The following is a 56,815-nucleotide window of genomic DNA, read 5'->3' on the forward strand; positions in this document are numbered from 1 at the left end:
ACGTCGCCGTTCGGCAGCACCTCGCGGCCCTTCAGCCGCTTCAGTGCATCGATGAAGCCCTGCAGGTGGCCGACGCCGACATCGGCCTGCTGCTCGGTGCTCATGGTGATCGGGGCGCCGAGCTCCAGCGTGATCGTGCGGGCCATCTCGTCATAGCGGCGCTTGTAGATGGACAGGAGCTTTTCCAGAAGCGCGATGCGTTCGTCGACGCCGGTCTGGCTATAGGTGGCGAAGGCCTTCTTCGCGGCGGCGACCGCGCGGTCGATGTCGGCGGCGGTGCCCATGGAGATCCAGGCGATCGGCTTCTCGGTTGCCGGATTGATGACCTCGAGGTCGTTCGGCTTGATCGGGTCGACCCACTTGCCGTCGATGTAGAATTTGCGCTTGTCGAGCATGCTGATCTCCCATTTCCGTTTCTTTCGCCGCTCCCTGCCATTGTCGATCGGCAGGCCGGCGGAGGATGGTCCCCCGCCGGCAAAAGCGCAAGTGGCTGCGACGAAACCCTAGGAGAGCGGCCGCCTCAGCCGGCCTTGACCTGCATGAAGCGGATCCGGTTGCCGAAGGGATCGGTCACCTCGACCTCGAGCCGCCCGTCCGCCTCCCGCAAGCCGGGCTTCATGTAGCGATAGTCCTTCGCGGCGAGTTCCTGCTGCAGGTTGCGCACGCCCTTCATGTAGACGGCCATGTTGCCGCCCGGCGTCGCATCGCCCGCATGTTCGGAGAGGTGCAGCAGCAGGCCGCCCCGCGAGATCTGCGTATAGAGCGGGAAGTTCGGGCCGTAGCGGTGCTCCCAGTCGACCGAAAAGCCGAGGAAGCCGAGATAGAACTCGTGCGCCTTGGCGACGTCGAAGATCCGGACGATCGGCACCGCCCGCTCGAAGACGATCGCGTCCTCCGCCGTGGCCTCGATCCGCGAGGACAGCAAGTTCCAGTTCGCCAGCCCGAACTGCCGGGCGACGATCTCCAGGGCTTCGCTGTGGGTAATGTCAAGATTGCGGCGGGCAAGAGCCTCCCGCATGGCTTTCGCCATGGCCTTCGCGTCGCGATAGTCGCGCATGTCCGTTCCCCTGTCAGGGCGAAGCCTTCGTCAGTGTCCGCATTGCCGACGTCTTCGCCCGACGATGAACGGTCAGGTAAGATCAGCGGAGGCGTTCGCCATGCCCAGGGGGCGCGGACTGCAGGCCGCCTCCGGCCCTCGGCGGACAATAGCCAGGTCGCTGGCCGCTTGGCAACAGGAAGGCGTCATCCGCCCGGCGGTCGCTGGTAGAAGTCGCGGGCATCGGCGCTGAACGCCCGCCGCTGCGACGCGCTGGTGTAGAACATGTGGCCGCCGCGATAGACCCGCAGGCTCGCGCGACCGGCGACGAGCGAGGGTGGCATGTGGTCGATGATGTAGCGGCTGACGCCGTACGGCGTGAGCGCATCGCTGTAGCCGTGGGCGACGAGCAGGCGGAAGGAGGGGGTGACCGACAGGAGCGTGCGCAGGTCACCGGTCGCTCCGGTGGTCGCGCGCGTGCCGTCCCAGTCCCACCGGCGGTTCACGTCCGGTTCGAGCAGGCGATAGGTCATCTCGGTGGAAAAGCGCAGTTCGTCACGGGCGTAGGCGGCGAAGGCAGCGCCATAGGCCCGTGTGTAGCCATCGAGGATCGCGTCGTCGCCGCGATCGGCTCCGGACTCCGGATAGGGGTCGTCGTAGAGAAAGGCCGCGTCATAGGGGCTCGCGATCTTGCCGTCGGGGCGCTTGCGATAGAGGTCGCCGACGAAGCCGCGCGCGCGGGCGACCTCGTCCCGCGCGATCCCGGTCATCTCGGCAATGCGCGTATAGAGCCGGTCGGCCTCGTCCCCGGCGGGAGCCGGGCCGGCGAGCGCAACCAGGTAGTCGCGCATCGCCCATCGTTCGGCCGCGGCCATCTGCTCCGCGCTGAAGCCGCCCTTGCGCTCCAGTTCAGCTGCCGCCAGCGACGGCAGCTGCAGGGCGGCGCCGAGCGGGTCGTCGCTGGAACGGAAGATGAAGCTGCCCTCGATCAGGGGCGACACCATCACGATGCCCGAGACGAGGATGCCCTGGCTGTCCTTCAGCGCGGCTGCGACCTTGGCGGCGCGCAGGCCGCCATAGCTCTCGCCGAGCAGGAACTTCGGCGACGCCGTGCGACCATGCTTCTGCGCATAGAGCGCAATGAACTTGGCGATCGCCTCGGCATCGTTCCGCACCCCGTAGAAGGCGGCCTCGGCGTCCTTGTCGGCGGCGCGGCTCCAGCCCGTGCCTGGAGGATCGATGAACACCAGATCGGTGAAATCGAGCCAGCTGTCCGGATTGTCCGAAAGCGCCGGCTGCGTGCCGTCCCTGTTCTCGCCCTCGAATTCGAGGATCCGCGGACCGGCGAGTCCGAGGTGGAGATAGGCGGAAGCCGCCCCCGGTCCGCCGTTGAAGGCGAAGGTGATCGGCCGCCCGGCCGGCGCGTTCTTCGCCACATAGGCGGTGTGGAAGACCTTCGCGCTGACCTTGCCGTCCTGGCCGCGAAGATCGATCGTGCCGGCCGTCGCGGTGTAGGGCAGGTCGCCGGCGGGACGCTTCAGCACATGCTCGGTGACCGCATCGGCCGGCAGCAGGTGAAACAGGCCGGTCGCCGTGGGCGCGACGGCGGGGTGCGCGTCCTGCGCCGCTGCCGGCAGCGGGGACGCGATCAACGCCGCGAGCAAGACCGTCGAAATCAGCAGGCGGTGCAAGGCGATCCTCCTCCGTTCCATCCGCCGGCCACTCTAGAGGGACGGCGGGCTGACCGGAACTCAACAGTATTTGATCGCGGTGGGCGCAGACGGCGACCGGCTCGGGCGCGGGTCAGGCCGAAGCATGCGGTGCGTCGCAGCAGTCCTCCTCGCTTGCGCCCGTCGCCAGCCGCTCGAGGATCGGGCAGTCGGGACGGTCGTCGCCGTGGCAATGGGACGACAGGTGCTGCAGCGTCATCACCATCTCCTGCAACTGGCGCATCTTCGCACTCAACTCCTCGATATGCTCGCCGGCGATCCGCTTGACGTCGGCGGAGGCGCGGCTGCGGTCCTGCCAGAGCGCGAGAAGATCGCGGATCTGGGCGATGGAAAAGCCGAGGTCGCGCGAGCGGCGGATGAAGGCGAGGGTGGCGAGGTCCTTCGGCCCGTAGGTGCGGTAGCCGGAACCGGTGCGGCCGGCCTCCGGGATCAGGCCGATCGCTTCGTAGTGGCGGATCATTTTCGCGGTGACGCCGCTGGCGGTCGCCGCTTCTCCGATGTTCATGCCTGCTTCTCCTTTGGTTGGCGGAAGCGCTTCAGCCTGAGGGCGTTGCTGACGACGAAGACGCTGGACAGCGCCATCGCGCCGGCGGCGATCGCCGGTGACAGCAGAATGTCGAAGGCGGGGTAGAGCGCGCCGGCGGCGACGGGGATCAGTGCCACGTTGTAGCCGAAGGCCCAGAACAGGTTCTGGCGGATGTTGCGCATGGTCGCCCGGGACAGGGCGATCGCGGTCGCCACGCCCCGCATGTCGCCGGCCATCAGAACGATGTCGGCGCTCTCGATGGCGACATCGGTGCCGGTGCCGATCGCAATGCCGGTGTCGGCGGCGGCGAGCGCCGGGGCGTCGTTGATGCCGTCGCCGACGAAGGCGACCTTCCTGCCGCCCTCGGAAAGCGCCTTCACGGCGGCGACCTTGCCGTCAGGCAGGACCTCGGCCATCACCCGGTCGACGCCGAGGGCGGCCGCCACGGCTTCGGCGGTGCGCCGGTTGTCGCCGGTGATCATCGCGACCTCGACGCCCAGCGCCTTGAGCGCTGCGATCGCTTCTAGAGTCGTCGGCTTGACCGGATCGGTGACGACCAGCAATGCGGCGAGCCTGCCGTCGACGGCGGCGTAGAGCGGCGAGCCGCCCTGGCCCGCCAGCCGTTCCGCGTCAGCCGCAAACGGCGCGGCGTCCAGGCCAAGCGCGGTCATGTGGCCGATCGAGCCGATCTCCACGGAGCGCCCGCCGACGCTCGCCGAGATACCCAGCCCCGATCGGGCCTCGAAGGCTTCGGCTGCGGCAAGCTCCAGGTTCTCGGCCTTCGCCGCCTCATGAATGGCAATCGCGATCGGATGTTCGGAGCGCACCTCGGCCGCGGCCGCCAGCGCCAGTACCTCCCGGCGATCGAACCCTTCTGCCGGGATGATCTCGGTCAGGGCCGGACGCCCGAGCGTCAGGGTGCCGGTCTTGTCGACGGCGACGACGCCGGTTGCCTCCAGCGTCTGCAGCGCGGTGCCCTGGCGGAACAGGACGCCGAGTTCCGCCGCCCGCCCCGTGCCGGTGATGATCGAGGTCGGGGTGGCAAGGCCCATGGCGCAGGGGCAGGCGATGATGAGCACGGCGACGGCCGCCACCAGCGCATGCGCCAGGGCCGGGTCGGGGCCGAGCGCATACCAGAGGCCGAAGGTGAGAAGGGCGACGGCGATGATCGCGGGGACGAACCACTGCGTCACGCGGTCGACCAGCGCCTGGATCGGCAGCTTGGCTGACTGGGCGTCCTCGACCATGCGGATGATCTGCGACAGGACCGTGTCGGCGCCGACGCGGGTGGCGCGGAAGGTGAAGGAGCCGGTCGTGTTCAGGGTGCCGCCGGTGACGCCGTCGCCGGCCTGGCGCTCGACCGGCATCGGTTCGCCGGTGATCATGGATTCGTCGACGAAGGAGCGTCCCTCGGTGACGTCGCCGTCGACGGGGATCTTCTCGCCGGGCCGCACCAGCACCAGATCCCCCGGCACCACCGTTTCGAGCGCGACATCGACCGGCTGGCCGTCCTTCAGGATGCGGGCCGACGTGGCCCGCAATCCGGCCAGGTGCCGGATCGCCTCGCCGGTGCGACCCTTGGCGCGGGCTTCGAGGAAGCGGCCGGCAAGGATCAGCGTGACGATGACGGCGGCCGCCTCGAAATAGACGTCCGCGGCACCGCCCGGCAGCCATTCCGGGGCGAAGGTCGCGACCGTCGAGAACACCCAGGCGGCGGTCGTGCCGATCACCACCAGCGCATTCATGTCCGGCGCGCCGCGCAGCAGGCTCGGCACGCCCTTGCGGAAGAAGCGCGCGCCGGGGCCGGCGAGCACGATCGTCGCCAGTGCGAACTGGATGACGCGGCTCGCCTGTATGCCGATCGTCTCGTGGATGTAGTGCCCGAAGGCCGGGATGGCATGCGAGCCCATCTCCATGACGAAGAGCGGAGCGGTCAGAAGGGCCGCAAGGATGAGCGAGCGGCGGAGGCCTGCAACCTCGGCGGCGCGCCTGTCCTCGTCCGTAGGGGCCGCGGCAGACGGTTCGCGCAGCGCGTGGTAGCCGATCTTCTCGATGGCGGCGGCGAGATCGTCGAAATCGACGGTGCCGCGCAGGAAACGGACGCGGGCGTGTTCGCTGGCGAGGTTCGCCGTGGCGTCGAGGACGCCCGGCACGGCCTTCAGGGCCTTTTCGACCCTGGCGATGCAGGAGGCGCAGGTCATGCCCTCGACGGCAAACTCGAGCGTTTCCTCATCGACACCGTAGCCGGCCGCCCGGACCGCCTGGGCGACGCCGGTGACATCCGGCTTGCCGTCGAAGGCGATGTCCGCCCGTGCGGTGGCGAGGTTGACCCGGGCGCTCGTGACGCCGGGAACGGCGGCGATCGCCTTTTCCACGCGGCGAACGCAGGAGGCGCAGGTCATGTCCTCGATGTTCAGCTTGACCGTCTGCGACGGCAGGGGTTCGTTGACTGTGAGCATGATGCACGTCCTTTCGTGAGAGGATCATGCACCTTCCCATCATGTCAAGGTCAAGCGGCCGTTTTGCCGCAGCCGCCTTTCCGGAACAGGGGCCGCTGCAGCGGTCAGCGCAGGCTGACCACCTTCGGCCGGTCGGCCACGAGGCGTCGCCTGGCCCTGACCTTGCCGGGCGTTGCGAGCGGCACCACCGGCGCCTTCGTCAGCGCCGCGATCGCGGCGGTGGTCATGTCGGTGCAGAGGAAGTCGGCATTGAGCGCGGCGCCGGCCGCGACCGCGGCCTTGAGGTCTGGCTCCTCCTCGTCCTCGCCGGGCTTCCACAGCGCGACGCCCACGCGCAGCGCGGCATAGATCCGCTTCAGGCGCCGGACGGCGAAGCGCGCGTGCTTGAGCGAATCCTGGTTGAGATAGCAGATGACGACCGTATCGAGGTCGCGCACCGGGATCTGGCGGATGCGCGCCGGTTCCATCTGGCGGAAGCTCTCGGTGGCGGCATGCGCGCCCTCGACGCGCAGCACCTGCGCCAGCATCGCGGCGGTGACATCGTCGAGCTCGCCGCGACCGCCGATGCAGAGGATCCGCTGTCCCGCGCCGGCCTCCGCCACGGCCTCCTTTTCCCCGTCCGGCTCGACCAGCGCGTCGTCGCCGTCGTCCTCCTCGGCCTCCTCGAGCGCGATGTCGTCCATGTTGGCGACGAGGGTCAAGCCGCTTTCGGCAACCCTCAGCCGCTGCTCCTCGCTCATCACCCCGCGGGCGCGGTCGCGTTCGGCGAGCACCAGCGCCGGGATGGCGACGGTCGCGTAGTAGTCGATCAGGTAGTCTTCCTCCAGGCGCTCCTCGGCCTGGTCGGTGGCCTCGTCCGGGTCGCCGGCAAGCAGCCTCTGGTAGAGCCTGGCATGCGGCGCCAGCACCGGATCGCTGCCGAACAGCACCTGCAGGAAGCCGAACTGCGGAACATGCTTGCCCAGCACGACCAGGCACACGGTCAAGGGCGTCGACAGCACGAGACCGACCGGTCCCCAGATCCATGCCCAGAAGATCGCCGAGACGATCACGGCAAGCGGCGAGAGGCCGGTCTTCGAGCCGTAGAGCGTCGGCTCCACCACGTTGTTGATCACGAGCTCCATGACGATGAACAGTGCCGCCGTCCAGATCAGCATCGTCCAGCCGGGGGCGACCGCGACCGCCAGGAACAGTGGCAGGATCATCGCGATGATCGGGCCGATATAGGGCAGGAAGCGGAAGACGATCGCGAGCAGGCCCCAGAGGATCGCGTTGGGAATGCCGATCAGCCACAGGCCGAGCGCAACCGGGACGCCGTAGAGAATGTTCACCACGAGCTGCATCAGCAGGTAGTGGCCCACGCGGGTTCCGGCATCCTCCAGCGCCTCGGTGGTGCGGTGCAGGTCGCCGTAGCCGACGAGACGGATGAAGCGGTCGCGCAGGTCCTCCCGCTCGAGCAGCATGAAGATGACGACGACGATCACCAGTCCCGCCATCGCCACCGGCGCCAGCAGCGGCACGATCAGGTTGGTCAGCACCTGGATCGGATGGTCGGGCGCGTAGATCTCGACCAGCACCGGCTTGGGCGGGGCATCGTCGCTCGCCACCTCGCTGCTCATCTCGCTGATCTCGCGGCTGATGCGCTCGAGGACCGCGGAGATCTGGCTGACGACGCCCGTTCCCGAGCCCGCCTCGCGCATCGTCTCGATCTTGCTCACGACATTGGCCTGGTAGGTGGGGATGCTGCGGGCGAGGTGCGAAACCTGCAGCGCGATCACCAGGCTGACGACCGCAATCAGGGAAAAGGCGAACAGGACCGTGGAGATCACCGCGAGAACGCGCGAGAGGCCGACCCTGCGAAGGGTGGTCACGACCGGGGCCAGGGCAAAGGTGAGGAGCAGCGCGATCGCGATCGGCAGGAAGACGTCGCGCGCCAGATAGAGCATCGCAACGGCGCCGACGAAGGTCAGCAGGGTCGGCATGTTCGGCCGGGCGCCTTGAAGCGACGGCACATCCAGGTCTCGGAACTCGTCGCCTCGTTCGGCCATTATCCTCTCCCGTGCGAAAGCAAATAGTCCGCAAAGGCGGGCCGGCAAGTTGAGAACGCGGCGATTTCCGCGCATGGTGGCCCACCCGGGAGAATTCCGGCGTGCCGCGGAACAGCCGGCTCCGGAAAGGGAGGTTTCGAGTGCAGGCGATCACCCGGAAGAGACAGCTTCGTTCCTCCGATCCGCTGTGGTCGCATACGCGCGGCATCGCGGTCCCCACGCAAAGGTCCCTCCCGGACGGGGACGTCGACGTGCTGATCGTCGGGGCCGGCATCGGCGGCGCGCTGATGGCGACGGCGCTCTTGGACCGCGGACTGGACATCGTCCTCGTCGACCGCCGCAAGCCCGTGCACGGCAGCAGCATGGCCAGCACGGCGATGATCCAGCACGAGATCGACGTGCCGCTGCACCGGCTGGCAGCGCAGCGTGGCGTGGCCGCGGCAAGGCGCATCTGGCAACGCTCGGCGCGGGCGGTCGAAAGCCTGACGACGCTCGTCGGATCGCTCGGGATCGACTGTCGGATGCAGCGCAAGAAGACGCTCTACCTCGCCGGCGACGCCTATGGGGCGCGCGCTCTTCGAAGCGAGGCGGAGGCGCGGGCAGAGGCGGGACTGACCGCCGAACTGAAAGGTGCCGCGGAACTGCGGCAGGCCTTCGGCATGGACCGGACGGCGGCGATCGTTTCGGATGTTTCCGCATCGGCAAACCCGGCGCAGCTGACGGCCGGATTGCTGCGCTTGGCCGGATCCAGGGGCGTTTCCATCGTCGAGGGGGTCGAGATCACCGACATCCGCTCCGTCGGCGAGGACAACGTCGTCGCAACCTCGAAGGGCGAGCTCGTGCGGGCGCGCCACGTGGTCTTCTGCACCGGCTACGAGTTCCTCGAGGCGGTCGCCCACAAGAGCCATGCGATCGTCTCGACCTGGGCGATGGCCACCCGGCCGCACCATCCCCGGCCCGAATGGCTGAAGGACTATCTCGTCTGGGAGGGGGCCGATCCCTATCTCTACTTCCGCTCGACGCCGGACGGGCGCATCGTCGTCGGCGGCGAGGACGAGGACAGCGCCGATGCGTTCCGAAACGAGGCGAAGCTGGCCGCGAAGTCCGCCCGGTTGCGGCGGAAGCTGAAGGCGCTGATCGGCTTCGACATCGAGGAGCCGGACTATGTCTGGGCGGCGGCCTTCGGCGTGACGGCGGACGGGCTTCCGATGATCGGTCGCGTTCCCGGGTTTCGCAACGTCCACGCGGCCATGGGCTATGGCGGCAACGGCATCACCTTCAGCCAGATCGCCGCGGAGATCATTGCAGCCGGCATCCTCGGCCATGACGACACGGACGCAACCCTGTTTTCGTTTCGGTAGGAGGAGGGCAGGGATGGCGGCCTCGGGCAAGGACTTCGATCACAGGCGGTTTGCTGTCGGGCTGGCGCGGGGGCTTGCCGGCGCCCTGCTCTTCGCCCTGCCTATGTTCCTGACGATGGAGATGTGGGAACTGGGTTTCTACATCGACCGGGCGCGCCTCTTCCTCTTGCTGCTCGTCAACGTTCCCCTGCTGGTGCTGCTCGCCCACCGCATCGGCTTTGAGCGGACCACGACGCTGCGGGAGGCGATCCGCGACGCGAGCATCGCCTATTTCCTCGGCATGGTCTGCAGCGGCCTCATCCTGCTTGCGATCGGGGTGCTGCGCTCGGACCAGTCGCTCAACGAGATCGTCGGGATGATCGCCATCCAGTCGGTCCCGGCCAGCATCGGTGCGCTTCTGGGGCGGAGCCAGCTCGGCGGGCCGGCCGTGGGCGACGAGGCGGACGAAGACGAAGGGGCCGAAGCGGAGGCCGAGACGAGCTATGCGGGCGAGCTGTTCATGATGGCGGTCGGCGCCCTGTTCCTCTGCCTGAACGTCGCGCCGACGGAGGAGATGATCCTGCTCTCCTACAAGATGACGCCCTGGCACGCGATCGCCGTCATCGTGGCGTCGATCGTCCTGATGCACGGTTTCGTCTACGCGCTGTCCTTCATGGGAGGGCATGTCGTGGAGGAGGGCACGCCCGGCTGGCACGCGCTGGTGCGCTTCACCCTTCCCGGCTACCTCATTGCGCTCGCCATCAGCCTCTACTGCCTCTGGACCTTTCATCGCCTGGACGGGATCGCGATGACGCAGGTGATGATGACGGTGGTGGTCCTGAGCCTGCCCGGCGCCATCGGCGCGGCGGCGGCACGGCTCATTCTATAGTCCCTGGCCATGTTCCAACGCGAGGATGCAGCATGACGAAGATGTCCACCGCCCGGCATACCGAGACCGGCGATCCGCACGTCGTCGAATGGCTGACGGGATTGTTCTCCGCCGCCTGCGTGATCGCGATGATCGCCTGGATGGGGGTGCAGGCGATCGGCCAGCGTGACGAGGCGCCCGACCTGTCGGTCAGCGTCGTCCGGCAGGAGGCCCGCAGCGGCGGCTATCAGGTGGAGTTCGAGATCGGCAATGCCGCCCGTGCGACGGCGGCGCAGGTCCTGGTGCGCGGCGAACTCGTCGACGGCGATGCCGTGGTCGAGGCGGTCGAGACGACGCTGGACTACGTGCCGATGCAGTCGAAGGCGAGCGGCGGCCTGATCTTCCGGCACGATCCGGCAGGCCTGGCTGTCCGCATCGCGGCGGTGGGCTACGCTGATCCGTAGCCGAAGCGGCGGCCCTACGGTTCGAAGCGGCTGACCTCGAGGCCGCTGCCGATCGGCAGCAGGACGCTGGTGATGCCCGGCTTGGCCCGCAGCGCCTGCTGATAGCGGCGGATGTCCTCGCCGCCGGGGCGCAGCATGTTGTCGGCAACCAGGATGGCGCCGGGGTTGAGCAGGGGATAGACCGCCTCCAGGCAGGGAAGATAGAGATCCTTCCACAGGTCGAAGAAGACGAAATCGACCTTCGATCCGAGCGCGCCGATCAGTTTCGTCGCATCGCCGACGACGAACTCCACGTGCCCTTCGAGGCCGGCCTCTGCCGATTTCTGCCGTGCGAAGGCCGACTTGTAGTCGTGATATTCCATCGTCACGAGCTTGCCGCCCGCCGATCGGGCCGCATCGGCAAGCCAGATCGCCGAGTAGCCGAACGATGTGCCCAGCTCGAGAATGAGCGGCGCATACAGACTTCTGGCCAGCGTGTTGAGAAACCGCCCCGTGTCGGGCCCGATGGCGCGCATCCGCATGTCCTGCCCGCCGTCGCGGCCGCCGGGCGGCTCCGTGCGTGGCGTCTGCTGCTCCTCGCGCTGCATCGCGTGATAGGTGTCGAGCACGGCCGTCACCTCGGGGTCCAGCGCGTGCTCGCCGACCCGAAGCGCCTCGGTCGCGGAGGCCGCAGCCGGCCTAACGGGCACGTCGGTCCATTCCACGCTCAGTTCTTCGCGGAAGGCGAAGCGGACGAGATGACGGACGACCACATCCTGCAACTCGGCCATCTGTTCCCGGTCTTCGGCGCCCAGCACGATCCGCAGCGCCGCGGGGTCGGCGGCGAGACGGCATTCGCCGATGGCAAACGAGATCTGGCCTGACAGCGTATCGAAAGTGACCGGGCGCTTGTGGGCAAAGTGCTTGCAGAGCTGCTGAAGGTAGCGGCTTGCGTGCCCGGTGGGGATGGACGCAGTCGCCATGACCGGGTGGGTGATCGACGCGGCGTTGTCCATCAGCTGCGCTCCACCGTTTCGGCGGCCTTGTCCAGTGCCGCGGCGATGGCATTGATGGCCGCCTCGTCGAGCGGACGGCCCTTGAGCCGCAGTCGCATGGCGAGCTTCAGGTTTTCCATGGCCCGCAGGACCTGAAGCGGCAGGTCCTTGCGGCCGCCCGGCTCCATGGCGCGGCCACGGGCGAGAAGCGCGTCGAGAAGGCCGCGGTTGGCGGTGAGGAAGGCCTCGCCCTCGGGGGTGATCCTGTAGCGCTTGCGCCCGCCCTCGACGGGCTCGACGCGCGCGTAGCCCATATCGTCCAGCCAGGCGAGGGTGGGATAGACGACGCCCGGGCTCGGCGCGTAGGCGCCGCCGAACTTTTCCTCGATCGACTTGATCAGCTCGTAGCCGTGGCTCGGCGCCTCGGCGATCATGGCGAGCATCAGGAGGCGCAGGTCGCCGTAGTCGAACAGCCGGCCGCGCCGGCCGCGCCCGTGATGGCCGTCATGATGATTGTGGTGGCCCGACCGATCCTCGGGCGGCGAGAAGAAGCGGCCGAAGCCGAAGTGTCCATGATGTTTCATGGATCACGATATAGAACACGATATATCGGAAATCAAGATATATCTGGAAATAAGATATATCGGAAATTCGGGCGGTCGATGGCAATGCGGGCGCTTGTTCTGCTCGAGCGTCGCGAATGGAGAACGATGGACGGGCGCGCCGGAGCGCGCCCGAACCATTCACGCGACCTTGAAGGTGATCTCGTCGACGCCTTCCACATGGGCGACCATCACGTCGCCCTTCACGATCGCGCCGACGCCGGCGGGCGTGCCCGCGAAGATCAGGTCGCCGGCCTGCAGGGTGAACAGCTTCGACAGGTAGGCGATCATCTCCGGCACCTTCCAGATCATCTGGTTGAGGTCGCCGCTCTGGCGAAGCTCGCCATTGACCTTGCACCAGACGGCGCCCTGGGTCGGATGGCCGACCTCTTCGACCGGGTGCAGCGGGCCGCACGGCGCCGAGGCTTCGAAGGCCTTGCCCGTTTCCCAGGGGCGGCCGAGCTTCTTGGCTTCGCCCTGCAGGTCGCGACGGGTCATGTCGAGGCCGACGGCATAGCCGTAGACGCAGTCGAGCGCCTTTTCGAGCGGGATGTTGTCGCCGCCGCTCTTCAGCGCCACGACGAGTTCCGCCTCGTGGTGGACGTCGTTGCTCTCGGACGGGTAGGGGAAATCGTGACCGGGCAGGACCAGGCTGTCCGGGTTCTTCTGGAAGAAGAACGGCGGCTCCTTGTTGGGGTCGTGGCCCATCTCGATGGCGTGGTCCGCGAAGTTCCGCCCGACGCAGTAGATGCGGTGCACCGGAAAGAGCGCCTGGGTGCCGACCACCGGCAGGGTTGGAATGGCCGCCGGCTTGAAGACGTAAGCGGCGTTGATGGAGGTCATGTCGTTCATTATCGCGCTCCTGCGTAATATTCGATGCGTTTTTCGAAGTGTTCCACGGCCGCGGACAGAAGCATGGCTGCCGCGAAGAGGATGATTGTGAGAGCCCAGAACCGCTCCATGTCGAAGCTGCGGGAATAGAGCTCGAAGAGTTCGCCGTAACCGATGACCGAGACGAGGATCTGCCCGATCACCACGCCCTTCACCCCGCGGATCAGCCCGATCCGGATGCCGGCCAGGATCTCCGGAAGGGCGGAGAGCAGGATGATCTTGGTGAAGATCGTAAAGCGCGAGGCGCCGTAGCAGCGTCCCATCTCGATCAGCGAGGGCGGCACCTGCATGACGCCGGCGCGGGCGTCGAGCACGATGATCCAGACCGCGAAGAGGAAGACGGTGACGAACACCGTCGTCTCGCCGAGCCCGAACAGGATCATCAGGATCGGGACCAGGGCCGACAGCGGGGCGCTGACGAACATGTTGACCCACAGGCCGAAGATGTTGTCGACGACCTTGACCCGCCCCATCGCCACCCCGAGCGGAACGCCGACGGCGATCGCCATCGCCATGCCGAGCGCGAAGGAGCGGAGCGTGATCACCGTCGCGCTCTGCCAGGAGCCCGTCTGCACCAGCCCGATGCCGGCGGCGATCACCGATGTCATCGGCGGGATCAGGAAGATGACGTCCATCCGGCCGACGATCTCCCAGACCAGCGCCCAGAAGATCAGCGACGTCATCATCGGAATTCGAATGCCGAAGAGTGTCATGGCGCCTCACTCCGCATATTGCCTGAGGCCCTGCCAGATCTCCTCGACCACATCGAGATAGCCCTTGTCGCGCCGGATCACGTCCGGTGCGGCGGTGCGGTCGATGGCGGGCTCGATGATCTGGGAGACACGGCCGGGGCGCGGCGACAGAAGCACGATCCGGTCGGAGACGTAGACGGCTTCCTCGATCGAGTGGGTGACGAACAGGAAGGTCTTGCGCTCCTTGTCGACCAGCCGCAGCAGGTCTTCCTGGAACTTGCGCCGGTTCTGTTCGTCGACTGCGGAGAACGGTTCGTCCAGAAGCAGCACGTCGGCGTTGACCGAGAACGCCCGGGCGATGCCGACGCGCTGCCGCATGCCGCCGGAGAGCTCGTGCGGATACTTCTCCTCGAAGCCGGACAGCCCGACCTCGCCGATGTAGTGCCGGGCGATGCGGTGCCGTTCGGCCTGGGGCACGCCCTTCAGCTCCAGCCCGAAGCCGACGTTGCGCAGCACGGTCGCCCAGGGCATCAGCGCGAAATCCTGGAAGACGAAGGCGCGCTCGGGGCCCGGGCCGGTCACGACCCTGCCGTTGATGCGGATCTGGCCCGACGTCGCAGGCACGAGGCCGGCGATGATCTTCAGGAGCGTGGTCTTGCCGCAGCCCGAGGGGCCGAGCAGCGTCGTCAGCTTGCCGCGCTCGAAATCGAGGTTGATGCCGCGAAGGGCCTCGAGGTCGCCATAGCGCTTGCAGATGTCGCGCACCTCGACGATGGCATCCGATCTGGCTGTTCCGGCGGGGTCGGCCGCGCGGGCCGGCATGGGAGTGGCCATGTCACTTTCTCCTCTTTTCGGGACGCAGGAAGCGCAGCTCGACATATTGCAGGGCGGCGAGCGTCAGCGTCGACACGGCGATGATGGATGCCACGGCCGCATACATGTGTGCGTAATTGGCGACCGAGCGGTGATAGGTGATCAGGTCGCCGATGCCGGTGGGGGTGATCAGCAACTCGGCGAGCATGACGCCGATGAAGCCGGCGGCGATGCCGAGCCGAAGGCCGGCGAACAGCACCGGCGTCGCATCGGGAATGATGATCTTGAAGATCTGCTGCATGCGCGTGCCCTGGAACGAGCGGCACATGTCGACCAGCGACGGATTGACGTGGCGCACGGCCTTGTACGAGTTGAGCACGATCACCGGCAGCGCCAGCATGATCACCGCCAGCGTCTTGGCGACGAGACCGATGCCGTAGACGAAGGTGACGAGCGGCACCAGTGCGGCCATGGGCGCGGCCTGCAGCACGATGAAGACGGGGGCCAGCAGCCATTCGGCCTTGTCGGACAGCCCCATGACGATGCCGAGCCCGATGCCGAGGACGGCGGAGACCGCGACGCCGAGAAGAAGCGGCTGGAACGTGATGAGGTAGGCGGGCAGGAGCGTGCCGTCGAGGGCCATCTCGATCAGCGCCGAGAGCGTTTCCAGAAACGTCGGAAAGGCGAAGCTGATCGGCACCCGGCCGGCGATCTCCCATGCGGTGAACAGGATCGCGAGCGACACCACGACCCAGAAGGACTTCCGGCGCCGGGCGAATTCGGCGAGCGTCTCGACGATGCTGGAGGAGCCGCTGCCGGCCCCTCCCGTCGCGCCCACCTTGTGCGGTGAAGCGGCCATGTGCATCTACTTGGTCCCGGTCTTGGCGAGCACCGCGTTCAGCGCGGTGAGATCCCAGAAGTCCTCCACCTTCAGCTCCGCCGGCTTGCCCTCGAGCGCGCCCGAGATCGTGTAGAACTCGAAGTCGTCGCGCGCCGCATCCTCGCCGCCGCCGTTCAGCGGAAGCGTCGCAGCCGCTTCCGTGAAATAGGGCTCGATGCCGGCCACCATTTCCGGCGTGGCATCGGGCAGGAGCTTGTACTTGTCACGGAGCGCGATGGCCGCCTTCGGGTCCGCCGCGACCTCGCGCCACGTGGTGATGATGCTCTCGACCAGGATCTCGATGTCCTTCTGGTTCTTCTGCAGGTATTCGGTGTTGGCAAAGAGCGCCTCGTCCGTGGCGCTGACCTCGCCCAGCGGCAGGAAGATGAACTTGCCGGGGGCCTCCTTTTCGAGAACGCGCTTGCCGGACGAATCCACGATCGTCGCCTTGACGTTGCCCTGCAGCAGCGCGCCCGTCCGCACTTCGGCGCCCGGCACGTAGGAGATGTTGGAGTATTTGATGCCGTTCTTGTCGGCCATCAGCTTCATGATGGCTTCCGTGCCCGACCCGCGCGAATGAACGGCGATCTCCTGGCCGTCCAGGTCCTTCCATTCCTTGTAGGCCTCGGAATTGACGACCGGATAGAACTGCAGCTTTGACAGCTGCATGAAGATGCGGATCGGCGCCTTCACCTTCTGCAGCAGCGCATAGGGTCCGCCGACGCCGATATCGGCCTGGCCGCTGACGACGGCCTGGGCGGCGATGTCCTCGCTCTTGAGGAAGGTGACCTGGACGTCGACACCCTTCTCCTTCGCCCGCTCGAGCGCGGCCAGAAGGTGCAGGGATTCGACGGTGGCGATATCGCCGAAGGCGACGCGCATGGGATCGGCGAGCGCCCATCCCGGGATCGCAGCGGAAAGGCAGAAGACGGCAGCAGCCGCCGACGCCCGCATTCGTCTGGCAAACATGTTCATTTTCTTTCCTCCCAGAAATTGGGCTCCTCGACCCAATCTGAAACCAATTCTTCATTAATATGGAATTGTGTCAACCGCTAAGTGTTGCTGCACGGCAGCAAGGAAACGTGCAGGATGCCGGATTGAAGGCATAAGTAAATGAAATTAAACAGAATAAATAAACCCTGTGTCGGCCGTCTCGCCCCGCGTTGACACCGATCCTCTTGTCCCATATAACCAAAACCAATTCGAAATTGGTTCAGGTGAGACATGATCGAGATCACCGATGCCACAGTGCTGACGCGGCTGCGCGATTTCCTGGCGACGGCGGCATTGCCCGACGACGGGCGGCTGCCGCCCGAGCGGGAGCTGGCGCAATCATTGGAGGTTGGACGGGCCGCTTTGCGAAAGGCGCTGGCGACCCTGCAATCCGAGGGCGTCGTCTGGCGGCACGTGGGCAAGGGCACGTTCACGGGTGAGCGGCCGATCGATACCGTCGCCGACATCAACGCCATGGTCCAGCGGACCAACCCGCTGGAGGTCATGGGCGCGCGCATCGCCTTCGAGCCGGAGGTGGCCCGCTGCGCCGCCCTCCATGCAACGGCGGGCCAGGTGGCGGAGATGCGAAGCTGCATGCTGAAGGCGCAGCAGGCGCCGACCTGGCGGCAATACGAGCAGTGGGACAACAGGTTGCACCGGACGATCGGCGAGGCCTCGCAGAACTCGCTGCTCCTGGGCCTGCTCGATACGCTGAACGCGGTGCGCCGGGCCGTGACCTGGGGGCGGCTGCGCGACACGCCGCTGCGCCCGCCGGCCGACCACCACAGCTTCGAGGAGCACGCCCGCATCGTGGCCGCGATCGCCGATCGCGACGGCGCGGGCGCCGCGGACGCCATGCGCCGGCATCTGCGCAGCGTCGAAAGCCACATGCGCGACCGTCTCTGAAGGGGGCCACCCGCAAAGCGACGGCGCCGATCAGAACGAAAGGCTCACCGCAGCACGGTGAGCCTCATGACGGACGACGTCCGTTCGTCTCCGCCGACCCGATGGGCCCGCAGGCCGGCTACGCGGCCCTGCGCCCGGACGTCTCGCGCTGGCCGGATGGGAGGGCCGCCGTCCCGCCGAGGCGGAACTGCTCGACGCGCTCCTTCAGCCGCGCCGCCTCCATCGCAAGCGTCGCTCCCGCGGCGTTGCTCTCCTCCACCATCGCGGCATTCTGCTGGGTGACCTGATCCATCTGGTTGACGGCGGTGTTCACTTCGCTGAGCCCGACGGACTGCTCGCGCGCCGAGGTGGCGATCGCGTCCATGTGCTGGTTGATCGTGACGATGTAGCCTTCGATCGTCTTCAACGCCCCGCCCGTCTGGCTGACGAGCTGCACGCCGTTCTCCACCTCGCCGGAGGAGTGCCGGATCAGGTCCTTGATCTCCTTTGCCGCCTGGGCGGAGCGCTGGGCAAGCTCGCGGACCTCCTGAGCGACGACGGCGAAGCCCTTGCCGGCCTCGCCGGCGCGGGCCGCCTCGACGCCGGCATTGAGCGCCAGAAGGTTGGTCTGGAAGGCGATCTCGTCGATCACGCCGATGATGTTCGAGATCTGGTTCGACGATTGCTCGATGCGGCTCATCGCCTCGACGGCGTTGGCAACGACCGTGCCCGATTGCCGCGCACTTTCATTGGCCTGGATTGCGACGGCGCGGGCCTCCTCGGCGCGCTTGCTCGAATTGGCGACGTTCGCGGTGATCTCGTCCAGCGCTGCGGCCGTCTGCTCTAGGGACGCCGCCTGCTGCTCGGTGCGCCGGGACAGGTCGTCGGCGCTGTGGCTGATCTCGCGCGAGCCGCTGTCGATCGCGTTCGTAGCGTTCGCCACCGCCGTCAGGGTCTGCCGCAACTGGTCGACGGCCCGGTTGTAGTCGGCGCGCAGGCTCTCGAAATCGGCAGCGAAGGGATCGTCGAGCCGGAAGCTCAGGTCTCCCGAGGCCAGGTGCTTCAGCCCCGTGGCCAGGCCGCTGGTCGCCTGTGCCATCGCCGCCGAGCGGTCCTGCTCCTTCGCGGCCGTCATCCGGCGCTCGTCCTCGGTGCGTTCGCGCTGTTCCTGCGCATCCCGCTCCAGTTGGCGCGTCCGGACGGCGTTGTCCTTGAACACCTGGACGGTGTTCGCCATCGCGCCCAGTTCGTCGCGGCGGTCGCGCCCTTCGACGACGGCGTCGAGATTGCCGGCGGCAAGCTCGGTCATCGTCCCGTTCAGGCGCCGGATGACGTTCCCCAGCCTGCGGGCAAAGAGGAAGAAGGCGGCCAGCGCCAGGAGCGCGGTCACGGTTGCCGCAAGCAGCGACAGGGTGAGGGCAGAGCGGCCGCTGGCATAGGTCGCCGTGACGTCCGATGCGGCCTCGATCAGGCCGATCGTGTCGCCGGAGAAATTGATCAGCGGCGTCGCGGTGACGAAAAGGGTGCGGTCTCCCGAATAGACGTAGCGGCCCGGTGCGGTGCCCTGCGCCATGGCCTGCAGTTCGTCGATCGCCACGAGCGGCTCGCCGTCGTAGGTCGCAGCCTGCCGCTGGAGCGCGCCGTCCTTGGCGACATAGACGGAGAACGCGCCGTTGATCCTCTCGGCCAGCCGGCTGAAGTAGTCGACGGTCAGCTGTGTGCCGACGTCGGCCGACCCGATGGCGGTCGTGCCGTCCATGACGGGGGCGGTTCCGAAGATGGCGATGCTGGCCTTGCCAGGCTCGATGCCGGAGGTCGGCCTTGCTTCCGCCACCGCCGTCTCGATGCCCTTGCGCCGGCCCTTGTTGTTGTCGCCGGCTTTTTCCGGGTCGTGGACGCGCGCGATCACCGTGCTGCCGGCATCCGCAAAGCCGATCGACTGGACCTCGCCGCGCGCCTTCAACTGCGCGTATCCGGTCTCGAGCGTCCTGACGATGCCTTCCCGGTCGCGCGCCTTCATCATCTGGACGATGCCGGGCTGCCCGGCGATGGCGATCGCGAGGCCCAGGTTGGCGCGCTGCTGGGCATCGATGCTGGAGACAAGGACGCCGAGGTCGTTCTGCGATTCGTCCTTCACCGCCTGCTCGATCAGGCTGACCTGCCGATGCCAGCCGATGCCGCCGATCACGCTGCTCGCAAACAGCACCGCGGCAAAGCCGCAGCCCGTGACGACCATCCAGAGCGGTCGGGCGACCTTCGTTTCCGTCTTCACTGCACAAACTCCTTCATGTTGCATTCTGCATGCAGTATTTCCCGCAGAGGTTAGTGCTAACTTAACCGATCATGCGATTTGTCTCACTTTTCGCAACTGGCGGTAGGCGTCACGGCAGTGGGCATTCCCCGGGGGCAGGGCGGACGGCGCGCGCTGCCGCTTCGTGCTGGAAGGTTCGCCCCCGTTCGGCAGCGGATCTACTCGTCTCTTGGAAAATGCGGCATAGCTCTCTAGACTTCCTGCGCGAGACTTCCTGCGCGGCGGGAGGCCGTGGCGAGGGAGGGAGGAGCCCGCGTTTTCGTGAAGCAGCGTTTTCGTATTCTTGTCTGGCTCGTGCTCCTGCCGGCCTTCCTCTATGCGATGATCGTGCCGGGCGGGGCGCTGGCAACCCGCAGCTACATGGATGAAGCATCGTTGCAGGCGGGCTCGGCGCTGCGCCTCGCCGTTTCGGCCCTGCGGGGACACCTCAGCCGCTACGAGCCGCTGCCGGCGCTGATTGCCGATCACGACGACATCAAGCACCTGGTCAGCGATCCCGACGACCGGACGCTGCGCGCGGCGGCGAACGCCTATCTCAAGGAGATCAACGGCCTGCTGGAATCCTCCGACATCTATGTGATGACGATGGACGGCGTCACCATCGCCGCCAGCAACTATGACGGTCCGACGAGCTTCGTCGGGCAGAACTTCAGCTACCGGCCCTATTTCCAGGATGCGGCCAAAGGCGGTCAGTCGCGCTTCTATGCGCTCGGTACGACATCCTTGAAGCGCGGCTATTATTTCGCCTCGCCGATCCGGGTCGACGGAACGATCCGCGGCGTCATCGTCTTCAAGGTCGATATCGATTCGATCGAGGCCTCCTGGCTGGGCGGCGAATACAAGATCTTCGTCTCCGATCCGGAAGGCATCATCTTCATGACCGGCAGCCCGGAGTGGCTCTATTCGGCCATCCTGCCGCTGACGCCGGAGCGGCTTGGGCGCACGCAGGCGTCGCGCCGCTATGCCGAGGCTGTGCTGAAACCGCTGCCCTTTCACGAGGACGAGGCGACGGGGCACCGGCTGATCACCCTCGCCGACGGCGGCGCCGCGCGCGAATACCTGGCGCTGTCCCAGTACATGCCGGAGGCGGACTGGACGGTGAACGTGCTGATGGACACGAGCTCGGTGCGCTCCCAGGCACGCACCATGCTCGTGGCCGTGCTGCTGTTTCTCGGACTTGCCGGACTGGCGGTCGCGATCGTCATCCAGTGGCGGGCACGGGCGCAGGAGCGGATGCGCATGCAGGTCGAGGCGCGAAACGAGCTGGAGCATCGCGTCGAGGAACGCACCGCCGACCTCGCCCGCGTCAACCGGCAGATCGAGCAGGAGATCGCGGAACGCCGGCTCACCGAACAGAAGCTGCGCGAGACCCAGGCCGACCTGATCCAGGCGGGAAAGCTCGCGGGGCTCGGCCAGATGTCGGCAGCGCTTTCGCATGAGCTGAACCAGCCGCTCGCCGCCGCCAAGACCTATGCCGACAGCGCGGCGATGCTGATCGACCGCAACCGCGTCGAGGAGGCCCGCGACAATGTCCGGCGCATCTCCGGGCTGATCGACCGCATGGCCTCGATCAGCCGGCACCTTAGGAATTTCGCCCGCAAGCCGAACGAAAAGCTCGGACCGGTCGCGCTGTCGGCCGTCATGACGGATACGCTGGAGATCGTCGCCGCCCGCCTGAAATCGGCCGATGCCACGCTTCTGATCGACCTCGGAAAGGAGCCGGCCGTGGTCCATGCCGGCTCGGTGCGCCTGCAGCAGGTGCTCGTCAACATCATCGCCAATGCCGCCGACGCGGTCGAGGGACTGCCCGACCGGCGCATCCATATCGACGCGGTGCGCCAGAAGGGAAGGGTGATCATCACGATCCGCGACCACGGGCCGGGCGTGCCCGCGGCGATTGCGGAGCGCATTTTCGATCCCTTCTTCAGCACGAAGGGCGTCGGCCGCGGTCTCGGGCTCGGCCTGTCGATCTCCTACAACATCGTCAAGGATTTCGGCGGCAGCCTTTCGGTCTCCAACCCGCCCGACGGCGGCGCCGAGTTCCTGATCGAGCTGGCCGCCGCGCGGATGATCAGCGAGGCCGCCGAATGACCGCAAGCCGCATTCTCCTGATCGACGACGAGGAGGACATGCGCCGCTCGTCGGCGCAGGCGCTGGGCCTGTTCGGCCTGGACGTCGTCACCTTCGCCAGCGCCGAGCCGGTGCTGGAGCGCGTGGGATACGGCTTCGACGGGGTGGTGGTCAGCGACATCCGCATGCCGGGAATGGACGGGATGACGCTGCTGCAGCGCGTTCGCGAGATGGATGCCGAAATTCCCGTGATCCTCGTCAGCGGCCATGCGGACGTGCAGCTCGCGGTCAGCGCCATGCGCGCCGGCGTCTACGACTTCGTCGAAAAGCCGTTCACCGCCCAGCAGCTCGCCGCCATCATCCGGCGCGCGCTGGACAGGCGCAGCCTCGTGCTGGAGAACCGCCGCCTGCGCGCGGTCGCCGGCAAGCGCGACGACGTCGAGGCGCGCCTGCCGGGTCGCACCCAGGTGATGGTCGACCTGCGCTACCGCCTGCGCGCGATCGGCGCGACAGATGCCGACACGCTGATCATCGGCGATACCGGTGTCGGCAAGGAGGTCGTGGCGCGCGCGCTGCACGACATCAGCGCCCGTGCCGACCGGCCGCTGATCGCCATCAATTGCGCGGCGCTGCCGGAGAACCTGATCGAGAGCGAGCTGTTCGGCCATGAGGCCGGCGCCTTCCCGGGCGCGCTGCGGCCGCGCTACGGCAAGTTCGAGCACGGCCGCGGCGGCACCATCCTGCTCGACGAGATCGGCTCGATGCCGATCGAGCTGCAGGCGAAGTTCCTGCGGGTGCTGCAGGAGCGGGTGATCACGCGGCTCGGCTCGAACGAACCGGTGCCGCTCGACGTCCGCTTCATCGCCACCAGCAAGGTGAACCTCGAGGGCGAGGTGGCGGCGGGCCGCTTCCGCCCCGATCTGCTCTATCGCCTCAACGTCGCGACCATCCACGTCCCTTCGCTGGCCCAGCGCCAGGCGGATGTGCCGCTCCTCTTCCTACAGCTCGTGCGCGAAGCGGCCGCCCGCTACGGGCGCGGCGACGTCGAGGTGCCGCCGGAGGTGGTGACGGAGATCGCCGGGCGCAGCTGGCCCGGAAACGTCCGCGAGTTGCGCAACGCGGCCGATCGGTTTGTCCTCGGGCTCGACCGCCAGCCGGACGAGACGCCGGAGCCCAGCCAGCGGCTGGCTGACCGGGTCGCCGCCTACGAGCGGAGCCTGATCGCCAGTGCGCTGGCGGCCCATGGCGGCAACCTTCGCCCCGTCTATGAACTCTTAGGGATTTCCCGCAAGACGTTGTATGAGAAGATGCAGAAGTACGGGCTCGACAAGAAGGTTCGCGCCATCGACAACGACTATGCCTGACGCCGGCGATGGGTGGAAATCCACCCATTGCTTTATCGGTTTGTCCCCGTTTCTACACATGCTGCGGCGCACACAGGGAAATATTCGAACGGAAGGCAGGCCTTGGCGGTTGTCCGCCGCAGCGCGAGCCGCACAGTTGCCCCATCCATGACCGGTACGGAGGGAGCCGTGCCGGCAGGCCACATCCTGGGGAGGATAACAATGAAGATTTTCAGCACCCTAATCGGCATGACGGCGGTCGCCGCCATTGCGCTCGTTTCCGGATCCGCCATCGCGCAGACCTATCCCGAGCGGACGATCACCATGGTCGTTCCCTTCTCCGCCGGCGGTCCGACCGACACGGTGGCGCGCCTGGTCGCCGAATCCATGTCCAAGGACCTCGGCCAGCAGATCATCGTCGAGAACGTCGGCGGCGCCGGCGGCACGCTCGGTGCCGGTCGCGTGGCGCAGGCCGATCCCGACGGCTACACGGTCCTGCTGCACCATATCGGCATGGCGACCAGCGCCACGCTCTACCGCAAGCTCGCCTACGACACGCTCAATGCCTTCGAGTATGTCGGTCTCGTCACCGACGTGCCGATGACCATCGTCGCCCGCAAGGACTTCGAGCCGACCGACCTCAAGGGCCTCGTCGACTACGTCAAGGCCAACAAGGACACCGTGACCGTCGCCAACGCCGGTATCGGTGCGGCCTCGCATCTGTGCGGCATGCTGCTGATGAGCGCGATCGACACGCAGCTCACCACCGTTCCCTACAAGGGTACCGGTCCGGCCATGACCGATCTGCTCGGCGGCCAGGTCGACATCATGTGCGACCAGACCACCAACACGACGAAGCAGATCCAGGGCGGCACCGTGAAGGCCTATGCCGTCACCTCGCCGGAGCGCCTGCAGGTGCTGCCGGACGTGCCGACTGCCGCCGAAGGCGGGCTGGCCGACTTCCAGGTCGGCATCTGGCACGGCATCTACGCGCCGAAGGGCACGCCGGCGGACGTCACCGAGCGCCTGTCGAAGTCGCTGCAGGTGGCGCTCAAGGATCCGAACGTCGTCGCCCGCTTCGCCGAGCTCGGCACCGTTCCCTCGCCGGAGAGCGATGCGACGCCTGCGGCCCTGAAGACCAAGCTCGAGAGCGAGATCGCCCGTTGGAAGCCGGTGATCGAGGCGGCAGGCCAGTACGCGGACTGACGATCGCGCTTCCAGTGGCCGCCCGCTTCACCGCGGGCGGTCATCGCCAGCTCGGATGCGACCGGATGCGGGCTCCGGGCAGGCGAACGGGTCGGCCAGGCGGGCCGGCCGATGACTTCAGCAGGCTGTCGCGACGGAGCGATCCGGCCGGCGGCGTTCGGCGGTTACGGCCGCACCAGGGGGAGACATGAAATCCTTGACAATCGACAGCACGAACGCGCTCTGCGGGGCGCTGTTCATCGCGCTGGGCGGCTTCTTCATCTATCAATGCCTGAACCTTGAACTCGGTACGGCGCTGCGCATGGGCCCCGGCTATTTTCCGCTGGTGCTCGCCGTCATCCTCACCCTTCTCGGCCTGATCATCCTCATCCAGTCCACCCGGGTCCAGGGCGAGCCGCTCGGCCCGATCGCACTGCGCGGCATGGCCTTCATCCTGCCCGCGCCGATCTTCTTCGGGCTGACCGTGCGCGGCCTCGGTTTCGTGCCCTCGCTGTTTCTCATCGCGCTGATCGCCGCATTCGCCTCGACGCGGATGAAGGCGCCGATGGCGGTCGTGCTGGCGATCGCGATCACGCTCTTTTCCGTGGTCGTCTTCAGCTATGCGCTCGGCCTGCCGTTCGAGCGCTTCGGCCCCTGGGTCCGGTTCTAGGAGGCGCATATGGATCTGTTCAGCAATCTCGCGCTCGGCTTCTATACGGCGGCGTCTCCCGAGAACCTCTTCTTCTGCCTTATCGGCGTGCTGCTCGGCACGCTGATCGGCGTGCTGCCCGGGATCGGCGCGACGGCGACGATCGCCATGCTCTTGCCGATCACCTTCCAGCTCGAGCCCGTCTCGTCGCTGATCATGCTGGCCGGCATCTACTACGGCGCCCAGTATGGCGGCTCGACGACGGCGATCCTCATCAACATGCCGGGCGAATCGTCGTCCGCCGTCACCGCGATCGACGGCTACCAGATGGCCAGGCGCGGCAGGGCGGGGGCCGCCCTTTCGATCGCAGCCCTCGGCTCCTTCTTCGCCGGCACCGTCTCCACCTTCCTGGTGGCGATCTTCGCGATCCCGCTGACCGTCCTCGCCCTGAAATTCGGCGCGGCGGAATATTTCTCGCTGATGATCGTCGGCCTCGTCTCCTCGGTGGCGCTCGCGCACGGCTCGATCGTCAAGGCGCTGGCGATGGTGGCGCTCGGCCTGCTGCTCGGCCTCGTCGGCACCGACATCTACACCGGCACCCCGCGTTTCACCCTCGGCATCCGCGAATATGCGGACGGGCTGAACTTCGTCGCCGTCGCCGTCGGCGTCTTCGGCGTGGCGGAGATCCTGCGCAACCTCGAAGGCGAGAAGACCCGCTCCGTGCTGATGGCCAAGGTCAGCGGCCTCTGGCCGACACGCGAGGACTTCAAGCGCATGATCGGGCCGGTGCTGCGCGGCACGGCGATCGGTTCGGCGCTCGGCATCCTTCCGGGTGGCGGCGCCATTCTCGCCGCCTTCGCCTCCTACACGGTGGAAAAACGCATCTCCGACCGGCCGCAGGAGTTCGGACAGGGGGCGATCGCCGGCGTGGCCGGGCCGGAATCGGCCAACAATGCCGGCGCCCAGACCTCGTTCATCCCGCTTCTGACGCTGGGTATTCCGGCCAATCCGGTGATGGCGCTGATGGTCGGCGCCATGATCATCCAGGGGATCGTGCCCGGTCCGAACGTCGCCTCCGAACAGCCGGCCCTCTTCTGGGGCATCATCGCCTCGATGTGGATCGGCAACCTGATGCTCGTGGTCTTGAACCTGCCGTTGATCGGGCTCTGGGTGAAGCTTTTGACTATCCCCTATTACGTGCTGTTCCCGATCATCATGGCCTTCTGCTCGATCGGGGTCTACAGCGTCAATTCCAACGTCTACGACCTCTATGCGGTCGCCTTCTTCGGCCTGGCCGGCTATGTGCTGGTCAAGCTGCGTTGCGAGCCGGCGCCGCTGCTTCTGGGTTTCGTGCTGGGGCCGCTGCTGGAGGAAAACCTGCGCCGCGCCATGATCCTGTCGCGCGGCGACCCGACCACCTTCATCACCCGGCCGATCAGCGCCATCCTGCTTCTGATCGCGCTCGCCGTGCTGGTGGTGGTGTTCCTGCCGTCGGTGAAGGCCAAGCGCGAGGAGGTGTTCCAGGAGGAGGACTGAGGCTCGATCGGGCGGCCGCGGACCTGCGAACGCCCTTGTCTGCAAAGCAGCTACAACGTGGAGGAAATAGCATGACCCGATTTCACCTGACGCGCCGTGGCGCGCTCGCAGCCGGCCTGTCGCTGGCCGCGATGCTGGCAACCGGTTCGCCGTCGCTGGCGCAGGACTTCCCCGACCGGCAGATCACCATGGTCGTGCCCTTCGCGGCCGGTGGATCGACCGATGTCGTCGGCCGCATCATTGCGCAGAAGATGTCGGACGAACTGGGCCAGCAGGTGATCGTGCAGAACGTCGCCGGCGCGGGCGGCAACCTCGGCGCCGACAACGTCGCGCGTGCGGAGCCCGACGGCTACACCATCCTGATGGGCACGGTCGCGACGCACGCGCTGAACCCGCTGATCCTGAAGTCGACGCCCTACGATCCGAAGAAGGATTTCGCCCCGGTCTCGCTGCTGGTCGTCGTGCCGAACGTGCTGGTGGTCAACCCCGAACTGCCGGTGAAGAACGTCGAGGAACTCCTGGCGCTCCTGAAGGCCGAGCCGGGCAAGTACAGCTACGCCTCGTCGGGCAACGGGACGCCGCTGCACCTGTCGGGCGAACTGTTCAAGTCGATGGCGGGCGTGGAGATGGAACACATCCCCTATAAGGGCTCCGGTCCGGCGCTGAACGACCTGCTCGGCAACCAGGTCTCTATCATGTTCGACAACCTGCCGTCCTCCTCCGGGCACATCAAGAGCGGCACGCTGCGCGCGCTCGCGGTGACGACGAAGGAGCGCGCGCCCTCGTTCCCCGATGTGCCGACGATCGCCGAGGCCGTTCCCGGCTATGAGACCTACACCTGGAACGCGCTCTTTGCGCCGGCCGGAACGCCGGCCGATGTGATCGCCCGCCTCAATGCCGCTGCCAACAAGGCGCTGGCCGACCCGGCCGTGGTCGAACGGATGAAGGAGTTCAGCGCCACGGTCGTCGGTTCGACGCCGGAGGAACTCGGCGCCCATGTGGATGCGGAGATCGCCAAGTGGACCCCGATCGTGCGCGACGCGAAGATCCAGCTCGACTAGACCCCGCGCACCATGTGACGGACAGCACGCCCCGGACCCGCAACGGATCCGGGGCGTTCGCTTGTCCGGGGTGTCCGTGGAGGACGACAATCCGTGCCTGCCCGGTCTTTGATGTTGACGGCCCCGGCGCCAGGTTGTTGAACGCTCTTTCGGTTTCGTTTCGAGGGCCCGGCCGGAGGGATCGACCGGCGCCGGCTTCGACGCATTCTGCCGTCTGCCACGCGTCGGGGCACAGGAGAGGAAGAGGATATGACAACAAACAGCGGCCAGTCGATTGCGACCCTTTCGGCCCGCATCCAGTCGGGGATGCTGGATCCCGTCGCATTGGCCGAGGAGACGCTCGACGCCATTGCCGGCCATGAGGACGGATCCGTCTTCGTCGCGTTGACGCGGGAGCGGGCGCTGAAGGAGGCCGAGGCGGCATCACGGCGCCTGCGCGAGGGCCGTTCGCTCGGCGTTCTCGACGGCATCCCCGTCGCATGGAAGGACCTGTTCGACCTCGAGGGTCTGGCGACCACTGCCGGGTCGAAGGTGCTGGCGACGGCCGAACCCGCCGCCGCGGACGCAGCCGTCGTCGCAGCGCTGAAGGCCGCCGGCATGGTGGCCGTCGGGCGCGTCAACATGAGCGAGTTCGCCTTTTCCGGGCTCGGCATCAATCCGCACTACGGCACGCCGCGAAACCCCGCCTCGAAGGACGTCGCCCGGCTGCCCGGCGGCTCTTCCTCCGGATCGGGCGTCGCCGTCGCCGCCGGCCTGGTGCCGGTCTCGATCGGCACGGACACCGGCGGCTCCGTCCGCATCCCGGCCGCCTTCAACGGCATCGTCGGCTACAAGGCGACGCGCGGGCGCTACGACATGAGCGGTGTCTTTCCGCTGGCGGGCAGCCTCGATTCGCTCGGGCCGCTCTGCCGCAGCGTGCAGGATGCGGTCTGGATCGACGCCGCCCTGCGCGGGCTGACCGCCTCCGAAGTGGTGCGCGGCGCGATCGGCGAACTGTCGCTGGTCGTGCCGGAAACAATCGTCTTCGACGACGTCGAGCCGGGCGTCGCTGCCGCATTCGAGCAGGCGCTGGACCGGCTGGCGCGCGCCGGCGCGAAGATCCGTCGGCAGGCGTTTCCCGTCTTTTCGGAGATATTCGCGCTGGCGGCGAGGAACGGCGCGCTGGTCACGGCGGAAGCCTATGCCGTGCATGCGGCGCGTCTTTCCGGCCCCGAGGCCGCCGAGATGGACCCGCGCGTCGTGGTTCGCACGCGGCTCGGCGAGAAGATCACCGCGGCCGGTTACATCGAGATCCTCAAGACGCGCGAACGGTTGATGGCCGAATTTTCGGCCGGCATCGGCGCCGGAGAACTGATCGTGTCGCCGACGGTGCCGCATGTGGCCCCGCCGATCGCGCCGCTCGTCGAGGACGACGCGCTGTTCTTCAAGACCAATGGCCAGACCCTGCGCAATCCGTCGATCGGCAACTTCCTCGATTGGTGCGCCGTCTCCATTCCCTGCGGGACGGGCGATGCCGGCATGCCGGTGGGCTTCCAGATCGCGGCGCTGCCCCATCGGGACCTAAGCCTGCTGTCCGCGGCCCTTGCCGCCGAGGCGGTGATCCGGGACGGCTTTTCCGCGTAGCGCTCAAACCGACGGGGCGCAGGCGGGTCGTCATCAACGAACCCCGCCTGCACCCCGCAATCGTCTGAACCGGAATTGCAACCCGGCGCCTTAACGGCAGCGCTTGGTGGTCTTGGTCACTTCGCGGTTTTCCGTTTCCTTCTTCACCGTCTTGGTGGTGCAGCGCTCCGTATCGATCGAGCCGACGGCGATGCCGTCCGGGGTCAGCACGATGGTGGGATCGACCTCGTGCGTCTCGTAGGTACGCTTCTTGACGATGGTGGTGGTGTCGGCCAGCGCCGGCAGGCCGACACCGATGGCCGCAAGGCCGGCGATGGATGCAACAATCAGTTTCCTCATGGGGAAAATCCTCCGCTTTCACACGAGGGATGAACGCCGGCGGCGTGGAAGGGTTCCGCGAGCCCGTATCACGAGCTCTTTTATTCAATGAAACCAAGATATTGAGGCGGGCGTGATCGCTCAGGCGGCCGGGTCCAGCTCCAGCTTCAGCCCGTGAAAGCGCTCGAGCGCCTGCAGGACGTCGGCGAGTTCGGCGGCCCTGCGTTCGGGGCTCCATCCCAGCGCTGCGGCCGCGACGCCGGCGATCGTCGTGAGATCCGCGGATGTCAGCGCACCGAGGATCGCCAGCGTCGTTCTCCGGAACACGACGTCGCCCAGATGCACGACGCGTTCGTTGCGCGCGATCCAGTCGATCTCGGCCAGGCTGTATCCGGTCGCATCCGGCAGGCGCTCGCGATCGGAGTGGGAGGATGGGTGCGACAGCACGGCCAGCGCCGTCGTGCCGTAGCGGGCGAGCAGTTCCTCGACCCTTTCGGCCGGCTGCCCGGTCTGAAGCGCGACCTTCCGTATCCATTCCGCGCGGGCCGCGGGGGTGGACGGAAAGCTCTTTCCGCCGCCGATCGCGAGCTTGCGGGTCGAGGTCGTCCGCGCGCGTTGCAGGCGCTTCAGGACGGTGTCGGCAACCTCCTCCGCAAAGCCGCGGAACGTCGTCCATTTGCCGCCGACGAGCGAGATGATCGGGAACGGCCGGCCGTTCTCCGGTTCCCGGACGGGGGCGGAGTGATCCCGGCTGATGAGGCCGGGCGTGGAGGCGTCGGAGGCGGGCAGGGGGCGGATGCCGCTGTAGCTGTAGACGACCTGTTCGGGCCGGAAGGACAGGGCGGGCAGGAGCGAGGTCAGGCTTTCCAGGAAATAGGCCGTCTCGGGCTCCTCGCAGCGGACGTTGTCGGGATCGTCGGACGGAATGTCGGTCGATCCGACCAGCGCCAGGCCGAGATAGTCGTAGACGAGGCAGATCCGCCCGTCGTCCGCCTCGAAATAGATCATGTGGCCGTTCAGGCTTTTCACCAGTTCCGGATGGTCGAGCAGGATGTGCGATCCCTTGGTGCCGCCGATCAGGCGCGAGGGGACCCCGAGCGTCGCGTTCACGCGGTCGATCCAGGGGCCGGCGGCATTGACGACGAGTTGCGGCTTGACCGAAAACCTGTGGCCGCCCGGGCGCTCGAAGGTCAGGCTGCCGCCTTCGGAGGACAGGAGCGTGGTGAAGTTCAGCGCCGCGGCCTTCGGGTTCGCGGCAAGCCCGTCGGCGACCAGTTCGTAGACGAGTCGCTCCGGCCGGCTGATCTTGGCGTCGTAATAGATGCCGCCGGCCACGATCGCGGGCGTCACGGTCGGCATCTCGCGCAGGGCGCGCCCGCGCAGGAGCAGCCGGTGGCGCGGCATCATCTGGTTGCGCGAACCGTAGAAGTCGTAGAGCGCCAGACCGATCTTGACGAGCACGGCGCCGCGGCTGCGCGGCGCGGTGGTCGAGCCGAAGAGGGTGCGGAGCGCCGCCCAGATGCCGCGCGTCCAGGAGAAGACGGGGATGAAGGTCGGCAGCGGCTCGACGCAATGCGGCGCGTTCTCCAGCAACAGGTTCCGCTCCAGCGTCGACTGCGCCACCAGCCCGAATTCGCCGGTCTCGAGATACTTCAGCCCGCCGTGGATGAGGCGGGAGGGGGCCGCGCTCGTGCCGGAGCCGAAGTCGGCCTTGTCGACGATCAGGCAGTTGACGCCCTGCAGGCAGAGGTCGCGGAACAGTCCGGCGCCATTGACGCCGGCGCCGAGGATGACGACGTCGGCGCCTCCCTCGGCCAGTCTCGAGAGGCGGAGATCCATGTCGTCGGCGGTATCGGTCATTTCGGGCATTCCAGGTTTCAGGCGTCGTTTCGGGGCGGGGCGTGCGAAGCCTCAGCCGGGCGAGGGGCCGTCGGAAGCGGCAAGCTTCGAGATGCGCGGCCAGAGCGGCGTCATCGCCGCGGCGATGTCGCAGAACAGGCCATAGCGCTCCTCGTAGTGGCGGCTGCGGACGGGGTCGGGCCGGCAGGTCCTGGAGATCTTCGCCAGATCGCGCGGGTCGCTCTGGTGGTCGGCAAACAGCCCGACGCCGGCGCCGGCGCACAGGGCCGCGCCCCAGGCAGCGGACTCGTCCGTGTCGGTGACGGTCACCGGCAGGCCGAGCACGTCGGCAAACATCTGTGCGATCGCCGGATTGCGGGAGATCCCGCCCGTCAGCCGCGCCTCGTCGAAGGCGAAGCCGTCGCGCAGCGCATCGACATGGATACGGTGGTTCATCGCGATGCCCTCGAGGACGGCCCGCAGCATGTCGCCGCGGCCATGCCAGCCGCCGAGGCCCGCAAAGCCGGCGCTGGCGGCCGCTCCGTAAGGCGAGCCGAACAGAAAGGGATGAAACAGGGCCGTCGACGGACGGGCGAAGGCCGCCTCGATTTCCGGGGCAAGCAGGGAATGGATCGACTGGCCGGAGGCCTCCGCACGCGCGAATTCCGCGGCGCAGAGTTTGTCGAGGAACCAGTCGTAGTTGGCGGTCGAGGCCGGCGAGATGGCCATGTTGTGCCATTGGCCAGGCACGATGCCGTTGCGGCAGAACCAGCGGCCGTCGACGCGCGGCTCGAAGGAGACGGTCTCGTTGATCGAGTAGGTGCCGGCGATGATCGCGACGAGCCCGGCCTTGTGGCCGCCGACCCCAAGCGCCGAGGCGGTGACGTCGTGCAGGCCGGCCGTCACCGGCGTGCCCTCGGCAAGACCGGTGCGTCGCGCCACCTCCGCCGTCACATGGCCGACGACTTCGTCGGAGCGGGACACCGGCGGCAGCGCATCCCCGATGGCCTGCAGGCCGTAGAGCCGGAGCGCTGCGTCCGAATAGTCCTGCGTGCGGACGTCGGTGAAGGATGTGCTGGCCTCGGTCCGGTCCGCGCCGATCGTGTTCGTCAGGCAGAAGCGCAGCCAGTCCTTGCAGCTCAGCACGTGCGCGATCTTTGTAAACCGCGCCGGCTCGTTGTCGCGGACCCAGGCGAGCAGGGCGGCGGGCGCGGAGACGTGCGGCGCCTGTCCCGTCAGCGTGATCGCCTGCTGCGCGGTGCCGTCCTCGTTCCATCGGTCCACGATCGCGCCGGCGCGACTGTCGAGCGACAGCATCGCCGGACCGAGTGGTCTGGCCTGATCATCGAGCAGATAGACCCCGTCCCCGTGCGCCGTCGCGGCGATCGCCCGGATGTCGGAGGCCGGCCGGCCGCTGATGCGGATCGCCTCGGCGATCGCCTCGGCCGTTGCGGTCCACAACTCGTCCATGTCGCGCTCGACATGGCGGGGCCGGGGGATCGATTGCGAGACCCGGCGGCGCGCAACGGCGATCGGCGTCCCGTCAATGTCGAAGAGCGCGGCCTTGGTGACGGTCAGGCCGCTGTCGATGCCGAGGATGCTTGGCATGGGCAAACTCCGGGCGGACGCCAGGGTCCGCTTCTATCTCTCGTCCTGCGGCGACCCGGTTCGGGGGCGCGAGGATTGATTTCAATTGCAGCGGCGCCATTCCACAGTCCGCCCGTCAGGGACGGGCCGCACCGGATCCGGCAACCACCACGTTGACGCCCTTCGACTGCAGCCGGTCCAGATGCTCGACCGGCGTATCCTCGTCGACGATGACGGCGTCGAACTCCGAAAGGGCGGCGAAGGCGTGCAGGGCGCGGCGCTCGAACTTGGTGTGGTCGGCGACCAGGATCCGCCTTGCGGCGCATTCGAACATCGCCCGCTTGGTCTCCACCATCTCCGCCGACTGGTGGAAGGCGATGTCGTCGGTGATGGCGGACATCGACATGAATGCGATGTCGGCCCGCAGCCGGCGGATCTCGTGGACCGTCATGTGGCCCATGAACGCATTGCACCAGTTGTAGAACTGACCGCCGAGGCCGAGCAGCGTCAGGTCGCGCACGCCTCTCAGCGCGTTCATGACGTTCAGGGAATTGGTGATCGCCGTCAGCGGCACCTTGGCCGGCAGGTGGACCGTCATCTGCAGCACCGTCGTCGAATCGTCGAGAAAGATCGACTGGCCGGGTTCGACGAAGTGCATCGCCGCCTCGGCGAGGTGCTTCTTCTGCGTGGCCTGGCGGTTGGCGCGGTAGACGTCGCTGGACTCGATCAGGCTGGTCGGCGCCGCCGAGACGATGCCGCGCGACTTGCGGAAGATGCCGCGGCTGACGAGATCGTCGACATCGCGATGCGCCGTCATCAGGCTGATGCCGAAGCGTTCGGTGAGATCCTCGATGCGCAGCGATCCCTCGGCCATGACCGTCTCGGCGATCAGCTGCCGGCGCACCAGTTGCCGGGCGTGCCGGCTGTCGCTCGGCATCGGTTCCGATAGAAGCTGCTCGACATTCGCTTTCCTGGTCACGGTCGTTCCGCCATTCGTCTGGGACTGCAACCTGGCATCCAGGCCTTGCTCGAAGATCCGCATGCCGCCGGCTTTTGCAAGCCCCTCCGACAGGCCGAGGCACGGACCTGTCGCCGGCGATGAAAGAGGGGCGCCCGGCGGCGCCCCTCCGGGATGGCATCACTCCGACAGGACGAACGGCGCGGTGTACTTGTCGACGTTGTCCTTGGTGATCAGCAGGCAATCGAACAGCTGCTTCTCGCTCTTGGCGCCGGTGGCGCCCGTCTTGATGAAGCTGTCGGCCTGCTTGACGGCTTCCTCGGAGAAGACGGCAACCGGCTGGAGGACGGTGTACTGCAGTTCGCCGGCCTTGATCGCGGCCACGGCGTCGGGGGAGCCGTCGAAGCCGCCGACCTTGATGCCGGAAAGCTTGCCGGCTTCCTTCAGCGCGGCGATCGCGCCGAGCGCCATTTCGTCGTTGCCGCTGATGACGCCGATGATGTCGGGGTTGGCCTGCAGCATGGACTGCATCTTGGCGTGGCCCTTGGTGCGGTCCCAGTCGGCCACTTCGCGGGCGGCCTTGACGAGATCCGGGTACTGGGTCAGCACGGTCTCGTAGCCGTTCGAGCGGGTGGCGGCGTTGTTGTCGGACGGGGCGCCGAACAGCTCGACGTAATTGCCTTCCTGGCCGACGCTTTCGACCCACTGGGTGGCGCCGAGGGCGGCGCCCTGGGCGTTGTTGGAGACGAGCTGCGCCTTGGCGAGGCCTTCCTGGTTGATCTCGGCATTGACGAGGAAGACGGGGATGCCGGCGGCGACGGCCTTCTTCACCGCACCGACGGAGCCGTCGGCGTTCGCCGGATCGAGGATGATCGCGACCGACTTGTTGGTGATCGCGGTGTCGATCAGGTTGCTCTCGGTGTTGGTGTCGCCCTTGTGCGCGCTGACCGAGGCCGTGTAACCCATCTTCTCGGCCGTCGCCTTGGCGACCTCGCCCTCGGTGTACCAATAGGGGTTGGACGGATCGTTGACGATGATCGTCATCAGCCCTTCCGCCCAGGCGGTGCTGGCCAGCAGCGGAGCCGCAGCGACGGCGGCAAACAGGATACGCATTCCCTTCTTGAACATGTCTCTCTCCCTTTCAATCAGGATGGTGATGCCGGTCGCCCGGCGTTGCTTTCCGCAATCGGCTGGCCCTCAGGGCCGGGTGGGCCGTCGTGGACAAGTTGGTTGCTCCTTCCGGCCGGCCCCTAGCGGCGGCTGTACTGGATGCTGTTGAGGAGGACGGCGAGCACGATGACGGCCCCGGTGAAGACGGTCTGCCAGTAGGACGAGACGCCGATGATGACGAGGCCGTCGGACAGGAAGCCGATGACGAAGGCGCCGAGCATGGTGCCCTGGATCGTGCCGCGGCCGCCGGTGAGCGCCGCGCCGCCGATGACGACGGCGGCGATCGCCGTCAGCTCGTAGGTGGTGCCTGCGGTCGGGCCGGCCGAGGTCAGCTGCGAGGAGAGCACCAGGCCCGCGATGGCCGCGCAGATGCCGGAAAGGACGTAGACGATGATCTTCACGCGCTTGACCGGAACACCTGACAGCTCGGCGGCGCGTTCGTTGCCGCCCGACGCATAGAGCCAGCGGCCGAAGGCGGTGCGGTTCAGGACGACGGCGCAGATGATGGCGAGCGCAGCCAGCACCAGCACGCCGATCGGGATGCCGGCCAGGCGGTTGAAGCCCAGCCAGTCGAAGCCGGTGTTGCCGAGCTCGGGGCGGCCGCTGAGGTTGTTGTAGGTCAGGCCGTTGGTCATCAGGAGCGCGACGCCGCGGGCGCAATAGAGGACGCCGAGGGTCGCGACGAAGGCGGGTACCCTGAGATAGGCGATCAGCACGCCGTTGACGGCGCCGACGAAGGCGCCGAGCGCGCAGGTCAGGACGACCACGGCCCAGACCGGCGGATAGAGGATCACGCCCAGCGGCTCCAGCTGCACGCCCTGCATCAGGAAACCGGCGACGACGCCGGCGAGACCGAGCGTCGAGCCGACCGACAGGTCGATGCCGCCGTTGAGGATGACGAGCAGCATGCCGATCGCCAGCAACCCGAAGATCGCGACGTGCGAGGACATGATCAGGAAGTTCTCGACCGAAAGATAGTAGGGCGACAGCAGCGAGAAGACCACGATGATCGCGATCAGCGCGAAGAAGGCGCGTCCTTCCAGGAGCAACTGGACGATGCTGGTCTTGCGCTTGGTGCCGTTCGAGACGGATTTCTTGTCGGTTGTGCTTGTGACTGACATGATCAGTGCTCCATGATTTCCGTCTAGTGAGCGACCACGGCCTCGCCCGAAGCGGCCATGATCTTCTCTTTCGTGACATTCGACCCGAACTCGGCGGAGATCCGTCCGCGGTGCATGACGATGATGCGGTGGGCGATGCTGAGGCATTCGCCGACCTCGGAGGTGGAATAGAGGACGGCGAGGCCCTGCCTGGCGCGTTCCGCCAGAAGCTTGAACACCTCGGCCTTGGCGCCGATGTCGATGCCGCGGCTGGGCTCGTCCAGAAGGATCACCTTCGGATTGGTGGCGAGCATCTTGCCGATGACCACCTTCTGCTGGTTGCCGCCGGAGAGCGATCCGATCGCAGCGCCGCCGCCGTCGGTCTTGATGTGCACCTTGCGGATCGCACCATCGACGAGCACGCCTTCGTTGCTGCGCGAGGTGAACAGGCCCCTGGTGAAGCTGCCGATGCTGGCGAGCGAGAGGTTGCGGCCGACCGTCATCGTCTGGACCAGGCCGTCGCGCTGGCGGTCTTCGGGGACCAGCACCAGGCCGAGCGCGATGCGGTCGGCGATGCTGAGGTGGGAGACGTCCTCGCCCTCGAGCAGCACCCGGCCGCTCGAAGCCTTGAGGCGACCGGCGACGCATTCGAGGAGTTCGGTGCGCCCCGCGCCCATCAGACCGTAGATGCAGACGATCTCGCCGGCCCTGACGTTCAGCGACAGCCGGTCGACGACCGAATAGTCGGCGCCCGCGGGATCGGGCACGGTAAGCCCTTCGACGGCGAGCGCGACGTCGCCCATCCGGTGGTCTTCCGGCGGCGAGCCGAGGTCGAAATTGTCGCCCACCATGTTGCGGACGATCCATTCGAGGTCGATGTCCTTGCGCCGGGCGAAGGCGGTCATGTTGCCGTCGCGCAGCACCACGGCATGGTTGGTGATCTGCAGGGCTTCTTCCAGGTGGTGGGAGATGTAGACGATCGACACGCCCTTGCTGTTGAGGTCGCGGATCACCTTGAAGAGCACCTCGACTTCGGTGGCGCTCAGCGCCGAGGTCGGCTCGTCCATGATCAGGATGCGCGAATTGACCGACAGTGCCCGGGCGATCTCGACGATCTGCTGCTGGCCGAGCCGCAGGTCTTCGACCAGCGTCAGCGGATCGATGTCCTCCTCGAGTTCCGCCATCAGCGCGCGGGTCTGCCGCTCCTCCTCGGCGAAATCGACACCGGTCGGCGTGGTGATCTCGCGCCCCATGAAGATGTTGTCGCGCACGTTCATGTTCGGCGCCAGGCTCAGTTCCTGGTGGATGATCGAGATGCCGCGGTCGCGGGCGTCCGAGGCGGACGAGAAGCTGACCGGCTGGCCGTCGAGGATGATCTCGCCGGAGGAGGGCTGGACGACGCCGGAGAGGATCTTCATCAGCGTCGACTTGCCGGCGCCGTTCTCGCCGAACAGCGTGGTGACCTGGCCGCGGTGGACGTCGAAATTGACGCCCTTCAGCGCGTGGACGCTGCCGTAGGACTTGGCGATGTTGCGGGCCGCGAGCACGACCTCGCGCGGATCGTCGACGGAGGGGGAAACCTGGCTCATGCTCATTTCACTTCCAGCTTCACCGGCGTGACCAGCCAGCTCTTCGGGTTGACGAGCTTGAAGACGCCCGTGACCTCCACGGTCTTGCCGGTGAGGTTCGCGACGTCGATGCCGGCCAGGACGGCCTTCTTCATCTCGTTGTTCAGGGCCGAGCCGGCGTCCTGGTACTCGATCTGGTTCTTGAACTGGCCGAACTCGATCGTACCGGTCGCATCGCGCAGGTCCGTGCCGTTCACCGCCGGGCCTGTCTGGACGCGAACGACCAGCTCGGCCGGAAGGCCGTCGATCGTCACGGTGTGATAGTTGGACTTGCGCTCGCCCACGGTCGCCGTGAACGACACGGGAATGACGGGTCCGATGCTGGTGGCCACGCCGTATTTCTCACCGGCGGCGGTCTTGTCGGCGGCGATCGCGTTCGCGACCTCGACGGCCGGCGCGGCGCGCTCCTCGACATTGGCCTTCACCTTCGGGAACTCGTCGGCGCCATAGGTCACCGCCGAAAAGCCCTGCTGGCGCACATCGTTCTCCGACCCGATCCGGACGACCGTCGTGTCGAGGGCGATGGCGCCCAGCACCACGACGGCGGCCGCGACGCTTGCGAGAAGCGTCGGCGAGAAGCGCGTCGATTTGCGGGTGGTTGTCTCGGTCGATGTGCTCATTTCAGAAGACCTTCATGGGGGAATGCCGACGATCGGCCGCGCGCGGTCGATACCGAACCGGATGGGCGGATATCGGCCGCGGCGGCATGCAGGCCGGGCAATGTCAGGACAAGCGGCTGAGGGCAGCGCAAGCGGCGCTGCTGCGGGCAGGGGCCCGGATGATGGCGATGGACATGGAACTGCCTCCTCCTGTGATTGCGGGCGCGCTGCTTCCTCCACTCGCCCGACAGTCGGCCGCGACGCGGCCTCCCGGTTCGGCAACAGGTGATATCAATATGATATCAATGCCGCCATCAATGTTAAAATCTATCGAGCCAGAGACCCGCCCCCTATCAGGCGTCCTCCGTTACTCCGATCCCGTCAGCGGCTCTTGCGGTGCAGCGAAATATGCATCCGCAGCACGTATTTCCTGTCGCAGTCCCGTTCCGCATCCGCCCGACAGGGCGCGCTTCATCTGCGGATGACGTATGCAACATATTGAAAATACGTACCTATCACCTCGTAACGCGTGCGTCTTGTCCTTCCCTGGTTCGCAGTCCCGTAGCCAGCGTGCTCCCAACCCGGCGCCGCGGCAGGGATTGCCTCTGCCGGAAACTGAGATCCATCTTATATGAAAAAAATTACGGCGCCAGCAAAATATTACGTTGATGGTGATATCTTTGTGATATAAGAAAGTGGCCGACGAAAATGTCGACATGCCTTCGGGCTCCGGCCGATGGAGGTGCGCGGGACGGGCGCATCGACGCTGAATGCGCCCTGCGCCTGCCGTCCGGCGGGCGAGCGGGCAGGGAGGACTTGACCATGAACCTGACGAGCGCCTGCGCGCCCTCATCCGATCCCTGCGCCGGGAGGGGGCTTCTCCATGGCTGAGGGTAGCCGGGTGATCATCGGCATCGATGCCGGGACGTCGGTCATCAAGGCGGTCGCCTTCGAGACCGGCGGCAGGCAGCTCGCCGTGGCATCGGCCCGCAACAACTATTCCATGGCCGACGACGGCGCGGCCACGCAATCGCTGGCCCAGACCTGGCAGGACTGCCTGACGGCGCTCCGCGGGCTCGGCGAGAAGGTTCCCGATCTGGCGCGGCGGACGGCCGCCATCGCCGTGACCGGCCAGGGCGACGGTACGTGGCTCGTCGGCGCCGGCAACGCGCCGGTGGGCGATGCCTGGCTGTGGCTGGACGCGCGCGCGGCGTCGACGGTGCGCACGCTCGCCGCGGGTCCCCTCAACCGCGCGCGTTTCGAGGCGACCGGCACCGGCCTCAACACCTGCCAGCAGGGCACGCAGCTGGCCCACATGGATCGCCACGCACCCGAACTGATCGGCCGCGCCGAGGTGGCGCTGCACTGCAAGGACTGGCTCTACCTGAACCTGACCGGCATCCGCGCCACCGATCCCTCCGAGGCGAGCTTCACCTTCGGCAACTTCCGCAACCGCCGCTATGACGACACCGTCATCGAGGCGCTCGGCCTTTGCCACCGGCGTTCGCTCCTGCCGGAGATCATCGACGGGACGGAGACGACGCATCCGCTGACGGCCGCTGCGGCGGAAGCCTCGGGGCTGCTCGCCGGAACGCCGGTGTGCCTCGGCTATGTCGACATGGTGATGACGGCTCTCGGCGCCGGCGTGCGCTCGGGCGGCGAGAATGCCGCCTGTTCGACGATCGGCTCGACCGGCGTGCACATGCGCGCCAAGGCGGTCGCGGACGTGCAGCTGAATGCCGAAGGCACCGGCTACGTCATCGCGCTGCCGATCCCGGGCATCGTCACCCAGGTGCAGACCAACATGAGCGCCACCATCAACATCGACTGGGTGCTGCAGCTCGCCGCCGACCTGATCTCGGAGGGCGGTCGCCCGACCAGCCTGTCCGATCTCATTCCGCGCATCGACGATTGGTTCGGCGCCAGCACCCCCGGATCGGTGCTCTACCACCCCTATATCTCCGAGGCCGGCGAGCGGGGCCCCTTCGTCAATGCCGATGCGCGGGCGGGCTTCATCGGCCTGTCCACCCGTCACCGCTTCGCCGATCTGGTGCGCGCCGTGGTCGAGGGCCTCGGGCTTGCGACCCGCGATTGCTATGCGGCGATGGGCGACATGCCGGGCGAACTGCGGCTGACCGGCGGGGCTGCGCGCTCGGCTGCCCTGCGCAGCGTGCTGTCGGCCTCCGTCAACGCACCGCTCTGCGTCTCCGAGCGGGAGGAGGCGGGCGCGGCCGGCGTGGCGATGATGGCTGCCGTCGCCATCGGCGCCTACCGGTCGATGGACGACTGCATCGCCGAATGGGTGACGCCGCTCCTCGGACGTCCCGAGCCGCCGGATCCGGAGCAGGCAAACCGCATCGATCACCTCTACGGCGCCTACCGCCAGGCCCGGTCCGGACTGGTTCCGGTCTGGGACGCGCTGGCGGGACGGTAGCCATCGGGCCGTCGCCCGGAACGACACGGGGTGCCGGACGGCATCCGAAGGAGCAGAAAATGGCAGAGAACAACACTTTCGATCTGGTCGTCATCGGCGGCGGCATCAACGGTGCCGGGATCGCCCGCGACGCGGCCGGTCGTGGCCTGTCGGTCCTCCTCTGCGAAAAGGACGACCTGGCGGAGGGCACGTCGTCGCGCTCCGGCAAGCTCGTCCACGGCGGCCTGCGCTATCTCGAATACTACGAGTTCCGTCTCGTCCGCGAGGCGCTGATCGAGCGCGAGGTGCTGTTGAACTCGGCGAGCCACATCATCTGGCCGATGCGCTTCGTGCTGCCGCACAGTCCGAACGACCGCCCGGCCTGGCTGGTCCGGCTCGGCCTGTTCCTCTACGACCACCTCGGCGGCCGCAAGCGCCTGCCCGGCACCCGCACCCTCGATCTTGCACGCGACCCCGAAGGCGCGCCGATCCTCGACCAGTACACCAAGGGCTTCGAGTATTCGGACTGCTGGGTGGACGACGCCCGCCTGGTCGTGCTCAACGCGCTCGACGCCGCCGAGAAGGGGGCCACCGTGCTCACCCGCACGGCCTGTTTCAGCGCCAAGCGCGACGGCGGCGCCTGGATCGTGCAACTGCGCGATCAGGCGACGGGCGAGGTCCGCACCGCCCGCGCGAAGGCCGTCGTCAATGCGGCCGGCCCATGGGTCAACGACGTCGTCGGCCGCGTCGCCGGCTCCAACAGCCGTCGCAACGTCCGCCTCGTCAAGGGCAGCCACATCATCGTGCCGAAGTTCTGGAGCGGGCAGCAGGCCTATCTCGTCCAGAACCACGACAAGCGGGTGATCTTCATCAACCCCTACGAGGGCGACAAGGCGCTGATCGGCACCACCGACATCCCCTATGAGGGGCCGCCGGAAGAGGTGAGGGCCGACGAGGGCGAGATCGACTACCTGCTGTCCGCCGTCAACCGCTACTTCAAGGAGAAGCTGCGCCGCTCCGACGTGCTCGAGAGCTTCTCCGGCGTCCGCCCGCTGTTCGACGACGGCAAGGGCAATCCCTCCGCCGTCACCCGCGACTACGTGTTCGATCTCGACGAGACCGGCGGCGCGCCGCTGCTCAACGTCTTCGGCGGCAAGATCACCACCTTCCGCAAGCTGTCCGAGCATGCGCTGCAGCGGCTGGCGAAGTTCTTCCCGCAGATGGGTGCGGACTGGACGGCGTCGGCGACGCTGCCGGGCGGCGAGATCCCCGATGCCGACTACGTGTCCTTCTCCGAGACGCTGCGCGAGCGCTATCCCTGGATGCCGCGCCGGCTGGTCCATCACTACGGCCGCCTCTACGGCGCGCGCACCGGCAAGGTGGTCGGCGGCGCGACGTCGCTTGCCGGGCTCGGCCGCCACTTCGGCGCCAGTCTCTACGAGGCCGAGGTCCGCTATCTGGTCGCCAACGAATGGGCGCGCCGGGCCGACGACATCCTGGTCCGCCGCACCAAGGAGGGCCTGCACATGAGCGAGCAGCAGAGGGCCGATTTTGCGGCGTGGTTCGAGGCCGAGATCGCGCAGGCCGCCTAGGGGCCGCGCCTGACGCCCCGCCCGCCGACCGACAGGAGAACCCCATGGCCTTGACGCTTTCGCTGAACACCAACCCGCTCGTCAACCGGTTCGCCGATCCCGACGACCTGATCGAGACGGTGGCGCGCGACCTCAGGCTGCGCGACCTGCAGCTGACGCACGAATTCATCAATCCGAGCTGGCCGGCACCGGTGATCCGCCGGCTGACGCGCCAGATGGATGCCGCCCTGCAGCGCACCGGCGTGCGGGTGACCTCGGGCATGACCGGCCCCTATGGCCGGCTCAACCATTTCGGCCATCCGGACCGCGACGTCCGCCGCTACTATATCGACTGGTTCAAGACCTTCGCCGACATCACTGCCGACCTCGGCGGCACGTCGGTCGGCACCCAGTTCGCCATCTTCACCTACAAGGACTTCGACGATCCCGCCCGGCGCGAGGAGCTGATCAGGATCGCCATCGACTGCTGGGCGGAGGTCGCCGAACACGGCAGGGCGGCCGGACTCTCCTATGTGTTCTGGGAGCCGATGAGCGTCGGGCGCGAATTCGGCGAGACGATCGCCGCATGCCTGCGCCTGCAGGAGCGGCTGACGGCGGCACAGATGGCGATCCCGATGTGGATGATGGCCGACATCGACCACGGCGACGTGACGTCCGCCGATCCCGACGACTTCGACCCCTATGCCTGGGCACGCGCGGTGCCGAAGGTCTCGCCGATCATCCACATCAAGCAGAGCCTGATGGACAAGGGCGGGCATCGCCCGTTCACCGCGGAGTTCAATGCGAAGGGCCGCATCCAGCCGGAGCCGCTGCTGGCTGCCTTTGCAGAGGGCGGCGCCGTCGACAACGAGATCTGCCTGGAACTGTCGTTCAAGGAGCGCGAGCCGAACGACCGCCAGGTGATCGCGCAGATCGCCGAGAGCGTCGCGTTCTGGGCGCCGCACATCGATACCGGCGCGGCCGGGCTGAAGGTCTAGGCGGCACGGCGCGGCCCGACGGGCAACGCGCATTTTTCAGATGCGCCGCTGTTTTTTGATCGACGGGCGGGGCCGAACAATCCTATCAACCGCTTCGGCGAAGCGGTGCGAGGGCCGGGCCCGGAGGGGCGTGGAAGAGCATGGATCTGAGCTTTGGTGGAGAAGGAAGTCGGTAGCGACCCATGACGGATGCAGACGAATCACTCGCCGTGCGCGCGGCCTGGCTGCACTACGTGGCCGGTATGACCCAGGCGGAGGTCGCCCGCCGGCTCGGCCTGCCGTCGGTGAAGACGCACCGGATGATCGCGCGCGCCGTGGCGGACGGGGTCGTGAAGGTGACGATCGATGGCGACATCATCGAATGCGTCGACCTGGAGATGAAGCTCGCCGAACGGTTCGGGCTCGCCACCTGCGAGGTGGCTCCCGATCTCGGCGAGGACGGCATTCCGCTCAGGGCGCTCGGCCAGGCCGGCGCCGGTTTCCTCAAGCGCGAGATCGAGCGCGGCGAGAACCGGGTGATCGGGCTCGGGCACGGGCGGACGCTGTCGGCGGCCGTGCACCACATGCAGCGGCTGAACGCGAAGGACCTGCATTTCGTCTCGCTGCTCGGCGGCCTGACGCGCAACTACACGGCCAATCCCTATGACGTGATGCACCGCATCGCCGAGAAGACCGGGACACAGGCCTATGTGATGCCGGTGCCGTTCTTCGCCAACACGGCCGACGATCGCGAGGTGCTGCTGGCGCAGCGCGGCGTCCGAGAGGTGTTCGAGATGGCCAACAACACCGACCTGAAATTCGTCGGCATGGGAACGGTCGATGCCGAGGCGCAGCTCGTCCAGTCGGGCATGATCGAGGCCCGCGAGATCGAGGAGATCGCCGCTGCCGGCGGCGTCGGCGAAATCCTCGGCTATTTCTTCGACGCCCGTGGCCGCATCCTCGATACCGCGCTGACGGCGCGCACGCTCGCCGCCTCCTTTCCGCGATCGAAGACGGACCGGCTGGTGGCGCTCGCCGGCGGGCTGGTCAAGGTCAAGGCGATCCGGGCCGTGCTCAACAGCCGCCGCCTGCATGGCCTGATCACGGACGAACGCACGGCCCGCGCCCTTCTCGAAACGGAATGAGAAACAACCCGGGCGGCGCCGGGCGCTGCCTCAACAAGGGACTTGATGATGACGACTGCACCGCAATTCTGGATCGGCACCAGCTGGAAGATGAACAAGACGCTCGCCGAGGCGCGGCTGTTCGCAGAGGGGCTGCGCGCCGCCGATGGCGCACGCGACCGGCGGATCCAGCGTTTCGTCATCCCTCCGTTCACCGCGGTGCGGGAAGTCAAGGCGATGCTCGCCGAGACGTCGGTGAAGGTCGGCGCGCAGAACATGCACTGGGCGGACCAGGGCGCCTGGACCGGCGAGGTCTCGCCGGTGATGCTCAAGGACTGCCATCTCGATATCGTCGAGCTCGGGCATTCCGAGCGCCGCGAGCATTTCGGCGAGACCGACGAGACGGTGGGGCTGAAGACCGAGGCCGCCGTCCGTCACGGGCTCGTTCCGCTGATCTGCATCGGCGAGACGCTGGAGGAGCGCGAGGGCGGCCGGGCCGCCGAGGTTCTCGCACGGCAGGTGCGCGGCGCGCTGTCGAAGCTGTCGGCGGAGCAGAAGAAGGCCGAGATCCTGCTCGCCTACGAGCCCGTCTGGGCCATCGGCGAAAAGGGCATTCCGGCGACCTCGGACTATGCCGATGCCCGTCATGCGGAAATCATCGCCGTCGCCGAAGAGGTACTCGGCCGCAAGATCCCCTGCCTCTACGGCGGTTCGGTCAACCCGGGCAATTGCGAGGAGCTGATCGCCTGCCCGCACATCGACGGTCTCTTCATCGGGCGCTCCGCCTGGAATGTCGAAGGCTATCTCGACATTCTCGGCAAATGCGCCGCCAAACTCTAAGGAGAACATCATGAAGCTTGCAGTAGCCGGAGACAGCGCGGGCGAAGGCCTCGCCAAGGTCCTCGCCGACCACCTGAAGGACCGTTTCGAGGTGCACGAGGTCTCGCGCACGGATGCCGGTCCCGATGCCTTCTACGCCGACCTTTCCGATCGCGTGGCGACCGGGGTGATCGACGGTACCTACGACAAGGCGATCCTCGTCTGCGGCACCGGCATCGGGGTCTGCATTTCGGCCAACAAGGTCCCGGGCATTCGTGCGGCGCTCACCCACGACACCTATTCGGCGGAGCGGGCGGCGCTGTCCAACAACGCCCAGATCATCACCATGGGCGCCCGGGTGATCGGGCCCGAACTGGCCAAGGCGATCGCCGACGCCTTCCTCGCCCAGACCTTCGACGCGAAGGGGCGGTCGGCAGGCAATGTCGACGCCATCAACGCGGTCGACGCCAAGTACAACGCCCGCTGAGCGGACGATCGGCGGTGCCGCGCGGGCATCGCCGGATCTTCATCGGGAAGACCGTTCCGGCGGTTGCCGGGCCGGTCAGGCGACGTTGGCCTTGGGGCCTTCGTCTTCCGCGGGCTCCGCGGCCTGCTCGCTACGGCCCTGGAAAAGGGCGGCGATCAGGTCCGACTGGGTGACGATGCCGACGACGCGGTTGCGCTCGTCCACGACCGGCATGTGATGGAGCCCCATGTCGGCCATCGGCGGCACCAGCTTGGCGATCATCGTCTCGGGCAGGGCCGACTGGACGCGCCGCGTCATGATGTCGGCGACGGTGCGCGGCGTCTTCGGGCGGCCGCCCAGGACGAGACGGACCTTGTCGCCAAAGCCGAACCGCAACTGCCCGTTCTGGCCCAGCGCGGAATTGTGCATGAAATCGGTCTGGGTGACGATGCCGACGAGCCCGTCCGCCTCGGTCACGACCGGCAGCGCCTTGATCCGGTGCTCGAGCAGAAGACGCCAGGCCTCCCGCAACGAGGTGTGCGGCGCGACCACGGCTACGTCGCGCGACATGACCTCGCGGCAGGTGATCTCGCCCGAGCGGCGATGGTAGGCGCGGATCTGCGCCTGGTGCAGCAATTCATCGAGCACGTCGGAGCTGATGTCGACCACCTCGTCATACTGCGCCAGCACGGCCTGGAGATCTTCCGGCACGACACCCAGCCGCTGCGTGGGCAGCGGATCGGCGGTCTGGTGCGGATTGGCCGGTGCCGCCGGAACGAGGTGCGGATAGCGCCGCCCCGTCGCGTTGTTGAAGGCGAAGGCGACGAGCAGGATCAGCGCGGAATTGATGCCGACCGGCGTCAGGATGAACCAGTATCCGGCCTCATGGACCGCCGGGCCGCCGAGAACGGCCGTCAATGCCACCGCACCGCTCGGCGGATGAAGGCAGCCCATCATCATCATGGTCGCAATGGCGATCGAGACGGCGACCGCTGCGGCGATGACCGGGTCGCCGATGGCGAGCGCGCAGCTCACGCCGATGAAGGCGGCGATCGCATTGCCGCCGAGAACCGACCAGGGCTGTGCGAGCGGGCTCGTCGGGGCGGCGAAGAGCAGGACCGCCGAGGCCCCCATCGGCGCGATCAGCAGCGGCAGGCTCGCATCGCCGGACCCGACGGCCATCGTGCTGACGAGGCCCGTTACGAGAATACCGACGAACGCGCCGGCCGTCGATCGGATGCGTTCGTGCCGGCTGGTCGGCGCAATATCGGGGATCAGGCGCTTCAGGAAGGCACTGGCCTTGGACATGACTACTCGCGGGAAAGGCGCTGCGACAGGGATTTGGTCAATCGGATATCATTTGCCTATCCGATAGGCATGAAAAATTGATCCAAATTGTGCAGGAAGTTCGAAAAATATGCAGCGCGGCGCGTCCGCGATGGCGCCGCCCTGCCATCGCTGCCCTCAGTTGAGGCGCAACCCCGTGGCGTCGTCGAAGATGTGGGTTCCCGCCGGGTTGCCGCGGACATGGATCCGTTCTCCGACCCTGATCTTGGCATCGCGCGGAAATTCCACGGTGAGCATCCGGCTTTCGCCGATCTCGACATAGCCGTAGGTCTGGCTTCCGAGCCGTTCGACGACGGCGAGGTCGCCGGTGAACCAGGCGTCCTCCGGCGAACAGCGGACGAGGTCCTCCGGGCGGATGCCGAGCGTCACCCCGGAGGCGGCGGCCCTGATGGCCGCGGGCAGGGCGATCGGCCTGCCTGCCACCGACAGCCCTGTCCCGCCGCCGGCGGCGCCCGTGACCTTTGCGGGCAGGGTGTTCATCGTCGGGCTGCCGATGAAGCGCGCAACGAAGAGGCTCGCCGGCCGGTGATAGAGTTCCAGCGGTTTGCCGATCTGCTCGATCCGGCCGGCGTTGAGAACGACGATCCGGTCGGCGAGCGTCATCGCCTCGACCTGGTCGTGGGTGACGTAGACGGTCGTCGCCTTCATACGGTTGTGGAGCTTGGCGATCTCCAGGCGCATCTCGACGCGCAGGGCGGCGTCGAGGTTGGAGAGCGGCTCGTCGAAGAGGAAGGCGGAGGGTTCGCGCACGATCGCCCGGCCCATCGCCACGCGCTGGCGCTGGCCGCCGGAAAGCTGCGCCGGCCTGCGGTCGAGGAAGGGCGCGATCTTGAGGACGTCGGCTGCCTTCGATACCCGCTCGTCGATCGCCTTTTCGCCGGTGCCGCGCATCTTCAGGCCGAAGGCCATGTTCTCGCGCACGCTCATGTGCGGATAGAGCGCGTAGTCCTGGAACACCATGGCGATATCGCGCTCGGAGGGCGGGAGCGCGTTCACCACCCTGCCGCCGATGTCGAGCATGCCGCCGGAGATCTCCTCCAGTCCGGCGATCATGCGCAGAAGCGTCGATTTTCCGCAGCCGGAGGGGCCGACAAGAACCAGGAACTCGCCGCTTTCGATATCGATGTCGATGTCGTGGATGACGGCAAGCGAGCCATAGGTCTTGCGGATCTTTCTCAGGGCGATTGCGGTCACGGTTTTCTCCTCCGGCAGGCGATGTTGGCCCTTGACCAACATTATCGATATCAATATCAATAATGATACAAACGTCGGTTGGCAACTCCGTGGAAGCTGCGATGTCCTATTTTTCGACGAGGCCGAGTGCCCGCATGAGTGTTGCGAAGCCCGCCAAATCGGCGGCCGCCTTCAACGCGCTGAAGCGCGACATCATGCTCGGCGTCCTGCCGGCAGGAGCCGCGCTCACCGAGCTCGAGCTTGCGGCCCATTTCGGCTGCAGCCAGGGCACCGTCCGCGAGGCGCTGCTGCAATTGCAGGAGGAGGGGCTGGTCCTGCGCCAGGGGCACAAGGGCACCCAGGTCTCCGAATGCACCGAAGATGAGGCGGTGGAGATGTTCCGCGTGCGCCGGCAGATCGAGTGCAACGGCATCCTGCGCGTGGTGCAGGCGCCGAGCCGGACGCTGATCGCCGACCTGAAGGCGTTGTTCGAAGAAATGCTGGACGCCGCACGGCGGGACGACGAGCTGGAACTCGCCTCCGCCGACCGCGATTTCCACCGCCGGATCTTCCAGGATGCGCGCCTGCCGGCGCTCGATCCGATCCTGCATCGCTGCCTCGTCCACAACCACCGCTTCAAGATCTCCCGCAGCACGCTGCCGCGCGATCTCGTCGCAACGGCCCAGCGCCACGCCGTCATCATCGAAGCGATCGAAAGCCGCGATCCGGCGCGCGCCGACGCGGCCCTCCGCCACCATATCGCGACGATCGTCGATCTCGGTCCGAGCGTCTTTCCGGATTTCGTCCAATGACCGGCCCGGACGCCTTTGATCCCACGCTCTCGCCGGAGATGGCGGCGCTGATGGAGCGCATGGCATCGGCCGGCCCGCAGCCGGACCCGACGCTGTTGCCGCCGGCGGAGGGCCGGGCGCTTTCGGAGGAGAACAATCGCCGCTGGAACCGCGAGCTGCCGCCGATGGCGATCGCTACGGACTGCCGCGTCGCGGCGAACGCCGCATTGGGGTCGGTCGCCTGCAGGATGCGGGTGCTGGTGCCGGAGGGTGCCGCCGCCGGCGCCATCCTCTACGTCCATGGTGGCGGCTTTGCCTTCTGCAGCCCGGAGACGCACGAGCGCTGCGCCCGCTTGCTGGCGATTGCGGCCGGCATGCCGGTGCTCGTCCCCGACTACCGGCTGGCGCCCGAGAACCCCTATCCGGCCGGCCTGACGGATGTCGTGGCCTGCCTGCGCGCGGCGTTTGCGGCGACGAAGGCGGCCGGCGTCGTTGCGGGACCGCTGATCGTCGCCGGCGATTCCGCCGGGGCCAACCTGGCGCTTGCCGCACTGCTGCACGAACAGCGGCAGGCCGTTCCGACCGCCGTCGCCGGCGCGCTGCTGTTCTACGGCAACTATGCGCTGGATTTTGCGACGCCATCCTATCGGGCCTTCGAGAACGGCCCCGGGCTGACGCGGGCACGGATGCAGCGCTACTGGGCCTGGTATCCGGCGGCCGGAACCGATCTCTCCGGCGACCCGCTCGCCTGTCCGCTGGCCGCCGACGACGGGGCGCTCATGGCCCTGCCGCCGCTGTATCTGATGGCGGGTGGGGTCGATCCGCTCCTGTCCGACACACTGAAATTGCACCAGCGTCTGCAGGCGCTCGGGCGGAAGGAGACCGTCACGGTCGTTCCGGGCGTGGTGCACGGGTTCCTGCAATACACGATCGATCTCGCAGCGGCGCGGGAGGCACTTGCCGCTGCCGGGATCGCAGCAAGGACGATGGCTGCAGCAACGGCCTAGCCGGCCAAGAATTCAAAGGAGGAGACGACAATGAACTTCAGGAAATTCAGTATGGGCGTTGCACTCGCGGCAACGCTTCTGGCATCCACGGCGTCCGCCGAGACGGTCCGTTTCTGGTATCATTTCGACAATCCGGAAAACCCGATGGCGGACCTCGTCGCCAAGTTCGAGGCGGCCAATCCCGGCATCACGATCGAGGCGGAGAACGTGCCGTGGAACAGCTACTACGACACGCTCTACACCTCGCTTGTCGGCGGCAACGCGCCGGACGCGGCCATGGTGAAGCTGTTCGCCCAGCCGCGCCTGACCGAGATGGGCGCGCTCGAGCCGCTCGGTGACAGGATCGACGCCTGGCCCGGCAAGGCCGACCTGCTCGACAACCTGCTCGAGCTGAACAAGGGCGCGGACGGGCAGCAATACTACCTGCCGATCCAGTACGTCGTCCTCTACCTCTACTATCGCGCCGACCTGTTCGAGCAGGCCGGCCTGCAGCCGCCGAAGACCTGCGAGGAGTTCCGCGACGCGGCGATCAAGCTGACCAAGGCGCCGGAGACCTACGGCTTCGGCCTGCGCGGCGGCAAGGGCGGCTGGGACCAGTGGGGCGCCTTCGTGCTGTCGCAGGGCGGCGAGCTGAAGCCCGGCGGCCTGACCAACGACAAGGCGGTGGCGGCCAACCAGTGGCTGATCGATCTGTTCCAGAAGGACAAGGTCATCCCGCCGTCGGCACCGAACGACGGCTTCCAGGAAATCACCGGCGCCTTCAAGGCCGGCACGACGGCGATGACGATCCATCACATCGGCTCGTCGAACGACATGGTCAAGGCGCTCGGCGACAAGGTGTCGGCGGTGCCGGTTCCCGAGTGCGGCGGCAACCGCTGGACCTCCTATGGCGACGAGTCGCTGGCGATCTTCTCCTCCTCCGAGGTGAAGGATGCGGCCTGGAAGTGGATCTCGTTCCTCGCCGAGGGAGAGAACAACGTCGCCTTCAACAAGGCGACCGGCCAGATGACCGTGACCAAGAGCGGCTCGGAAAACTGGAACCTGCATGAACGCCGCTTCGTCGACGCGACGGTCGATTCGCTGCCCTTCGCCCATGTCCTGCCGCAGACGCCGGCGACGTCCGAGTTCGTCAACACCGCGTGGCAGGCGGCCATGCAGCAGGCGCTGACGGGGCAGATCACGTCCAAGCAGATGATGGAGCAGCTGGAAGGGCTCTTCGCGCAGTAGCAAGCCCGACCTCGTCCCCCACCCGCAGCGTCAGGGCGGGTGGGGGATCATCCCAGCCCGAAAAGGCAAGGAACTGAAATCCGATGACCGTGATCACCTCGTCCGCCGCAGCCGACCCCGCCATCCCGACGCCCTGGAGCACGCGGCTGATGCCCTACATGCTGCTCGCGCCGGCGGTGCTGGTGACGGTGTTCATCGTCTTCATGCCGATGGTGCAGGCGGTCTGGACCAGCTTCTACGACCTCATCCTGTGGAAGCCGAATGCCAGCCGCTTCGTCGGCTTCGGCAACTATGTGAAGCTCTTCGCCGATCCGGTCTTCTGGACCGCGCTGTGGAACACGGTGATCTGGATCGGCCTGACGGTGCCGCTGCAGATGGGGCTCGGCCTTGTCACCGCCCTTCTGCTGAACCGCGAATTTCCCTGGCGCGGTCTCGCGCGCGCCCTCATCATCATCCCCTGGGCGCTGCCGAGCGTCGTGATCGCGCTGATGTGGCGCTGGATCTACGACCCGAACACCGGCGTGCTCAACGACATCCTGATCTATCTCTCGATCGTGCGGAGCGCGGTGCCGTGGCTCGCCGATCCGAACCTTGCGCTCTATGCCGTCATCGCCACGCTGACCTGGCAGGGCTTTCCGTTCTTCGCGGTGATGATCCTCGCCGGCCTGCAGGGCATTCCGAAGAGCCAGTACGAGGCCGCCTCGATCGACGGCGCCACCGCCTGGCGCCAGTTCGTGCACATCACCCTGCCGGGGATCGCGCCCGTGCTGGCGACGGCCGGCCTGCTGCGCGTCATCTGGGTGGCCAATTCGATGGACGTGATCTTCGTGATGACCGGCGGCGGGCCGGGCTATGCGACCCACACGCTGCCGCTCTACGCCTTCGTGCGCGCACGGCAGAACCTCGACTTCGGCTACGGCACCGCGATCGCCGTGACCTTCACCATCCTGCTCGGCGCGATCGTCGCCGTCTATCTGGCCCGTACCATGCGCGAGGTTGAGCGATGAACAGACCTGGCACCGCACGCCGCATCCTGACGACCGACCTTCCGGTTCTCTTCATCGTGCTCTTCGCGATGGCGCCGTTCGCCTGGATGGTCCTGACCTCGCTGACGCCGACCGCAGCACTGAACGCGACCGGCGTCTCGCTCTCGCCGGCCGGCTGGAGCCTCGACAACTACGTTCGCCTGCTCGAGCAGACCTCCTTCCTCGGCAACATGATGGACAGCCTCATCATCGCCGGCGGCACGGTCGTGCTCGGGCTGGCGGTCGCCGTCACCGCGGCTTATGCCTTCTCGCGCTTCCGCTTCGCCGGGCGCAAGCTGCTGATGCTGCAGTTCCTGCTGATCAACATGTTCCCGGTCGTGCTCCTGATCCTGCCACTGTTCGTGCTGATGAAGAACGCCGGCATCCTCGACACGCATTTCGGGCTCATCCTCGCGAACGCCACGGTGGCGATCCCGTTTGCGGTGTGGATGCTGACGAGCTATGTCGGCGCCATCCCGAAGAGCCTCGACGAGGCGGCGATGATCGACGGCTGCTCGCGGCTCAAGGCGCTGTGGCGCGTCGTCCTGCCGCTGACCATGCCCGGCATCATCTCCACCGGCATCTACATCTTCATCACCGCCTGGAACGAATATCTCTACGCGCTGACGCTCGGCGGGCGGAACGTCCGTCCCGTCACCGTCGCCATCCAGACGCTGATCGGCGAATACCAGATCGAGTGGGGCCTGCTTGCCGCCGGCGCCGTTGTCGGCGCCATGCCCGCCACCATCCTTTTCCTTCTCGTCCAGCGCCGCCTGATCGGCGGACTCACGCAGGGTGCGGTGAAGGGCTGAACTTCAAGAAGAGGACTGACCATGAACCCCGTCGGGTTGATATCCATGCAATATGCGCGGCCCTTCACGGCCGAGCACTTCCCGCTGTTTTCGCGGATGCGCGAGCTCGGCTACGACTTCGTGGAGCTGCTGGTGCCCGAGCCGGGCGAGCTGGATCTCGAGAACACGCGCAAGGCGCTCGAGGATGCAGGGCTCGCCGTGGTCCTCGCCGCGCGCGTCAACCTGCAGCGCAACCTCTCCTCCGACGATCCGGTCGCCCACCGCGCCGGCATCGACTACCTGAAATACGCGGCCGACTGCGCCGCGGCCCTCGGCTGCACGATCGTCGGCGGGCCGCTGACCGGCAATCCGCTCGTCTTTGCCGGCCGGCCGCCGCAGCCGGTTTCGGAAGAGGAGCGCCTCGCCAGGAAGACGCGCTGCGTCGCCGGGCTGAAAGAGGCGGGCGATCATGCGCAGAAACTCGGCGTGGTGCTGGCCGTCGAGCCGCTGAACCGCTTCGAGAGCGACGTGCTGTGCACCACGCAGCAGGCGATCGAGCTCCTGGACGCCGTCGACCACCCCGCCGTCCAGCTGATGCTCGACACCTTCCACATGCACATGGAGGAAGCCTCGATCGCCGAGGCGATCCGGCTCGGCGGCCGGCGCGTCGTCCATTTCCAGGCGAACGAGAACCATCGCGGCTTCCCGGGCACCGGCGCCACCGACTGGGTCGACGTCTTCCGGGCGCTGCACGAGATCGGCTACGAAGGCCCGGTCTCGCTCGAACCGTTCCGCCGCAACGACGACCGCTTCGGCGTTCCCTTCGCGCAGTGGCGTCCGCCGCACGAGGACGAGAGCGAACGGCTCGCGGCCTCTGCCGAATTCATCAAGTCCCACATCACACTGACGGAATATCGCCGATGACACTGAAGATTGGTTGGATCGGGTGCGGCATCCACGCCACCCAGATGCTCTTGCCCCAGCTCGTTCGCCACGACGTCGAACTCGTCGCGCTCTGCGACATCGACGCCAAGCGCCTTGCCTCGGCCGGCCGCCAGTTCGGCGTCTCGAGGCTCACGAGCGACGCGGCGGAACTGATCGGCACCCGCGGCCTCGACGCCGTCGGCATGGCGGTCGGCCCCGACCAGCACCTCGCCTTCGGCAAGATGGCGCTGGAGCGCGGCCTGCCGGTGTTCATGGAGAAGCCGCCGTCGGGCAGCGCCGCCGGCGCCCGCGAGCTGCTTGCGGCATCGGAAAGGTCCGGCAAGCCGCTGCTCGTCGGCTTCATGAAGCGCTACTCCGCCGGCAACAAGATCGCCGCCAATATCCTGCGCTCGGGCCGCTTCGGCGACGTGCTGGGCCTGACCGGCTACTACATGACGGCGCCCGGCTATTTCGTCGGCAACGTGGACTATACCGGCTTCTTCCTGCACCATTGCGTCCACTACATGGACCTCGTCTCCTTCCTCGTCTCGCCGGTGAGGAAGCTTTCGGCGCGCAAGGTGGAGAAGGAGCCGGGCAAGGTGCTGTTCCACATCAACTTCGATTTCGAATGCGGCGCGATCGGCACCATCGCGATGGGCACCATCCAGTCGCGCGGCGCGCCCGTGGAGCGCATCGAGCTGATGGGCGACCACCAGCGCATCGAGGTCGACAACGTCATCGAGGTTCGCTGGAACCGCAATCCGCCGTTCAAGGTCGACGATCCGCTGGCGACCCTCACCGACAGCGTCGACAGCCTGACCTGGAAGCCGAACTTCACCGCCGCTGCCAACGAGGACCCGAAGGGCTACTTCTCGCTGCTTGCCGACGTCATCCCGGCGCTCGGCGGCGCGGAGACCGCAGCCCCCACCATCGAGGACGGGGTCGTGGCGATGGAACGGCTGGAAACGCTCCGCCGCGAGCTGGCTCTCTGAGCACGACAGAAAAAGGGCAGGCAGGCCATGAAGACCCCCGTCATCCAGTTCGGCACGAGCCGGTTCCTGCAGGCGCACGCCGACCTGTTTTTGTCCGAGGGAACGCCGGCGCTCGGGATCACGGTGGTGCAGACCTCCGGCGATCCGGCGAGGGCCGGGCGGCTTGCCGCGCTCGCCGCGCCGGACGGCTATCCGGTGCGGATCCGCGGCCGCCAGGACGGCCGCGTGGTCGACGAGGAGCAGCGGGTCACTTCGGTCCGGCGCTGCCTGTCCATGACCGACCAGTATGAGGAGGTCCGGCGCGTCTTCGTGGAGGAGGCGGAATACGTCCTCTCCAACACCGGCGATTCCGGCTACGAGAGCAAGGCGGAGGATAGCCTCTCCGCCTTCTCGCCCGGGATGAGCTTTCCCGCCAAGCTCTATCTGCTCCTGGCCGCCCGCCACGCCGAAAACGGGCGTCCCCTGACGATCCTGCCGATGGAGCTGATTGCCGACAACGGCAAGGTGCTGCGGGGGCTGGTCCTGGAGATCGCGGCGGCCAACAACGCCACCGCCGGACTGAAGCGTTACATCGCAGACGAGACGATCTGGGCGTCGAGCTTGGTCGACCGCATCGTCTCCGCGCCGATCGAGCCTGCGGGGGCCGTCGCCGAGCCCTATGCGCTCTGGGCGATCGAGCGGACAGCGGGCCTGGTCGCTCCGACCGTCCACCCTGCGATCCAGCTCGTCGACGACCTGCGCGAGATCGAGACGCTGAAGCTGCACATCCTCAACCTCGGCCATACGGCGCTGGTGGACATGTGGATCCGGCAGGGTGCGCCGGCACAGGCGATCGTTCGCGAATTCATCGCCCGGCCGGAGGTCAAGGGCGAGCTGGACGATATCTATCAGAGCGAGGTCCTGCCGGCGTTCGCGGCGCTCGGTCGCCGCGACGCAGCGGCGGCCTATCTCGCGACCACCCTGGAGCGGTTTTCCAATCCCTTCCTCGACCACAAGCTCTCGGACATCGCCCAGAACCATGCCCAGAAGGTCGAGCGCCGGATCGTCGCCTTCGTCGATCTCGCCCGGGCGGGTGGCCACAAGGGCGATTTCCCGAGGCTCACGGCGATCGTCGATCGCAGCGGCGCTGCCTGAACGATCGACCGCCGGAACCCCGCGTCGGCGCTCTGGGGCCTATCGCCAGCCGAGCGCCGGTGCCACGTGCTTCAGGATCGCCTCGATGACATGGGCGTTGTAGTCGACGCCCAGCTGGTTGGGGACGGTCAGAAGCAGGGTATCGGCTTCGGCCACGGCCTCGTCAGCGGCCAGTTGCTCCACCAGCCGGTCGGGTTCGGCGGCATAGGACCGCCCGAAGATCGCCCGCGTGTTCTCGTCGATGAAGCCGATCGAATCCTGTTCCTTGCCGCTCTGGCCGAAATAGGCGCGGTCGCGGTCGTCGACGAGGGCGAAGATGCTGCGGCTGACGGAGACGCGCGGCGTGCGGGCATGGCCGGCCTCCTTCCAGGCGTCCCGGTAGGCGCGGATCTGGGCGGCCTGCTGGATGTGGAACGGTTCGCCGGTCTCGTCGTCCTTCAGGGTCGAGCTTTGTAGGTTCATGCCGAGTCTCGCGGCCCAGACGGCCGTCGCATTCGAGCCGGCGCCCCACCAGATACGCTCGCGCAGGCCTTCAGAATAGGGTTCCAGGCGCAGCAGGCCCGGCGGGTTGGGGAACATCGGGCGCGGGTTCGGCTTTGCGAAACCGTTGCCCTTCAGCGCCTCCAGCAGCACCTCGGCATGGCTGCGGCCCATGTCGGCGTCGGTCTTTCCCTCCTGCGGCTGGTAGCCGAAGTACTTCCAGCCGTCGATCACCTGTTCGGGCGAGCCGCGGCTGATGCCGAGCTGCAGGCGGCCGCCGGCGATCAGGTCGGCGGCGCCGGCGTCCTCGGCCATGTAGAGCGGGTTCTCGTAGCGCATGTCGATGACGGCGGTGCCGATCTCGATCCTCTTCGTC

The 56,815-nt window shown here is 67.2% G+C and carries 50 protein-coding genes and 1 pseudogene (2 of these 51 cut by a window edge); 25 read left to right on the forward strand and 26 right to left on the reverse strand.

Annotated features, from left to right (window positions below; genetic code table 11):
* The 6 genes from P0086_RS08300 to P0086_RS08325 all read right to left on the reverse strand — a co-directional run.
* On the reverse strand, window positions 1–395 hold the start of the coding sequence (locus P0086_RS08300; RefSeq protein WP_112613133.1) for an aldehyde dehydrogenase family protein. 1,039 nt of this gene lie to the left of the window's left edge; only the first 395 of its 1,434 coding nucleotides appear in the window; its start codon is at window positions 393–395; the stop codon falls past the left edge of the window.
* 125 nt (window positions 396–520) lie between these two features.
* A complete protein-coding gene (locus tag P0086_RS08305) occupies window positions 521–1,057 on the reverse strand; it encodes a glyoxalase superfamily protein (protein WP_148188147.1) in 537 nt (178 codons plus the stop codon).
* A gap of 185 nt (window positions 1,058–1,242) precedes the next feature.
* On the reverse strand, window positions 1,243–2,673 hold the full coding sequence (locus P0086_RS08310) for a carboxypeptidase (protein ID WP_275785238.1): 1,431 nt from the start codon (window positions 2,671–2,673) through the stop codon (window positions 1,243–1,245).
* A gap of 166 nt (window positions 2,674–2,839) precedes the next feature.
* Window positions 2,840–3,271, reverse strand: coding sequence for a Cu(I)-responsive transcriptional regulator (gene cueR, locus P0086_RS08315; RefSeq protein ID WP_112594789.1), 432 nt, complete (start codon window positions 3,269–3,271; stop codon window positions 2,840–2,842).
* A complete protein-coding gene (locus P0086_RS08320; protein WP_275784534.1) occupies window positions 3,268–5,751 on the reverse strand; it encodes a heavy metal translocating P-type ATPase in 2,484 nt (827 codons plus the stop codon). Before P0086_RS08320 ends, cueR begins: the two co-directional genes overlap by 4 nt.
* Window positions 5,752–5,855: 104 nt before the next feature.
* Window positions 5,856–7,799, reverse strand: a complete 1,944-nt coding sequence (locus P0086_RS08325) for an AI-2E family transporter (protein ID WP_275784538.1) — start codon at window positions 7,797–7,799, stop codon at window positions 5,856–5,858.
* 140 nt (window positions 7,800–7,939) lie between these two features.
* On the opposite strand from P0086_RS08325, the gene P0086_RS08330 reads away from it, so the two are divergent.
* From P0086_RS08330 to P0086_RS08340, 3 genes are read left to right on the forward strand one after another with little or no spacing between them, the layout of a single operon-like run.
* Window positions 7,940–9,160, forward strand: a complete 1,221-nt coding sequence (locus P0086_RS08330) for an FAD-dependent oxidoreductase (protein WP_275784541.1) — start codon at window positions 7,940–7,942, stop codon at window positions 9,158–9,160.
* A 13-nt stretch (window positions 9,161–9,173) separates the two neighbouring features.
* On the forward strand, window positions 9,174–10,028 hold the full coding sequence (locus P0086_RS08335; RefSeq protein ID WP_148191059.1) for a TIGR02587 family membrane protein: 855 nt from the start codon (window positions 9,174–9,176) through the stop codon (window positions 10,026–10,028).
* A gap of 32 nt (window positions 10,029–10,060) precedes the next feature.
* Window positions 10,061–10,471: a hypothetical protein gene (locus tag P0086_RS08340; RefSeq protein ID WP_148191061.1), complete on the forward strand. Its 411-nt coding sequence runs from the start codon at window positions 10,061–10,063 to the stop codon at window positions 10,469–10,471.
* A gap of 14 nt (window positions 10,472–10,485) precedes the next feature.
* Here P0086_RS08340 and P0086_RS08345 read toward each other — a convergent pair whose 3' ends face one another.
* From P0086_RS08345 to P0086_RS08380, 8 genes and pseudogenes are all read right to left on the reverse strand, one after another.
* Window positions 10,486–11,058 (reverse strand): O-methyltransferase, encoded by a 573-nt coding sequence (locus P0086_RS08345; protein ID WP_148191249.1) that lies wholly within the window; start codon window positions 11,056–11,058, stop codon window positions 10,486–10,488.
* Between the two features lie 117 nt (window positions 11,059–11,175).
* Window positions 11,176–11,466: pseudogene (locus P0086_RS08350) on the reverse strand (DUF2218 domain-containing protein); the annotation flags it as partial.
* The gene (locus P0086_RS08355) at window positions 11,466–12,029 is read right to left on the reverse strand and encodes a PadR family transcriptional regulator (RefSeq protein WP_148188138.1); all 564 of its coding nucleotides are present in this window, start codon (window positions 12,027–12,029) and stop codon (window positions 11,466–11,468) included. The pseudogene P0086_RS08350 and the gene P0086_RS08355, both read right to left, overlap by 1 nt.
* A gap of 159 nt (window positions 12,030–12,188) precedes the next feature.
* A complete protein-coding gene (locus P0086_RS08360; protein ID WP_112613143.1) occupies window positions 12,189–12,899 on the reverse strand; it encodes a fumarylacetoacetate hydrolase family protein in 711 nt (236 codons plus the stop codon).
* The gene (locus P0086_RS08365; protein WP_112594805.1) at window positions 12,899–13,651 is read right to left on the reverse strand and encodes an ABC transporter permease subunit; all 753 of its coding nucleotides are present in this window, start codon (window positions 13,649–13,651) and stop codon (window positions 12,899–12,901) included. The genes P0086_RS08360 and P0086_RS08365 overlap by 1 nt, the downstream gene beginning before the upstream one ends.
* Before the next feature lie 6 nt (window positions 13,652–13,657).
* Window positions 13,658–14,464 (reverse strand): ABC transporter ATP-binding protein, encoded by an 807-nt coding sequence (locus tag P0086_RS08370; RefSeq protein WP_275784548.1) that lies wholly within the window; start codon window positions 14,462–14,464, stop codon window positions 13,658–13,660.
* Between the two features lies 1 nt (window position 14,465).
* Window positions 14,466–15,308: an ABC transporter permease gene (locus P0086_RS08375; protein WP_112613145.1), complete on the reverse strand. Its 843-nt coding sequence runs from the start codon at window positions 15,306–15,308 to the stop codon at window positions 14,466–14,468.
* Window positions 15,309–16,298, reverse strand: coding sequence for an ABC transporter substrate-binding protein (locus P0086_RS08380; RefSeq protein WP_275784553.1), 990 nt, complete (start codon window positions 16,296–16,298; stop codon window positions 15,309–15,311). It abuts the gene before it with no gap.
* Window positions 16,299–16,547: 249 nt separating this feature from the next.
* Between P0086_RS08380 and P0086_RS08385 the strand changes: the two genes are divergently transcribed.
* Window positions 16,548–17,222, forward strand: a complete 675-nt coding sequence (locus P0086_RS08385; protein ID WP_112594814.1) for an FCD domain-containing protein — start codon at window positions 16,548–16,550, stop codon at window positions 17,220–17,222.
* A 118-nt stretch (window positions 17,223–17,340) separates the two neighbouring features.
* Here P0086_RS08385 and P0086_RS08390 read toward each other — a convergent pair whose 3' ends face one another.
* Entirely contained in the window at window positions 17,341–19,473 is a 2,133-nt protein-coding gene (locus P0086_RS08390; RefSeq protein ID WP_275784557.1) for a methyl-accepting chemotaxis protein, read from the reverse strand.
* 360 nt (window positions 19,474–19,833) lie between these two features.
* Between P0086_RS08390 and P0086_RS08395 the strand changes: the two genes are divergently transcribed.
* From P0086_RS08395 to P0086_RS08425, 7 genes are all read left to right on the forward strand, one after another.
* Window positions 19,834–21,603: a sensor histidine kinase gene (locus P0086_RS08395; protein WP_275785241.1), complete on the forward strand. Its 1,770-nt coding sequence runs from the start codon at window positions 19,834–19,836 to the stop codon at window positions 21,601–21,603.
* Window positions 21,600–22,946, forward strand: coding sequence for a sigma-54 dependent transcriptional regulator (locus tag P0086_RS08400; protein WP_112594816.1), 1,347 nt, complete (start codon window positions 21,600–21,602; stop codon window positions 22,944–22,946). Before P0086_RS08395 ends, P0086_RS08400 begins: the two co-directional genes overlap by 4 nt.
* Window positions 22,947–23,147: 201 nt before the next feature.
* The gene (locus P0086_RS08405; RefSeq protein WP_112594818.1) at window positions 23,148–24,131 is read left to right on the forward strand and encodes a tripartite tricarboxylate transporter substrate binding protein BugD; all 984 of its coding nucleotides are present in this window, start codon (window positions 23,148–23,150) and stop codon (window positions 24,129–24,131) included.
* Window positions 24,132–24,318: 187 nt separating this feature from the next.
* Window positions 24,319–24,780 (forward strand): tripartite tricarboxylate transporter TctB family protein, encoded by a 462-nt coding sequence (locus P0086_RS08410; protein ID WP_112594820.1) that lies wholly within the window; start codon window positions 24,319–24,321, stop codon window positions 24,778–24,780.
* Between the two features lie 9 nt (window positions 24,781–24,789).
* On the forward strand, window positions 24,790–26,295 hold the full coding sequence (locus P0086_RS08415) for a tripartite tricarboxylate transporter permease (RefSeq protein WP_112607001.1): 1,506 nt from the start codon (window positions 24,790–24,792) through the stop codon (window positions 26,293–26,295).
* Between the two features lie 71 nt (window positions 26,296–26,366).
* Window positions 26,367–27,356 carry a tripartite tricarboxylate transporter substrate binding protein gene (locus P0086_RS08420; protein ID WP_112594824.1) on the forward strand — a complete coding sequence of 330 codons (990 nt, stop codon included), beginning with the start codon at window positions 26,367–26,369 and terminating at the stop codon, window positions 27,354–27,356.
* A 249-nt stretch (window positions 27,357–27,605) separates the two neighbouring features.
* Window positions 27,606–28,979 (forward strand): amidase, encoded by a 1,374-nt coding sequence (locus P0086_RS08425; protein WP_275784563.1) that lies wholly within the window; start codon window positions 27,606–27,608, stop codon window positions 28,977–28,979.
* 90 nt (window positions 28,980–29,069) lie between these two features.
* Here P0086_RS08425 and P0086_RS08430 read toward each other — a convergent pair whose 3' ends face one another.
* From P0086_RS08430 to P0086_RS08465, 8 genes are all read right to left on the reverse strand, one after another.
* Window positions 29,070–29,318 (reverse strand): hypothetical protein, encoded by a 249-nt coding sequence (locus tag P0086_RS08430; RefSeq protein WP_112594828.1) that lies wholly within the window; start codon window positions 29,316–29,318, stop codon window positions 29,070–29,072.
* Between the two features lie 120 nt (window positions 29,319–29,438).
* Window positions 29,439–31,157: a glycerol-3-phosphate dehydrogenase/oxidase gene (locus P0086_RS08435; protein WP_275784567.1), complete on the reverse strand. Its 1,719-nt coding sequence runs from the start codon at window positions 31,155–31,157 to the stop codon at window positions 29,439–29,441.
* A gap of 51 nt (window positions 31,158–31,208) precedes the next feature.
* A complete protein-coding gene (locus P0086_RS08440; RefSeq protein WP_275784569.1) occupies window positions 31,209–32,744 on the reverse strand; it encodes an FGGY-family carbohydrate kinase in 1,536 nt (511 codons plus the stop codon).
* Window positions 32,745–32,859: 115 nt separating this feature from the next.
* On the reverse strand, window positions 32,860–33,660 hold the full coding sequence (locus P0086_RS08445; RefSeq protein ID WP_275785243.1) for a DeoR/GlpR family DNA-binding transcription regulator: 801 nt from the start codon (window positions 33,658–33,660) through the stop codon (window positions 32,860–32,862).
* A gap of 201 nt (window positions 33,661–33,861) precedes the next feature.
* On the reverse strand, window positions 33,862–34,809 hold the full coding sequence (locus P0086_RS08450) for a D-ribose ABC transporter substrate-binding protein (RefSeq protein ID WP_112594832.1): 948 nt from the start codon (window positions 34,807–34,809) through the stop codon (window positions 33,862–33,864).
* A 122-nt stretch (window positions 34,810–34,931) separates the two neighbouring features.
* Entirely contained in the window at window positions 34,932–35,972 is a 1,041-nt protein-coding gene (locus tag P0086_RS08455; protein ID WP_112594834.1) for an ABC transporter permease, read from the reverse strand.
* A gap of 23 nt (window positions 35,973–35,995) precedes the next feature.
* A complete protein-coding gene (locus P0086_RS08460) occupies window positions 35,996–37,540 on the reverse strand; it encodes a sugar ABC transporter ATP-binding protein (RefSeq protein ID WP_112594836.1) in 1,545 nt (514 codons plus the stop codon).
* A gap of 2 nt (window positions 37,541–37,542) precedes the next feature.
* Window positions 37,543–38,199, reverse strand: a complete 657-nt coding sequence (locus P0086_RS08465) for a DUF2291 domain-containing protein (protein ID WP_275784574.1) — start codon at window positions 38,197–38,199, stop codon at window positions 37,543–37,545.
* An 862-nt stretch (window positions 38,200–39,061) separates the two neighbouring features.
* Between P0086_RS08465 and P0086_RS08470 the strand changes: the two genes are divergently transcribed.
* The 6 genes from P0086_RS08470 to P0086_RS08495 all read left to right on the forward strand — a co-directional run bounded on the left by P0086_RS08470 (window position 39,062) and on the right by P0086_RS08495 (window position 45,569).
* Window positions 39,062–40,612 carry an FGGY-family carbohydrate kinase gene (locus tag P0086_RS08470; protein WP_275784577.1) on the forward strand — a complete coding sequence of 517 codons (1,551 nt, stop codon included), beginning with the start codon at window positions 39,062–39,064 and terminating at the stop codon, window positions 40,610–40,612.
* Between the two features lie 59 nt (window positions 40,613–40,671).
* Window positions 40,672–42,183 carry a glycerol-3-phosphate dehydrogenase gene (locus tag P0086_RS08475; protein ID WP_275784580.1) on the forward strand — a complete coding sequence of 504 codons (1,512 nt, stop codon included), beginning with the start codon at window positions 40,672–40,674 and terminating at the stop codon, window positions 42,181–42,183.
* 44 nt (window positions 42,184–42,227) lie between these two features.
* Window positions 42,228–43,160 (forward strand): TIM barrel protein, encoded by a 933-nt coding sequence (locus P0086_RS08480; RefSeq protein ID WP_275784583.1) that lies wholly within the window; start codon window positions 42,228–42,230, stop codon window positions 43,158–43,160.
* 182 nt (window positions 43,161–43,342) lie between these two features.
* Window positions 43,343–44,284: a sugar-binding transcriptional regulator gene (locus tag P0086_RS08485; RefSeq protein ID WP_112607023.1), complete on the forward strand. Its 942-nt coding sequence runs from the start codon at window positions 43,343–43,345 to the stop codon at window positions 44,282–44,284.
* Between the two features lie 48 nt (window positions 44,285–44,332).
* Window positions 44,333–45,103, forward strand: a complete 771-nt coding sequence (locus P0086_RS08490; protein WP_112594847.1) for a triose-phosphate isomerase — start codon at window positions 44,333–44,335, stop codon at window positions 45,101–45,103.
* A 10-nt stretch (window positions 45,104–45,113) separates the two neighbouring features.
* Window positions 45,114–45,569, forward strand: coding sequence for an RpiB/LacA/LacB family sugar-phosphate isomerase (locus P0086_RS08495; RefSeq protein ID WP_112607025.1), 456 nt, complete (start codon window positions 45,114–45,116; stop codon window positions 45,567–45,569).
* A 75-nt stretch (window positions 45,570–45,644) separates the two neighbouring features.
* Here the strand turns inward: P0086_RS08495 and P0086_RS08500 are convergent, their stop codons facing one another.
* Both P0086_RS08500 and ugpC read right to left on the reverse strand, forming a co-directional pair.
* Window positions 45,645–46,856 carry an HPP family protein gene (locus P0086_RS08500; protein ID WP_112594851.1) on the reverse strand — a complete coding sequence of 404 codons (1,212 nt, stop codon included), beginning with the start codon at window positions 46,854–46,856 and terminating at the stop codon, window positions 45,645–45,647.
* Window positions 46,857–47,012: 156 nt separating this feature from the next.
* Entirely contained in the window at window positions 47,013–48,089 is a 1,077-nt protein-coding gene (gene ugpC / locus P0086_RS08505) for a sn-glycerol-3-phosphate ABC transporter ATP-binding protein UgpC (RefSeq protein ID WP_275784588.1), read from the reverse strand.
* A 134-nt stretch (window positions 48,090–48,223) separates the two neighbouring features.
* Here ugpC and P0086_RS08510 point away from each other — a divergent pair, with 134 nt between their 5' ends.
* The 8 genes from P0086_RS08510 (at window position 48,224) to P0086_RS08545 (ending at window position 55,959) form a co-directional block, all read left to right on the forward strand.
* Complete coding sequence (locus P0086_RS08510; RefSeq protein ID WP_275784591.1) at window positions 48,224–48,880, forward strand: GntR family transcriptional regulator; 657 nt, start codon at window positions 48,224–48,226, stop codon at window positions 48,878–48,880.
* The gene (locus P0086_RS08515; RefSeq protein ID WP_275784594.1) at window positions 48,877–49,866 is read left to right on the forward strand and encodes an alpha/beta hydrolase; all 990 of its coding nucleotides are present in this window, start codon (window positions 48,877–48,879) and stop codon (window positions 49,864–49,866) included. The genes P0086_RS08510 and P0086_RS08515 overlap by 4 nt, the downstream gene beginning before the upstream one ends.
* A 30-nt stretch (window positions 49,867–49,896) precedes the next feature.
* On the forward strand, window positions 49,897–51,093 hold the full coding sequence (locus P0086_RS08520; protein WP_275784597.1) for a sugar ABC transporter substrate-binding protein: 1,197 nt from the start codon (window positions 49,897–49,899) through the stop codon (window positions 51,091–51,093).
* Window positions 51,094–51,176: 83 nt separating this feature from the next.
* A complete protein-coding gene (locus tag P0086_RS08525) occupies window positions 51,177–52,100 on the forward strand; it encodes a sugar ABC transporter permease (protein ID WP_112594866.1) in 924 nt (307 codons plus the stop codon).
* A complete protein-coding gene (locus tag P0086_RS08530) occupies window positions 52,097–52,930 on the forward strand; it encodes a carbohydrate ABC transporter permease (protein ID WP_148188124.1) in 834 nt (277 codons plus the stop codon). Before P0086_RS08525 ends, P0086_RS08530 begins: the two co-directional genes overlap by 4 nt.
* A gap of 21 nt (window positions 52,931–52,951) precedes the next feature.
* Window positions 52,952–53,833, forward strand: coding sequence for a sugar phosphate isomerase/epimerase family protein (locus P0086_RS08535; protein WP_275784602.1), 882 nt, complete (start codon window positions 52,952–52,954; stop codon window positions 53,831–53,833).
* The gene (locus P0086_RS08540) at window positions 53,830–54,825 is read left to right on the forward strand and encodes a Gfo/Idh/MocA family oxidoreductase (protein WP_112600551.1); all 996 of its coding nucleotides are present in this window, start codon (window positions 53,830–53,832) and stop codon (window positions 54,823–54,825) included. Before P0086_RS08535 ends, P0086_RS08540 begins: the two co-directional genes overlap by 4 nt.
* A gap of 27 nt (window positions 54,826–54,852) precedes the next feature.
* Window positions 54,853–55,959, forward strand: a complete 1,107-nt coding sequence (locus P0086_RS08545) for a mannitol dehydrogenase family protein (RefSeq protein WP_275784605.1) — start codon at window positions 54,853–54,855, stop codon at window positions 55,957–55,959.
* A 39-nt stretch (window positions 55,960–55,998) separates the two neighbouring features.
* Here P0086_RS08545 and P0086_RS08550 read toward each other — a convergent pair whose 3' ends face one another.
* Window positions 55,999–56,815, reverse strand: partial view of an LLM class flavin-dependent oxidoreductase gene (locus P0086_RS08550; protein WP_112607037.1) — the 3' portion only. The gene runs 206 nt beyond the window's last position; the window shows 817 of its 1,023 coding nt (coding positions 207–1,023); its start codon lies beyond the right edge, outside the window; its stop codon occupies window positions 55,999–56,001.

Source organism: Mycoplana sp. MJR14 (assembly GCF_029210525.1).
GTDB lineage: Bacteria > Pseudomonadota > Alphaproteobacteria > Rhizobiales > Rhizobiaceae > Mycoplana.

Excerpts from the sequence above, each read along its gene's own strand:
- P0086_RS08305 (WP_148188147.1), bottom strand. The coding sequence starts at position 1,057 with ATGCGCGACTATCGCGACGCGAAGGCCATGGCGAAAGCCATGCGGGAG.
- cueR (WP_112594789.1), bottom strand. The coding sequence starts at position 3,271 with ATGAACATCGGAGAAGCGGCGACCGCCAGCGGCGTCACCGCGAAAATG.
- P0086_RS08320 (WP_275784534.1), bottom strand. The coding sequence starts at position 5,751 with ATGCTCACAGTCAACGAACCCCTGCCGTCGCAGACGGTCAAGCTGAAC.
- P0086_RS08325 (WP_275784538.1), bottom strand. The coding sequence starts at position 7,799 with ATGGCCGAACGAGGCGACGAGTTCCGAGACCTGGATGTGCCGTCGCTT.
- P0086_RS08335 (WP_148191059.1), top strand. The coding sequence starts at position 9,174 with ATGGCGGCCTCGGGCAAGGACTTCGATCACAGGCGGTTTGCTGTCGGG.
- P0086_RS08340 (WP_148191061.1), top strand. The coding sequence starts at position 10,061 with ATGACGAAGATGTCCACCGCCCGGCATACCGAGACCGGCGATCCGCAC.
- P0086_RS08345 (WP_148191249.1), bottom strand. The coding sequence starts at position 11,058 with ATGCAGCGCGAGGAGCAGCAGACGCCACGCACGGAGCCGCCCGGCGGC.
- P0086_RS08355 (WP_148188138.1), bottom strand. The coding sequence starts at position 12,029 with ATGAAACATCATGGACACTTCGGCTTCGGCCGCTTCTTCTCGCCGCCC.
- P0086_RS08360 (WP_112613143.1), bottom strand. The coding sequence starts at position 12,899 with ATGAACGACATGACCTCCATCAACGCCGCTTACGTCTTCAAGCCGGCG.
- P0086_RS08365 (WP_112594805.1), bottom strand. The coding sequence starts at position 13,651 with ATGACACTCTTCGGCATTCGAATTCCGATGATGACGTCGCTGATCTTC.
- P0086_RS08370 (WP_275784548.1), bottom strand. The coding sequence starts at position 14,464 with ATGGCCACTCCCATGCCGGCCCGCGCGGCCGACCCCGCCGGAACAGCC.
- P0086_RS08375 (WP_112613145.1), bottom strand. The coding sequence starts at position 15,308 with ATGCACATGGCCGCTTCACCGCACAAGGTGGGCGCGACGGGAGGGGCC.
- P0086_RS08380 (WP_275784553.1), bottom strand. The coding sequence starts at position 16,298 with ATGAACATGTTTGCCAGACGAATGCGGGCGTCGGCGGCTGCTGCCGTC.
- P0086_RS08385 (WP_112594814.1), top strand. The coding sequence starts at position 16,548 with ATGATCGAGATCACCGATGCCACAGTGCTGACGCGGCTGCGCGATTTC.
- P0086_RS08395 (WP_275785241.1), top strand. The coding sequence starts at position 19,834 with ATGATCGTGCCGGGCGGGGCGCTGGCAACCCGCAGCTACATGGATGAA.
- P0086_RS08400 (WP_112594816.1), top strand. The coding sequence starts at position 21,600 with ATGACCGCAAGCCGCATTCTCCTGATCGACGACGAGGAGGACATGCGC.
- P0086_RS08405 (WP_112594818.1), top strand. The coding sequence starts at position 23,148 with ATGAAGATTTTCAGCACCCTAATCGGCATGACGGCGGTCGCCGCCATT.
- P0086_RS08410 (WP_112594820.1), top strand. The coding sequence starts at position 24,319 with ATGAAATCCTTGACAATCGACAGCACGAACGCGCTCTGCGGGGCGCTG.
- P0086_RS08415 (WP_112607001.1), top strand. The coding sequence starts at position 24,790 with ATGGATCTGTTCAGCAATCTCGCGCTCGGCTTCTATACGGCGGCGTCT.
- P0086_RS08420 (WP_112594824.1), top strand. The coding sequence starts at position 26,367 with ATGACCCGATTTCACCTGACGCGCCGTGGCGCGCTCGCAGCCGGCCTG.
- P0086_RS08425 (WP_275784563.1), top strand. The coding sequence starts at position 27,606 with ATGACAACAAACAGCGGCCAGTCGATTGCGACCCTTTCGGCCCGCATC.
- P0086_RS08430 (WP_112594828.1), bottom strand. The coding sequence starts at position 29,318 with ATGAGGAAACTGATTGTTGCATCCATCGCCGGCCTTGCGGCCATCGGT.
- P0086_RS08435 (WP_275784567.1), bottom strand. The coding sequence starts at position 31,157 with ATGACCGATACCGCCGACGACATGGATCTCCGCCTCTCGAGACTGGCC.
- P0086_RS08440 (WP_275784569.1), bottom strand. The coding sequence starts at position 32,744 with ATGCCAAGCATCCTCGGCATCGACAGCGGCCTGACCGTCACCAAGGCC.
- P0086_RS08445 (WP_275785243.1), bottom strand. The coding sequence starts at position 33,660 with ATGCCGAGCGACAGCCGGCACGCCCGGCAACTGGTGCGCCGGCAGCTG.
- P0086_RS08450 (WP_112594832.1), bottom strand. The coding sequence starts at position 34,809 with ATGTTCAAGAAGGGAATGCGTATCCTGTTTGCCGCCGTCGCTGCGGCT.
- P0086_RS08455 (WP_112594834.1), bottom strand. The coding sequence starts at position 35,972 with ATGTCAGTCACAAGCACAACCGACAAGAAATCCGTCTCGAACGGCACC.
- P0086_RS08460 (WP_112594836.1), bottom strand. The coding sequence starts at position 37,540 with ATGAGCCAGGTTTCCCCCTCCGTCGACGATCCGCGCGAGGTCGTGCTC.
- P0086_RS08465 (WP_275784574.1), bottom strand. The coding sequence starts at position 38,199 with ATGAGCACATCGACCGAGACAACCACCCGCAAATCGACGCGCTTCTCG.
- P0086_RS08470 (WP_275784577.1), top strand. The coding sequence starts at position 39,062 with ATGGCTGAGGGTAGCCGGGTGATCATCGGCATCGATGCCGGGACGTCG.
- P0086_RS08475 (WP_275784580.1), top strand. The coding sequence starts at position 40,672 with ATGGCAGAGAACAACACTTTCGATCTGGTCGTCATCGGCGGCGGCATC.
- P0086_RS08480 (WP_275784583.1), top strand. The coding sequence starts at position 42,228 with ATGGCCTTGACGCTTTCGCTGAACACCAACCCGCTCGTCAACCGGTTC.
- P0086_RS08485 (WP_112607023.1), top strand. The coding sequence starts at position 43,343 with ATGACGGATGCAGACGAATCACTCGCCGTGCGCGCGGCCTGGCTGCAC.
- P0086_RS08490 (WP_112594847.1), top strand. The coding sequence starts at position 44,333 with ATGACGACTGCACCGCAATTCTGGATCGGCACCAGCTGGAAGATGAAC.
- P0086_RS08495 (WP_112607025.1), top strand. The coding sequence starts at position 45,114 with ATGAAGCTTGCAGTAGCCGGAGACAGCGCGGGCGAAGGCCTCGCCAAG.
- P0086_RS08500 (WP_112594851.1), bottom strand. The coding sequence starts at position 46,856 with ATGTCCAAGGCCAGTGCCTTCCTGAAGCGCCTGATCCCCGATATTGCG.
- P0086_RS08510 (WP_275784591.1), top strand. The coding sequence starts at position 48,224 with ATGAGTGTTGCGAAGCCCGCCAAATCGGCGGCCGCCTTCAACGCGCTG.
- P0086_RS08515 (WP_275784594.1), top strand. The coding sequence starts at position 48,877 with ATGACCGGCCCGGACGCCTTTGATCCCACGCTCTCGCCGGAGATGGCG.
- P0086_RS08520 (WP_275784597.1), top strand. The coding sequence starts at position 49,897 with ATGAACTTCAGGAAATTCAGTATGGGCGTTGCACTCGCGGCAACGCTT.
- P0086_RS08525 (WP_112594866.1), top strand. The coding sequence starts at position 51,177 with ATGACCGTGATCACCTCGTCCGCCGCAGCCGACCCCGCCATCCCGACG.
- P0086_RS08530 (WP_148188124.1), top strand. The coding sequence starts at position 52,097 with ATGAACAGACCTGGCACCGCACGCCGCATCCTGACGACCGACCTTCCG.
- P0086_RS08535 (WP_275784602.1), top strand. The coding sequence starts at position 52,952 with ATGAACCCCGTCGGGTTGATATCCATGCAATATGCGCGGCCCTTCACG.
- P0086_RS08540 (WP_112600551.1), top strand. The coding sequence starts at position 53,830 with ATGACACTGAAGATTGGTTGGATCGGGTGCGGCATCCACGCCACCCAG.
- P0086_RS08545 (WP_275784605.1), top strand. The coding sequence starts at position 54,853 with ATGAAGACCCCCGTCATCCAGTTCGGCACGAGCCGGTTCCTGCAGGCG.